At 69.1% G+C, this 53,989-nt stretch carries 58 protein-coding genes, 1 tRNA gene and 1 riboswitch (1 of these 60 running past the window's edge); of the genes, 28 read left to right on the top strand and 31 right to left on the bottom strand.

The features are described 5' to 3' along the window. The 5 genes from ABT114_RS07860 to ABT114_RS07840 form a co-directional block, all read left to right on the top strand. Positions 1 to 1,095, top strand: the 3' portion of a protein-coding gene (locus tag ABT114_RS07860) for a hydantoinase B/oxoprolinase family protein (RefSeq protein ID WP_351139765.1). It extends 657 nt beyond the left edge of the window; only the last 1,095 of its 1,752 coding nucleotides appear in the window; the start codon falls outside the window, past its left edge; its stop codon occupies positions 1,093 to 1,095. A 46-nt stretch (positions 1,096 to 1,141) separates the two neighbouring features. Next, positions 1,142 to 2,008 carry a DODA-type extradiol aromatic ring-opening family dioxygenase gene (locus tag ABT114_RS07855; protein ID WP_351139763.1) on the top strand — a complete coding sequence of 289 codons (867 nt, stop codon included), beginning with the start codon at positions 1,142 to 1,144 and terminating at the stop codon, positions 2,006 to 2,008. Positions 2,009 to 2,020: 12 nt separating this feature from the next. Next, positions 2,021 to 2,347, top strand: coding sequence for an extradiol ring-cleavage dioxygenase (locus ABT114_RS07850; protein WP_351139760.1), 327 nt, complete (start codon positions 2,021 to 2,023; stop codon positions 2,345 to 2,347). Positions 2,348 to 2,442: 95 nt separating this feature from the next. After that, positions 2,443 to 3,330, top strand: a complete 888-nt coding sequence (locus tag ABT114_RS07845; protein WP_351139758.1) for an acetamidase/formamidase family protein — start codon at positions 2,443 to 2,445, stop codon at positions 3,328 to 3,330. Positions 3,331 to 3,375: 45 nt separating this feature from the next. After that, entirely contained in the window at positions 3,376 to 4,236 is an 861-nt protein-coding gene (locus ABT114_RS07840; protein ID WP_351139756.1) for an alpha/beta fold hydrolase, read from the top strand. 141 nt (positions 4,237 to 4,377) lie between these two features. Here ABT114_RS07840 and ABT114_RS07835 read toward each other — a convergent pair whose 3' ends face one another. From ABT114_RS07835 to ABT114_RS07825, 3 genes are all read right to left on the bottom strand, one after another. Further along, positions 4,378 to 5,160 carry an HAD-IIA family hydrolase gene (locus ABT114_RS07835; RefSeq protein WP_351139754.1) on the bottom strand — a complete coding sequence of 261 codons (783 nt, stop codon included), beginning with the start codon at positions 5,158 to 5,160 and terminating at the stop codon, positions 4,378 to 4,380. 85 nt (positions 5,161 to 5,245) lie between these two features. Further along, entirely contained in the window at positions 5,246 to 6,289 is a 1,044-nt protein-coding gene (locus ABT114_RS50555; RefSeq protein ID WP_502987959.1) for an LAVTG motif-containing sortase-dependent surface protein, read from the bottom strand. Positions 6,290 to 6,549: 260 nt separating this feature from the next. Next, a complete protein-coding gene (locus tag ABT114_RS07825; protein ID WP_502987957.1) occupies positions 6,550 to 7,734 on the bottom strand; it encodes an ROK family transcriptional regulator in 1,185 nt (394 codons plus the stop codon). A 56-nt stretch (positions 7,735 to 7,790) separates the two neighbouring features. Between ABT114_RS07825 and ABT114_RS07820 the strand changes: the two genes are divergently transcribed. The 3 genes from ABT114_RS07820 (at position 7,791) to ABT114_RS07810 (ending at position 10,359) form a co-directional block, all read left to right on the top strand. Next, a complete protein-coding gene (locus ABT114_RS07820) occupies positions 7,791 to 8,882 on the top strand; it encodes a Gfo/Idh/MocA family protein (RefSeq protein WP_351139752.1) in 1,092 nt (363 codons plus the stop codon). Next, a complete protein-coding gene (locus tag ABT114_RS07815) occupies positions 8,882 to 9,382 on the top strand; it encodes a heme-degrading domain-containing protein (RefSeq protein ID WP_351139750.1) in 501 nt (166 codons plus the stop codon). The genes ABT114_RS07820 and ABT114_RS07815 overlap by 1 nt, the downstream gene beginning before the upstream one ends. A 92-nt stretch (positions 9,383 to 9,474) precedes the next feature. Next, a complete protein-coding gene (locus tag ABT114_RS07810) occupies positions 9,475 to 10,359 on the top strand; it encodes an LLM class F420-dependent oxidoreductase (protein ID WP_351139748.1) in 885 nt (294 codons plus the stop codon). 30 nt (positions 10,360 to 10,389) lie between these two features. On the opposite strand, the gene ABT114_RS07805 is transcribed toward ABT114_RS07810, so the two are convergent. Together ABT114_RS07805 and ABT114_RS07800 are read right to left on the bottom strand one after the other, a co-directional pair. Next, the gene (locus ABT114_RS07805; protein ID WP_351139746.1) at positions 10,390 to 11,247 is read right to left on the bottom strand and encodes a fumarylacetoacetate hydrolase family protein; all 858 of its coding nucleotides are present in this window, start codon (positions 11,245 to 11,247) and stop codon (positions 10,390 to 10,392) included. A 152-nt stretch (positions 11,248 to 11,399) separates the two neighbouring features. Further along, the gene (locus tag ABT114_RS07800) at positions 11,400 to 11,930 is read right to left on the bottom strand and encodes a winged helix-turn-helix transcriptional regulator (protein ID WP_351139744.1); all 531 of its coding nucleotides are present in this window, start codon (positions 11,928 to 11,930) and stop codon (positions 11,400 to 11,402) included. A gap of 143 nt (positions 11,931 to 12,073) precedes the next feature. Between ABT114_RS07800 and ABT114_RS07795 the strand changes: the two genes are divergently transcribed. Further along, positions 12,074 to 13,456, top strand: coding sequence for an MFS transporter (locus ABT114_RS07795; protein WP_351139742.1), 1,383 nt, complete (start codon positions 12,074 to 12,076; stop codon positions 13,454 to 13,456). Here the strand turns inward: ABT114_RS07795 and ABT114_RS07790 are convergent. Next, the gene (locus ABT114_RS07790; RefSeq protein ID WP_351140514.1) at positions 13,434 to 14,228 is read right to left on the bottom strand and encodes a class E sortase; all 795 of its coding nucleotides are present in this window, start codon (positions 14,226 to 14,228) and stop codon (positions 13,434 to 13,436) included. The two genes, ABT114_RS07795 and ABT114_RS07790, sit on opposite strands and share 23 nt — an antisense overlap. Positions 14,229 to 14,515: 287 nt before the next feature. Here ABT114_RS07790 and ABT114_RS07785 point away from each other — a divergent pair, with 287 nt between their 5' ends. From ABT114_RS07785 to ABT114_RS07770, 4 genes are all read left to right on the top strand, one after another. Further along, complete coding sequence (locus tag ABT114_RS07785) at positions 14,516 to 15,790, top strand: cytochrome P450 (protein ID WP_351139740.1); 1,275 nt, start codon at positions 14,516 to 14,518, stop codon at positions 15,788 to 15,790. A gap of 178 nt (positions 15,791 to 15,968) precedes the next feature. Further along, positions 15,969 to 17,444, top strand: coding sequence for a glycoside hydrolase (locus ABT114_RS07780; protein ID WP_351139738.1), 1,476 nt, complete (start codon positions 15,969 to 15,971; stop codon positions 17,442 to 17,444). Between the two features lie 91 nt (positions 17,445 to 17,535). Then, a complete protein-coding gene (locus ABT114_RS07775) occupies positions 17,536 to 18,552 on the top strand; it encodes an SEC-C domain-containing protein (protein WP_351139735.1) in 1,017 nt (338 codons plus the stop codon). A gap of 40 nt (positions 18,553 to 18,592) precedes the next feature. Further along, entirely contained in the window at positions 18,593 to 19,012 is a 420-nt protein-coding gene (locus ABT114_RS07770) for a DUF3592 domain-containing protein (protein WP_351139733.1), read from the top strand. A 69-nt stretch (positions 19,013 to 19,081) separates the two neighbouring features. Here ABT114_RS07770 and ABT114_RS07765 read toward each other — a convergent pair whose 3' ends face one another. Beyond that, positions 19,082 to 19,633 carry a YDG/SRA domain-containing protein gene (locus tag ABT114_RS07765; protein ID WP_351139731.1) on the bottom strand — a complete coding sequence of 184 codons (552 nt, stop codon included), beginning with the start codon at positions 19,631 to 19,633 and terminating at the stop codon, positions 19,082 to 19,084. A 175-nt stretch (positions 19,634 to 19,808) separates the two neighbouring features. Between ABT114_RS07765 and ABT114_RS07760 the strand changes: the two genes are divergently transcribed. After that, positions 19,809 to 22,952: a DEAD/DEAH box helicase gene (locus tag ABT114_RS07760; RefSeq protein ID WP_351140512.1), complete on the top strand. Its 3,144-nt coding sequence runs from the start codon at positions 19,809 to 19,811 to the stop codon at positions 22,950 to 22,952. 206 nt (positions 22,953 to 23,158) lie between these two features. On the opposite strand, the gene ABT114_RS07755 is transcribed toward ABT114_RS07760, so the two are convergent. From ABT114_RS07755 to ABT114_RS07745, 3 genes are all read right to left on the bottom strand, one after another. Continuing rightward, a complete protein-coding gene (locus tag ABT114_RS07755) occupies positions 23,159 to 23,875 on the bottom strand; it encodes a SecDF P1 head subdomain-containing protein (protein ID WP_351139729.1) in 717 nt (238 codons plus the stop codon). Then, positions 23,872 to 24,423, bottom strand: coding sequence for a SigE family RNA polymerase sigma factor (locus ABT114_RS07750; RefSeq protein WP_351139727.1), 552 nt, complete (start codon positions 24,421 to 24,423; stop codon positions 23,872 to 23,874). The genes ABT114_RS07755 and ABT114_RS07750 overlap by 4 nt, the downstream gene beginning before the upstream one ends. A 172-nt stretch (positions 24,424 to 24,595) precedes the next feature. Continuing rightward, entirely contained in the window at positions 24,596 to 25,249 is a 654-nt protein-coding gene (locus tag ABT114_RS07745) for an ATP-binding protein (protein WP_502988296.1), read from the bottom strand. 214 nt (positions 25,250 to 25,463) lie between these two features. Here ABT114_RS07745 and ABT114_RS07740 point away from each other — a divergent pair, with 214 nt between their 5' ends. Both ABT114_RS07740 and ABT114_RS07735 read left to right on the top strand, forming a co-directional pair. Further along, entirely contained in the window at positions 25,464 to 26,312 is an 849-nt protein-coding gene (locus tag ABT114_RS07740) for a helix-turn-helix domain-containing protein (RefSeq protein WP_351139723.1), read from the top strand. Continuing rightward, entirely contained in the window at positions 26,309 to 26,515 is a 207-nt protein-coding gene (locus ABT114_RS07735; protein ID WP_351139721.1) for a DUF397 domain-containing protein, read from the top strand. Before ABT114_RS07740 ends, ABT114_RS07735 begins: the two co-directional genes overlap by 4 nt. Positions 26,516 to 26,602: 87 nt before the next feature. Here ABT114_RS07735 and ABT114_RS07730 read toward each other — a convergent pair whose 3' ends face one another. After that, positions 26,603 to 27,427: an alpha/beta fold hydrolase gene (locus ABT114_RS07730; RefSeq protein WP_351139719.1), complete on the bottom strand. Its 825-nt coding sequence runs from the start codon at positions 27,425 to 27,427 to the stop codon at positions 26,603 to 26,605. Positions 27,428 to 27,647: 220 nt separating this feature from the next. Here ABT114_RS07730 and ABT114_RS07725 point away from each other — a divergent pair, with 220 nt between their 5' ends. Continuing rightward, positions 27,648 to 28,145, top strand: coding sequence for a hypothetical protein (locus tag ABT114_RS07725; protein WP_351139717.1), 498 nt, complete (start codon positions 27,648 to 27,650; stop codon positions 28,143 to 28,145). A 124-nt stretch (positions 28,146 to 28,269) separates the two neighbouring features. After that, complete coding sequence (locus tag ABT114_RS07720) at positions 28,270 to 28,572, top strand: hypothetical protein (protein WP_351139715.1); 303 nt, start codon at positions 28,270 to 28,272, stop codon at positions 28,570 to 28,572. Between the two features lie 53 nt (positions 28,573 to 28,625). On the opposite strand, the gene ABT114_RS07715 is transcribed toward ABT114_RS07720, so the two are convergent. After that, positions 28,626 to 29,591, bottom strand: coding sequence for a GlxA family transcriptional regulator (locus tag ABT114_RS07715; RefSeq protein WP_351139713.1), 966 nt, complete (start codon positions 29,589 to 29,591; stop codon positions 28,626 to 28,628). A gap of 175 nt (positions 29,592 to 29,766) precedes the next feature. Between ABT114_RS07715 and ABT114_RS07710 the strand changes: the two genes are divergently transcribed. Then, positions 29,767 to 30,216: a hypothetical protein gene (locus ABT114_RS07710; RefSeq protein WP_351139711.1), complete on the top strand. Its 450-nt coding sequence runs from the start codon at positions 29,767 to 29,769 to the stop codon at positions 30,214 to 30,216. A 104-nt stretch (positions 30,217 to 30,320) separates the two neighbouring features. Here ABT114_RS07710 and ABT114_RS07705 read toward each other — a convergent pair whose 3' ends face one another. After that, complete coding sequence (locus tag ABT114_RS07705) at positions 30,321 to 31,841, bottom strand: MFS transporter (protein WP_351139709.1); 1,521 nt, start codon at positions 31,839 to 31,841, stop codon at positions 30,321 to 30,323. Positions 31,842 to 31,950: 109 nt separating this feature from the next. After that, positions 31,951 to 33,252: a DUF445 domain-containing protein gene (locus tag ABT114_RS07700; protein ID WP_502987938.1), complete on the bottom strand. Its 1,302-nt coding sequence runs from the start codon at positions 33,250 to 33,252 to the stop codon at positions 31,951 to 31,953. 227 nt (positions 33,253 to 33,479) lie between these two features. Here ABT114_RS07700 and ABT114_RS07695 point away from each other — a divergent pair, with 227 nt between their 5' ends. Beyond that, a complete protein-coding gene (locus ABT114_RS07695; RefSeq protein WP_351139705.1) occupies positions 33,480 to 34,832 on the top strand; it encodes an SGNH/GDSL hydrolase family protein in 1,353 nt (450 codons plus the stop codon). Between the two features lie 18 nt (positions 34,833 to 34,850). Here ABT114_RS07695 and ABT114_RS07690 read toward each other — a convergent pair whose 3' ends face one another. The 4 genes from ABT114_RS07690 to ABT114_RS07675 form a co-directional block, all read right to left on the bottom strand. After that, positions 34,851 to 35,711 (bottom strand): DUF1707 SHOCT-like domain-containing protein, encoded by an 861-nt coding sequence (locus tag ABT114_RS07690; protein WP_351139703.1) that lies wholly within the window; start codon positions 35,709 to 35,711, stop codon positions 34,851 to 34,853. A 33-nt stretch (positions 35,712 to 35,744) separates the two neighbouring features. Continuing rightward, entirely contained in the window at positions 35,745 to 36,716 is a 972-nt protein-coding gene (locus tag ABT114_RS07685; RefSeq protein WP_351139701.1) for an ABC transporter ATP-binding protein, read from the bottom strand. A 6-nt stretch (positions 36,717 to 36,722) separates the two neighbouring features. Next, the gene (locus tag ABT114_RS07680) at positions 36,723 to 37,487 is read right to left on the bottom strand and encodes an ABC transporter permease (RefSeq protein ID WP_351140510.1); all 765 of its coding nucleotides are present in this window, start codon (positions 37,485 to 37,487) and stop codon (positions 36,723 to 36,725) included. 106 nt (positions 37,488 to 37,593) lie between these two features. After that, positions 37,594 to 38,394, bottom strand: a complete 801-nt coding sequence (locus ABT114_RS07675) for an ABC transporter permease (RefSeq protein ID WP_351139699.1) — start codon at positions 38,392 to 38,394, stop codon at positions 37,594 to 37,596. 202 nt (positions 38,395 to 38,596) lie between these two features. On the opposite strand from ABT114_RS07675, the gene ABT114_RS07670 reads away from it, so the two are divergent. Continuing rightward, positions 38,597 to 40,948 (top strand): transglycosylase domain-containing protein, encoded by a 2,352-nt coding sequence (locus tag ABT114_RS07670; RefSeq protein ID WP_351139697.1) that lies wholly within the window; start codon positions 38,597 to 38,599, stop codon positions 40,946 to 40,948. 62 nt (positions 40,949 to 41,010) lie between these two features. On the opposite strand, the gene sugE is transcribed toward ABT114_RS07670, so the two are convergent. From sugE to ABT114_RS07655, 3 genes are all read right to left on the bottom strand, one after another. Continuing rightward, entirely contained in the window at positions 41,011 to 41,331 is a 321-nt protein-coding gene (gene sugE, locus ABT114_RS07665) for a quaternary ammonium compound efflux SMR transporter SugE (RefSeq protein WP_351139695.1), read from the bottom strand. Between the two features lie 33 nt (positions 41,332 to 41,364). Next, positions 41,365 to 41,447: riboswitch (guanidine-III (ykkC-III) riboswitch) on the bottom strand. Positions 41,448 to 41,498: 51 nt separating this feature from the next. Next, positions 41,499 to 41,855: a GroES family chaperonin gene (locus ABT114_RS07660; protein WP_351139693.1), complete on the bottom strand. Its 357-nt coding sequence runs from the start codon at positions 41,853 to 41,855 to the stop codon at positions 41,499 to 41,501. Between the two features lie 56 nt (positions 41,856 to 41,911). Beyond that, positions 41,912 to 42,241, bottom strand: a complete 330-nt coding sequence (locus ABT114_RS07655; RefSeq protein ID WP_351139691.1) for a DUF3618 domain-containing protein — start codon at positions 42,239 to 42,241, stop codon at positions 41,912 to 41,914. A 95-nt stretch (positions 42,242 to 42,336) separates the two neighbouring features. Here ABT114_RS07655 and bcp point away from each other — a divergent pair, with 95 nt between their 5' ends. The 4 genes from bcp (at position 42,337) to ABT114_RS07635 (ending at position 44,527) form a co-directional block, all read left to right on the top strand. Then, a complete protein-coding gene (bcp, locus tag ABT114_RS07650) occupies positions 42,337 to 42,804 on the top strand; it encodes a thioredoxin-dependent thiol peroxidase (RefSeq protein ID WP_351139689.1) in 468 nt (155 codons plus the stop codon). A gap of 271 nt (positions 42,805 to 43,075) precedes the next feature. Next, complete coding sequence (locus tag ABT114_RS07645) at positions 43,076 to 43,573, top strand: HNH endonuclease signature motif containing protein (RefSeq protein WP_351140508.1); 498 nt, start codon at positions 43,076 to 43,078, stop codon at positions 43,571 to 43,573. Next, positions 43,570 to 44,439 carry an HNH endonuclease signature motif containing protein gene (locus ABT114_RS07640; protein WP_351139687.1) on the top strand — a complete coding sequence of 290 codons (870 nt, stop codon included), beginning with the start codon at positions 43,570 to 43,572 and terminating at the stop codon, positions 44,437 to 44,439. The genes ABT114_RS07645 and ABT114_RS07640 overlap by 4 nt, the downstream gene beginning before the upstream one ends. Before the next feature lie 12 nt (positions 44,440 to 44,451). Beyond that, positions 44,452 to 44,527 (top strand) — tRNA-Leu (locus ABT114_RS07635). A 56-nt stretch (positions 44,528 to 44,583) separates the two neighbouring features. Here the strand turns inward: ABT114_RS07635 and rdgB are convergent. The 4 genes from rdgB to ABT114_RS07615 all read right to left on the bottom strand — a co-directional run bounded on the left by rdgB (position 44,584) and on the right by ABT114_RS07615 (position 46,965). Beyond that, entirely contained in the window at positions 44,584 to 45,186 is a 603-nt protein-coding gene (rdgB, locus tag ABT114_RS07630; RefSeq protein ID WP_351139685.1) for an RdgB/HAM1 family non-canonical purine NTP pyrophosphatase, read from the bottom strand. 117 nt (positions 45,187 to 45,303) lie between these two features. Beyond that, positions 45,304 to 45,708 (bottom strand): hypothetical protein, encoded by a 405-nt coding sequence (locus tag ABT114_RS07625; protein WP_351139683.1) that lies wholly within the window; start codon positions 45,706 to 45,708, stop codon positions 45,304 to 45,306. Positions 45,709 to 45,859: 151 nt separating this feature from the next. After that, positions 45,860 to 46,597 (bottom strand): ribonuclease PH, encoded by a 738-nt coding sequence (gene rph, locus ABT114_RS07620; protein ID WP_351139681.1) that lies wholly within the window; start codon positions 46,595 to 46,597, stop codon positions 45,860 to 45,862. A gap of 134 nt (positions 46,598 to 46,731) precedes the next feature. Next, positions 46,732 to 46,965: a PTS sugar transporter subunit IIB gene (locus tag ABT114_RS07615; protein WP_043228148.1), complete on the bottom strand. Its 234-nt coding sequence runs from the start codon at positions 46,963 to 46,965 to the stop codon at positions 46,732 to 46,734. Positions 46,966 to 47,141: 176 nt separating this feature from the next. Here ABT114_RS07615 and ABT114_RS07610 point away from each other — a divergent pair, with 176 nt between their 5' ends. Together ABT114_RS07610 and ABT114_RS07605 are read left to right on the top strand one after the other, a co-directional pair. Continuing rightward, positions 47,142 to 48,428 carry a PTS transporter subunit EIIC gene (locus ABT114_RS07610; protein WP_351139679.1) on the top strand — a complete coding sequence of 429 codons (1,287 nt, stop codon included), beginning with the start codon at positions 47,142 to 47,144 and terminating at the stop codon, positions 48,426 to 48,428. A 176-nt stretch (positions 48,429 to 48,604) separates the two neighbouring features. After that, complete coding sequence (locus tag ABT114_RS07605; protein ID WP_351139677.1) at positions 48,605 to 49,855, top strand: PTS transporter subunit EIIC; 1,251 nt, start codon at positions 48,605 to 48,607, stop codon at positions 49,853 to 49,855. Positions 49,856 to 49,924: 69 nt separating this feature from the next. Here ABT114_RS07605 and ABT114_RS07600 read toward each other — a convergent pair whose 3' ends face one another. Continuing rightward, a complete protein-coding gene (locus tag ABT114_RS07600; protein WP_351139675.1) occupies positions 49,925 to 50,677 on the bottom strand; it encodes an MBL fold metallo-hydrolase in 753 nt (250 codons plus the stop codon). A gap of 215 nt (positions 50,678 to 50,892) precedes the next feature. On the opposite strand from ABT114_RS07600, the gene ABT114_RS07595 reads away from it, so the two are divergent. Beyond that, positions 50,893 to 51,348 carry a type II toxin-antitoxin system PemK/MazF family toxin gene (locus tag ABT114_RS07595; RefSeq protein ID WP_351139673.1) on the top strand — a complete coding sequence of 152 codons (456 nt, stop codon included), beginning with the start codon at positions 50,893 to 50,895 and terminating at the stop codon, positions 51,346 to 51,348. A 49-nt stretch (positions 51,349 to 51,397) separates the two neighbouring features. On the opposite strand, the gene ABT114_RS07590 is transcribed toward ABT114_RS07595, so the two are convergent. From ABT114_RS07590 to ABT114_RS07570, 5 genes are all read right to left on the bottom strand, one after another. Next, positions 51,398 to 51,826 (bottom strand): hypothetical protein, encoded by a 429-nt coding sequence (locus tag ABT114_RS07590; RefSeq protein ID WP_351139671.1) that lies wholly within the window; start codon positions 51,824 to 51,826, stop codon positions 51,398 to 51,400. Positions 51,827 to 51,932: 106 nt separating this feature from the next. Then, complete coding sequence (locus tag ABT114_RS07585; protein WP_351139669.1) at positions 51,933 to 52,883, bottom strand: PLP-dependent cysteine synthase family protein; 951 nt, start codon at positions 52,881 to 52,883, stop codon at positions 51,933 to 51,935. Between the two features lie 17 nt (positions 52,884 to 52,900). Beyond that, positions 52,901 to 53,179 carry a MoaD/ThiS family protein gene (locus tag ABT114_RS07580; protein ID WP_351139667.1) on the bottom strand — a complete coding sequence of 93 codons (279 nt, stop codon included), beginning with the start codon at positions 53,177 to 53,179 and terminating at the stop codon, positions 52,901 to 52,903. A 114-nt stretch (positions 53,180 to 53,293) separates the two neighbouring features. Beyond that, entirely contained in the window at positions 53,294 to 53,389 is a 96-nt protein-coding gene (locus tag ABT114_RS07575) for a putative leader peptide (RefSeq protein WP_351139665.1), read from the bottom strand. 79 nt (positions 53,390 to 53,468) lie between these two features. After that, on the bottom strand, positions 53,469 to 53,891 hold the full coding sequence (locus ABT114_RS07570; protein WP_351139663.1) for a M67 family metallopeptidase: 423 nt from the start codon (positions 53,889 to 53,891) through the stop codon (positions 53,469 to 53,471). Between the last annotated feature and the right edge of the window lie 98 nt (positions 53,892 to 53,989).

Raw genomic sequence — 53,989 nt, 5'->3', positions numbered from 1 at the left:
CTGCTGCAGGCGAGCGCACGTCAGGTCCGCGCCGAAATAGCCGGAATCCCCGACGGCGAGTACAGCGCCGACGCGCTGCTCGACAATGACGGCATCGACAGGGACCGGTCCTACCGGATCGCCCTGACGATCAAGGTCGACGGCGAGAATCTCACCTTCGACTTCAGTGAGAGCGACGAGCAGGCCAAGGGCTTCATCAACAGCACGATCGCCAACACTGTCGCCTCGGCCCATCTGGCCCTGTTCGGCTGCATCGACCCGGACATTCGCTACAACGCCGGTGCGATCGAACCGATCGACGTCATTGCCCCCGCCGGCTCCATCACCAATGCCGATGACCCGGCGCCCGTCGCCGCGTGTACCGTCCCGACCTGTGAGGCCATCGCCTCAGCGGTCTGGGTGGCTCTCTCCCAGGCCATTCCCAGCCGCGCCCACGCCGGCTGGGCCCGCTGGTGCACGCCTGCCACGATGGGGATGAACCCCCGCACCGGGCGTCACTTCGGCGACCTCCACTTCCTGGGCAAGGGCGGCAGCGGCGCCACCGAGGGCTTCGACGGCTGGGACCACCTCTCCCCCTCGAACACCCTGGGCGGACTGCGCGCTCCGGACCCCGAACTGCATGAGCTGGACACGCCGTACCTGCTGGAGGAGCTCGAGTACCTCCCCGACAGCGCGGGTGGCGGCCAGTGGCGTGGCGGTCTCGGTGTGCGTTACCGGTGGCGGATTTTGGCCGACGACATCGCCTGCGCTACCTACGGCAGCGGCTTCATGCCCGAGACCGCGCCCGTGGGCCTGCTCGGTGGCGAGCCTGGCATCGTCCAGAGCCTGACCCTGACGCGCGCCGGCGCCGACCCCATCGAGGTCGAGTCCAACTCGTTCTACACGCTCAACAAGGGCGATGTCTTCGAGGTCATCGCGAGCGGTGGCGGCGGGTTCGGCGATCCGCATCTGCGTCCCGCCGAGCTGGTGTTGCGGGACGTCCGGGAAGGCGTGGTCTCGATCGACGCCGCCCGCACCGTCTACGGCGTCGACATCGACCCGGACACCCTGGAAGTCCGTCAGGACGAGACCCAGAACCTGCGCGCCGCGGGCTGACCACCGGGCCCCCATCCCTCTTTCGAGCGACAAAGGAAACCTCATCATGGCCAACATCAGCCTCGCCGTGGCCGCGAGCCACGCTCCAGGCCTGGTCGGCATGTTCGATCAGGCGCCCCGAGAGTCACAACAGGTGGTCAGCTCCGCCTACGGTTCGTTGGCACGACAGATCCGTGAGGCCGATCTCGATGTGATCATCATGGTGGCCAACGACCACATGGCGAACAATCGCATCCGGGAATACCCGGATTTCATCGTCGGCATGGCACCCGAGCACCGCGGCCCGGCCGAATTCTTCAAGGACTGGCTGGCGTGCGGCGAATACGCGATTCCGGGCCGCCCGGATATCGCCGAAAAGATCCTCAACGGTCTGAACCAGCGGGGCGTGCGTGTCTCCGCGACCCGCGAGAATCTCAACTTCGACGACAACATCTCGGTTCCGGTGGTCAAGACCGAGATCGAAGCCAGCGGCGTTCCGATCGTCCCCATCCTCCAGAACGTCACGGTTCCCCCCTTCCCCGATCAGCACCGCTGCTATGAGATCGGTCAGAAGCTGGCCGATCTCATCGAGAACGACCTGCCGTCCGACCTGCGCGTCGGCCTCTTCGCCACCGGCGGCATGAGCCACGAGCCCGGAGGTGTCCGGGACTTCTGGATCGATGAGGACTTCGACAACTGGTTCCTCGGCCTGCTCGGGAACGGCGACCACGACAAGGTCCTGGCCGAGGTCACCCTGCAGCGGCTGGCGGAGGCCGGCACCGGCGGTACCGAAGAGCTGCTGAGCTGGATCCTCGTCATGGGAGCGATCGGCGAGCGGCACTGCGATGTCCTCGGGTACACCGCCTGGGACAAGTGGCGCTGTGGCATCGGTGCCGTCAGCTGGGACATGACGTCGGCGCCTGCCGGACGCTGAGAGGAGATCACCATGAGTCTGGAAAGCATCAACCGAGCCTTGGTCTCTCACGATCTGGTGCAGGACCTCAAGTGGAACGCCGACTTGCGCCAGGAGTTCGAGCAGGACGAGTCGGCCGTGCTCGACCGCTATGAGCTGACCCCGGCCGAACGCACCGCCATCGAGGAACGGAACTTCCGTACCCTCTATGACCTCGGGTTCCACCCCTACCTCGGGGCACAGTTCGCCCGGATCCTCTTCGCCAACAACAAGTCCGGCGCCACCAGCGCTGTCCAGCATCTGCTGGCCTCGATCCGCCAGGAACCGGCTCCAGGCCACGGCGAAGCGAGCGAAGCGTGACGCGGGAGACCGCCTGCCCGGCCCCGGCTGACTCGCCGGGGCCGGGGCGCCGCGCCCACGAGCTCCCTGCCGGACCGGACACCGTTCGAGTCGGGGTGATCGATCCGGCCGCGCCGCCGGTGCTCACGGTCGATCCCGGCGACGAGGTCACCCTGTCGACCTGGGGGCATTGGGGTAATCGGGTGACACCGGACACCGTCATGGAGGACTTCCCTGCCCTCAAAGCGGCCTTCCCGGACGCTCTCGGGCCCCACTCCCTCACCGGCCCCATCCATGTGCGCGGAGCGCGTCCCGGCGACACCCTGGTGGTGGACGTGCTGGCGCTCACGCCCGCAGCACACGGGTTCAACCTGGTGGTGGCCCAGCCCCGTGGCCGGGGCGTCCTCCGCGACCGGTTCCCCGCAGGAACGATCCGCCACTTCGCCCTGGACCGCAGCTCCATGACCACCACCCTCGGTGGCAAGGTGAGCGTGCCCCTCAAACCGTTCCTGGGCATCATGGGAGTGGCGCCGGCCGAGGACGGTCCGCGGAGCACGGTGGAACCCGGCTGCTTCGGCGGCAACATGGACCTCTCCGAACTCGTCGTCGGCTCCCGTCTCAGACTGCCCGTCTTCCGCGACGGCGCCGGCTTCTACTGCGGTGATGGCCACGCGGTCCAAGGGGACGGCGAAGTGAACCAGACCGCCATCGAAACCGGCATGGACCATGTCCGGTTGCGGTTCACGGTGGAACAGGGAGTGCGGCTGCGTACCCCCCGGGCCGAAACCGAGACTCATTTCGTCTCCACCGGTTTCGGGGAGAACCTCGAGGACGCCGCCCATGACGCGGTGGACGATCTGGTGAACTGGCTGGTCGAGGAAGGTCTCGACCCAGAAGAGGCCTACAGCCTCTGCTCCATCGCCGCGGATGTCCGCGTGACCCAGATGGTGAACAACGTCGTGGGCGTTCACGCCGTCATCGAGAAGCTCACCCGCCGGTCGTGACCGGCGCCTCGGCCGTTGCAGGACAGCACAGTGAAAGGAATGCCGATGCCCACCATCGAGATCCCTGAGTACCGAACCGCCGCCTTCTTCGGCCTCGAAGACAAGTGGTTGCCCACCGGTGACGGCGAGCTCACCCACTACCACGAGCTCGGCGAAGGGTCCCCGATCCTCTTCCTGCACGGCTCGGGGACCGGTGTCACCGCCGCCGCCAACTGGTGGCTGAATCTGCCTCGCCTCGCGGAGCAGGGGCGCTGCGTCGCCATCGACTCCATCGGCTACGGCCAGACCGTCGTGACGCCGGGCACCGAATACGGGATCCGAGAGTGGGGCCGGCACGCGCTGCGCGTCCTCGACGCATTGGGCATCGACAAGACCTGGATCATAGGCAACTCGATCGGCGGCTGGGTCGCCCTGCAGCTCGCCATCGACGCCCCCGAGCGTCTCCTGGGCATCATCTCGATGGGCACCGGAGGCGCGAAGAAGACCGCGGCGTTGGCGGGCCATGCCAAGCCCGAACTGTCGCCGGCCGGCATCCGCCGCACCCTGGAGCAGTTCGTCGTGGACACGGACCTGGTCACCGATGAACTGGTCAACCTGCGCTATCAGGCAGCACTGAACGACAGCGCGTCGAGCCGGTTGAAAGAGGTCGTGGCAGCCCGCGACCGCGACCGGGACGTGCTGCCGCTCGACCTCGACGCACTCTCGAAACTGGACATACCCCTGCTGTTGATCCACGGGATGCAGGACGTGGTCATCCCGGTCTCGCGGACGTGGGAACTTCTGAACACCATCCCGAACGCCGACGCACACCTCTTCAGCCAGTGCGGCCACTGGTCCCAGGTCGAACGCGCCGAGGAGTTCAACGAGGTGGTCAGTCAATACCTCCGCAGGCACGCAGGCCGCTGATCGCAGGGTGCGCTCGACATCGCGCATCCCTGCCCCGCGAGTCAGGGTGAGTTGAATGGAAACTCAGCCCGTACGGATGTCAACGTATCGACGTGCCGTGGTCCGGGAGGGCCTTCGTTTCGGTGAACCGGCGATCAACGATCACACAAGGTCGACCAGATCCGCGATCGAGTCCACGACCTTGGAGGGCCGATACGGGTAACGGTCCACTTCGTCCGGATGGCTGGTCACCCCGGTCATCACGAGGAAGGTCCTCATACCGGCCTCGAGGCCGGCCAGCACGTCCGTGTCCATGCGGTCGCCGATCATGGCCGAGGACTCCGAGTGCGCCCCGATCGCGTTGAGCCCGGCCCGCATCATCAGCGGGTTCGGCTTGCCCACGAAGTACGGCTCCTTGCCGGTGGCCGCGGTAATCAGCGCGGCGACGGCACCCGTCGCAGGAAGTGCTCCCTCGGTCGAGGGCCCCGTCTGGTCGGGGTTGGTGGCGATGAACCGCGCGCCGTTGTTGATCAGCCGGACGGCCCTCGTCATCGCCTCGAAGGAGTACGTCCGCGTCTCGCCCAAGATCACGAAATCGGGTTCGGTGTCGGTCAGGATGTAGCCGACATCGTGCAGAGCGGTCGTCAGCCCGGCCTCGCCTATGACGTAGGCAGTACCGCCGGGCCGCTGGTCGTTCAGGAACTGCGCCGTCGCCAGCGCTGAGGTCCAGATGTTCTCGACCGGCACCTCGAGGCCCATCCGACGCAGCCGGGCGTGCAGGTCGCGCTGGGTGTAGATCGAGTTGTTGGTGAGGACCAGGAACGGCTTGCCGGACTCTCGGAGCTTCTTCAGGAAGGCGTCGGCTCCGGGGATCGGGACGCCCTCGTGGATGAGCACACCGTCCATGTCGGTGAGCCACGACTCGATGGGCCTGCGGTCTGCCATGTGCGGATCTCCTGCCGTACGCGGTACGTGGGCCCCAGCCTAAACACAGGCCCGATCTTGGGGGAACGGTTGTCCACCCCCGCGTTCAGCGACGCCTGCGGACCAGCACCAGTGCACCGCCGGTGACCAGCAGGACGAGGGCGGCGGCGAGGGCACCGGCCGGGGTGCCGAGTCCGGTGCGGGCGAGTTGGTCGGCGAAGGAGAAAGGGTCGTCCGGGGCGGTGGAGGGGGTGGGCGTGGTGGGGCTGGTGAGGGTGGCGTGCGGCGTGGGGTCGGCAACGGGATCCGGATCGGGATCCGGATGAGGGGAGGGCACAGACGCGGAGCCGGGATCGGTGCCGGCGCCGGCGCCGGTGGTGGGATCGGGGTGGGTGCCGGGACTGCTGGGGTCGGGATGCGTGCTGCGGTCGGCGGTCGGATCGGTGGCGGAGCCGGTGTCCGTGTCGGACGTGGAGTCCGTGTCGCTGTCCGTGTCGGGCGTGGAGTCCGTGTCGGACGTGGAGTCGGTGTCGGTGTCGGTCTCCACGCGGAAGCGGTAGTCGTTCGACTCGCCGACCCAGTCGCCGTCGTCCTCGCGGCGCTGGACCACGGCGGCGTTGACGGTGATCTCGTTGGGTGCGGCGTCCGAGGTGAGGGCGAGGCGGACCTTCACGGTGACGGTCTTTCGGGGGCCCACCGTGAAGCCGGGAAAGTCGTCGGCTTTCTTGCCTTCCTGGCCGAAGGCCCCGACCAGCTCGTCCTCGTCGGTCTTCTCGAAGTGGACGGGGCGGGGCCGCACACCGTCGTAGAAGTCCAGGCGCGGCTGTGTCGGCTTCAGGGCGTGCTGTCCGTCGACCAGCACGACGACCGGGTGGATGCCCGAGCAGGCGCGGGCGGTGGTGTTGGTGAGGTCGAGGTACCAAATGCCGTAGCCGCCGCCGGCCTCGTAGGAGGCGGGGCCGCCGTGGATGCGGGTGGTGAGGGGGAAGGCGCGGTCGCCGGAGGCGGCGCAGGCCGGCCCGGGGCCGGCGGCGGTCGCCGAGGCGGCGGTCGCAAAGGCGGCCGCTGAGGCGGTCGCCGCGGGTACGGGGAGGAGGGCGGCGGCTGCCGCCAGGCAGAGGGAGGCGGGCGTGCACAGTCGCATGGTCATGTGACCCTGCCGGGCGGCGGCGGAGGAGGAGCGGTGCCATGCCGAGGCGGAGGACGACAGAACTCGAACGGGCGTGCAATTCCGCCCGGTCGGCGCACCCCGGTTGCGGATCCGGGAAACGTCGTTTCAGCTGTGGTCCCGGGCCACGTCGTTCCCCCTGTCGGCCCAGGCACCGTCGTTCCCCCTGTCGGCCCAGGCACCGTCGTTCCCCCTGTCGGCCCAGGCGCCGTCGTTCCCCCTGTCGGCCCGGAAAACGTCGTTCAGCTGTCGTCCCGCCCGAACAACGGACCCAGCAGCAACTGCGCCGCCCCCTCCGCGACCCCCCGCACCCCGCCCGGCGCGACCCGCACCGGCACCGCGCCCTCGGCCGCGCCCTCGCGCCGGGCCCGCGCGTCGAGCACCTCCGCCACTCCGCGCACGAACCGCTCCGGCGCCGCGGCGACCGTACGCCCGCCGAGCAGCACCAGGTCGATGTCGAGCAGCCCCACCAGGTTCGCCGCGCCCGCGCCCAGTACCCGCGCCGCCTCCGCGACGTCACCGCGGGCCACGGCGCCCAGGCACAGCGCCTCGATGCAGCCGCGGTCGCCGCAGGTGCACGGCGGCCCGTCGAGCTGGATGACCTGGTGCCCGAACTCCCCCGCGCCGGTCCGCGGACCCCGGTGCACGCTGCCCCCGATCACCAGTCCGGCGCCGAGTCCCGTACCGAGGTGCAGATAGGCGAAGGACCCGCTCTCGCCGCCGACGGCCAGCCCGAGCGCCGCCGCGTTGGTGTCCTTGTCGACGACGACCGGCACGCCCCCGAGCCGCCCGGCGAGCGCGTCCCGCAACGGGAAACCGTCCCACTCGGGGAAGCCGGTGACGCGGTGCAGCACGCCGTGGGTGTGGTCGAGCGGACCCGGCAGGGCCACCCCGACCCCGAGGAGGGAGCCCGAGGGCCGCGTCGCCGCCAGCAGCTCCGCCTCCCGGGCCACCACCGCCACCACGGCCTCGGCACCCGCCCCCAGATCCAGCGGGCCGCCCCGCTCCCCCACCACGGTCCCGGTGAGGTCGACGAGAACGACCCGCAGTTCGTCCCGGTCCAGGTGCGCGCCGACCGCGTACCCCGCCTCCGGCACCAGCCGCAGCACCGTACGCGGCTTGCCGCCTGTCGACGCCCGGCGCCCCGCCTCGGTCGCCAGCCCCTCCGCCCGCAGCCGGGCGGTGATCTTGCTGACGGCCTGCGGGGTCAGCCCGGTCCGGTCGGCGAGCTCGAGCCGGCTGATGCCGTCGCCGCCCGCCGTACCCGCCGTGCGCAGCAGGTCGAGGACGAGCGCGGTGTTGTGGCTGCGCACGGCGAGCAGGTTCGCGCCGGCCGCCGCGCCCGTACCGCTACTGCCCGTACCGCGACCGCCCGTACCGCCACGGCCGCCCGTACCGCGACCGCTACCGCTCTTCGCCCTGTTCACGCCACCATTTTCCCCCGCGCTTGCACTTTGGCAACAGCGTTGCGAAAGTGGAGAGCATGAATGGTACGACTGGCACGACTGGTACTCCCCTCCGCGTGGGCCTGATCGGCTACGGCCTCGCCGGCTCCGTCTTCCACGCCCCGCTGATCGCGGCCACCGAGGGCCTCGCCCTCGACACGGTGGTCACCTCGAACCCCGAGCGGCAGGAACAGGCCCGGGCGGAGTTCCCGGACGTCCGCGTCGCCGCCACGCCCGAGGAGCTGTTCGACCGCGCCGACGACCTCGACCTGATCGTCATCGCCTCCCCGAACAAGACCCACGTCCCGCTCGCCACCGCCGCGCTGAAGGCCGGCCTGCCGGTCGTGGTCGACAAGCCGATCGCGGGCACGGCGGCCGAGGCGCGCGAGCTGGCGGCCCTCGCCGAGGAGCGCGGCCTGCTCCTCTCCGTGTTCCAGAACCGCCGCTGGGACAACGACTTCCTGACCCTGCGCAAGCTGATCGACGAGGGCGAACTGGGCGACGTATGGCGCTTCGAGTCGCGCTTCGAGCGCTGGCGCCCGCAGCCGAAGGGCGGCTGGCGCGAGTCCGGCGACCCCGCAGAGATCGGAGGTCTGCTCTACGATCTCGGCAGCCATGTCGTCGACCAGGCGCTGGTCCTCTTCGGCCCGGCCACGCAGGTCTACGCCGAGGCGGACATCCGCCGGCCGGGCGCGGAGACGGATGACGACACCTTCATCGCCGTTACGCACGCCAGCGGCGTCCGCTCCCACCTGTACGTCTCCGCGACGACCGCCCAACTCGGCCCGCGCTTCCGGGCGCTGGGCTCGCAGGCGGGTTACGTCAAGTACGGCCTGGACCCGCAGGAGGCGGCGCTGCGGGACGGCGAGCGCCCCGGTACGACCGCCGACTGGGGCACGGAGCCCGAGTCGCTGTGGGGCCGTGTCGGCGCGGGCGAGTCCCCGCTGACCGGCGGCGGCAGCCCCGTACCGACCCTGCCCGGCGACTACCCCGCCTACTACGCGGCGGTGGCGAAGGCCCTGACCGAGGGCGGCCCGAACCCGGTGACCGCGCTGGAGGCGGCCGCCGCCCTCGACGTCCTGGAGGCGGCCCGCCGTTCCGCCCGCGACGGAGTGACGGTGAGCCTGTGATGAGCGGACGCGAGATCACCCCGAGGTCCACCCCCGAGATCACCCCGAGTCTGGAGGAACTGGAGGCCCAGGAACGCCGTCTGGTCTTCCCCCAGTTCAGCTACTACGACGCCTGGGCACTCGGTTCCCTGCTGGTGGACCTGGCACGGGAGAGCCAGGCCCCGGTGGCCATCGACATCCACCGCGCCGGCCAGCAGCTCTTCCACGCTGCGATGCCGGGCTCCACCCCCGACAACGACGCGTGGATCGCCCGCAAGCGCCGGGTCGTCGAACGCTACGGCGCGGCCTCCTACCTCGTCGGCGCCCGGTTCCGGGCGAAGGGCACGACGTTCGAGGAGTCCTCCCGCCTCGACCCCGACACCTACGCGGCACACGGCGGCTCCTTCCCGATCAACGTCGAGGGCGTCGGCGTGATCGGCGCGGTGACGGTGTCCGGGCTGCCGCAGCTGGAGGACCACCGGTTCGTGGTGGGGGCGCTGGAGCAGTTCCTGAGCGAGTAGTCCGCCGGCGGGATTACCGCGCGGCTCCCTCCGGTTGGGCCTGACGTGCGTGACGATCACGGCACGACACCCACCCGGAGGAGAGGGACCCGATGAGCGAGTCGCCCAGCAGCGCGAGCACCACCAGGGAGATCGTCGGCCGGTACGGCATCTGGAGCGTGGAACTCCGCTCGGAGGATCCGGCCCGGCGCGGCGAGATCGCCGAGGCCGCCGCGGAGCTCGAACAGCTCGGTTACGGCGCCGTCTGGCTGGGCGGCAGCAGCGCCGCCCGGCATGCCGTCCCGCTCCTCGAAGGGACGTCGCGGCTCGCCGTCGGCACGAGCATCCAGAGCATCTGGCAGTACGACGCCGAGGCGAGCGCGGCCGGTTTCGCCGAGGTGGAGGCGGCCCACCCCGGCCGCTTCGTCCTCGGCCTCGGCGTGAGTCACGCCAAGCTCGCGGACCAGTACCGCCGCCCGTACTCAGCCCTGGTCGCCTACCTCGACGCGCTGGACGCGGCCGGTGTCCCGGCCGGGCGCCGGGTCCTGGCGGCGCTCGGCCCGAAGACCCTGAAGCTGGCGGGCGACCGGGCGGCCGGCGCGATCCCCTACCTCGTCACCCCCGAGCACACCGCCGAGGCCCGCGAGATCCTGGGCGAGGGGGCGCTGCTGGCCCCGGAGTTCAAGGTCGTCCCGGAGACCGACCCGGCCCGCGCCCGCGCGCTGGCCCGCGAGCACCTCGCGATGTACCTCGCGCTCCCCAACTACACCAACAGCTTCCTGCGCCTCGGCTTCACCGAGGACGACCTGGCCGCCGGCGGCAGCGACCGCCTGATCGACGCGCTGTACGCGTGGGGTGGCGAGGACCGGATCCGCGACAGCATCACCGCCTTCCACGCGGCGGGCGCCGACCACGTGGCGATCCAGGTGGTGAACGGCGCCTCACGTGACGCCCTGCCGCGCGAGACGTGGCGCAGGCTGGCCGGTGTTTTGATCTGAGGCCGGCTCAGGTGACCTGAGGCCGGGGGCTCAGGCGTCCTTGAGCTCCTGGCACTGGCGCCCGAGCCCCTCGATCTCCAGCTCGACGACGTCACCGGCCCGCAGGAACGGCTTCGGCTCGGGTTGCCCCAGCGCGACCCCGGCCGGGGTCCCGGTGTTGATGACGTCACCGGGGTACAGCGTCATGAACTGGCTGACGTACCGCACCACTTCACCCACGGGGAAGATCTGCTCGGCGGTCGTCCCGTCCTGCTTCAGCTCGCCGTTGACCCACAGCTTCAGCGAGAGGGCCTGCGGGTCCGGCACCTCGTCGGCGGTCACCAGCCAGGGCCCCAGCGGGTTGAACGTCTCGCAGTTCTTCCCCTTGTCCCAGGTCCCGCCCCGCTCGATCTGGAACTCCCGCTCGGACACGTCGTGCGCCACCGCGTAACCCGCGACGTGCGCGAGCCCTTCCTCCACCGACTCCAGATAGCGGGCGGTCCGCCCGATGACCACGGCCAGCTCCACCTCCCAGTCGGTCTTGGTGGAGCCGCGCGGTACGAGCACCGTGTCGTGCGGCCCGACGACGGTGTCCGCCGCCTTGAAGAAGATGACGGGCTCGGCGGGCGGCTCGGCCCCCGTCTCCCGGGCGTGGTCGTGGTAGTTCAGCCCGATGCACACGACCTTGCCGATCCGCGCCAGCGGCGGCCCGACGCGCAGTCCGGTCGCGTCCAGCTCCGGCAGTTCACCGGCTTCGGCGGCGGCGCGGATGCGGCCGAGCGCGGCTTCGTCGGCGAGCAGTGCGCCGTCGATGTCCGTCACGAGACCCGACAGGTCTCGCAGGACACCTTCGGCGTCGAGCAGCGCGGGCCGCTCCGCTCCCGCCGTACCGACTCGCAGCAGCTTCATGATCACAATCTCCCTCGATCGCGGGCGCCCCGCCGATGTGTGCAGCCATCGGAGGACTGGTTGATCGTCCAAGCTCTGCGTCCAGTCCGCAAGACCGTGTTCACGGACTGGACCGCGACCGGGGTGCCCGGGGCCCGCACCGGCCAGGGGGCTTATACGGGTTCGGTGACGACGGGCTCCAGCAGCCGCTTGGGCTTCAGCAGGGCCCTGCTGACCGGATCCGCCGGGTCCCGGTCGAGAAGATCGGGCCCCGGCACCATGAGGACGTCCGGGACCGGTACGACGGTGCCGCAGGCGGGGCATTCGCCGTACGGTCCGAGTTCCGTGCCGCAGTCGGCGTGCCGGAACTCGCGCAACAGGGACCCGTCGATGTTCTCCCGCCCCCACCGGCCGAGCGACCGCAGCGTCGGCCACAGCGCCATCCCGCGCTCGGTGATGACGTACTCGTCGCGCGGCGGGGACTGCTGGTAGCGGCGCTTCTCGAGGATTCCCTCGGCGGTGAGCGACTGGAGGCGGGAGGCCAGGACGGCACGGGGGATGCCGAGGTGGACGAGGAAGTCGTTGTAGCGCCGTACGCCGTAGAGCGCGTCACGGATGACGAGCAGTGTCCATCGTTCGCCGACGACCTCCAGTGCCCGGGCGATCGAGCACTCCTGCGTCGCGTAGTCCTTACCCAGTGCCATGACGTCCACTGTAGCCACTTTTTCCGTTCATTGGTTCAGTGACCGAACCTACGGTGCTACGGTGTGGGAGCGGAGGTGAGTTCAATGATCGAACCTACCCGCCTCATCGAACTCGTACGGTCGCAGTCCACGGAAAGGCAGCCATGACCCGGCTCGACTACAACGCCACGACCACCCGGGCAGAGCGGAACCAGCACGCGGCCCCCGGCCCGCGCCCCCGGGCGACCCTGGCCCTGACCAGCGCCGCGACCGCCGTGGCCCTCATGACGTACACCGCGCCGATGGTCACGCTCCCCGAGATGGCGGCCGACCTGCACACCGCGGTGTCCGCCCAGGCCTGGCTGCTCAACGGCACCCCGCTCGGCCTGGCCGCCCTGCTCCTGGTCGCCGGCAGCCTCGCCGACGACTACGGCCGCCGCCGGATCTTCGTCGCCGGCACGCTCGCGCTCGGCATCACGACCGCGCTCGGCGGACTCACCACGTCGACCTGGCTGTTCACGCTGACCCGCGTCGCCCAGGGCGCGGCGAGCGCGGCACTCCTCGCCAGCAGTCTGGGCCTGCTCGTGCACGCCTTCCCCACCCCGCGCGGCCGGCTGCACGCGACCGGGGTGTGGGGCGCGTTCGTGAGCGGCGGCATCGCGGTGGGCCCGCTGCTCACCGGGTCGCTGCCCGACTGGCGGCTGGGCTACGTGATCCTGGGCGCCGCCGCGCTGATCGTGGCGGCGCTGTCGGCCCGCACGCTGTCCGAGTCGCGCGCCCCGCGCGGCGGCCGCCCCGACCTGCTCGGCGCGACGACCTTCGGGCTGGCACTGGTCGCCCTGGTCGCGGCGCTGACGCTGGGCCGGGACGGCTGGCTGCGGGCGCCGGTCGGCCTGCTGCTGGCCGCGTTCGTCCTGCTGATGGGCGTCTTCACCCTGGTCGAACGCCGCTCCGCCACCCCGATGATCGACCTCTCCCTGCTGCGCCGCCCCCGTTTCCTCGCCTCCTCCGCAGGCGGCCTGTTCACGGGCCTCGCCGTGATCGGCCTGTTCAGCTTCCTGCCGGCGCTGCTGCAACGCGCCCTCGGGCTCTCCGCGCTGGACACGGCGTGGCTGTTCCTGCTCTGGTCCGGCCTGTCCTTCGCGGTCGCATTGCAGGCCCGGCGGCTCGCGGGCCGTATCGTGCCGCGCCACCAACTGGCCCTCGGTTTCCTGCTGCATGCGGTCGGCGTGCTGGCGATGCTCGGCGCGATCGGCGCGGGCTCCTGGCCGCGGATGCTGCCCGGCCTGGTGGTCGCCGGCGTGGGCAGCGGCCTGCTCAACGCGGCCCTGCCGCTGCTGTCGGTCGAGTCCGTACCGCCGGAGCGGGCCGCGATGGGCTCCGGGGCGCAGCAGACGTTCCGCTACATCGGCTCCTGCGCGGGCGTGGCCCTGACGATCGCGCTCACCACGTCCGGGGGAAGCCTGGCGCAGGGCGCGGACATCGCGATCGCGGTGTCGGCGGGACTCGCGGCGGTGGGTGCGGTCAGCGTGGCCGCATGGAAGTGAGCTTGCCCCACACCACCAGGCGGTACCTGGAGGTGTACTCCGGGGTGCAGGTCGTGAGGGTGATGTAGTACCCGGGGCTGCTGTAGCCGTAGGCGGGTTCGGTCAGGCTCCGGGGTACGGCCCGGATGACGCCGGAGTCGCGGGCCGAGGTCTGCGGGAGCGTCTTGTCCACGGTGTACGTGTAGACCGCGCTGCTCGTCTCCACCCGCACCTCGTCGCCCTTCCTGAGCCGGTTGATGTACCGGAACGGCTCACCGTGGGTGTTGCGGTGCCCGGCGAGAGCGAAGTTGCCCGCCCGGCCCGGCTGTTGGGTACCGGGGTAGTGGCCGACGTACCCCTTGTTGAGGACGTTCTGCTTGCTGGTGCCCTCGGCGACGGGGACGCGCAGGTGGAGGCGGGGGATGGTGAGGACGGCGTAGGCCTGGGACCAGTGGGGCCGCTCGGACTGCTGGACGGTGGCCGAGCGGCGGGGGGTGCTGCTCGGCCGGCCGGACGAGGGGGCCGTTGCGGAGTCGGCGTCGTCATCGCCGGAGGGGGACGCGCTGCTCGAAGAACCGCCGGGTGTCCCTGCCGTCCCCCACTCCCGCTCCAGCGCCTCCACCTTCCGGTCGGCGCCCTGCTTGGCCTCCCGGTTGGTCCACCACAGCTGATGGGCGACGAGGAGCAGGAGAACGAGCCCGACGGTGACGAGGGCTTCACCCGCGCCCCACAGCGCACGCCGCCGCGAAGCACGTCGCCGCTGGGTGCTGTGCTGCACGACGCGAACCCGCATCCGCATCCGCGTACGCATCCGCATCCGCACGCCGCCTCCTTCACCGGGGCCGCCCGCAAGATAAGGCGCGGGGGGCGAAGTCACCAGCCCCGTACGCGTCCTCGGTGGGCTCCTGGGCGTGCCACGCGGTTGGGCCACGCGAATGGCGGCGCTGCCGTGCGGACCACCGACGGCTGGTACAGGCTGTGCAGAACGGCGCGGCGCCGAACGGATCAGGCCGCATCGCGACGTATCGGAACGCATCAGGTCGGATAAGGGCGCATAAGGACGTAAGGGAGTGGTGTGAAATGACCTTCTGCTCTGACTCCGCCTCGGCCTCTGCCTCCGACGCCGCCTCCGCCTCCCTCTCCGCCTCCATCACGCCTCCCCCGCCCGTGAGGTTCTGGCCCGTCGACGACCTGCCCGCCCTCGACCCCGATCCGTTCCTGGACGAGGTCCTGCGCGACGAGCCGGTCACCCGGATCGAGCTGCCGCACGGCGACGGACACGCGTGGCTGGTCACCCGCTACGAGGACGTCCGCTTCGTCGCCTCCGACTCGCGCTTCTCCCGCGCCGCGCTCGTCGGCCGTTCCGTGACCACCATGCGGCCGACTCCGGTGGCGTCACAGACGGCCGGACTGCAGTACATCGACCCGCCCCGGCACACCCTGCTGCGCAGGGTCGTAGCCCGGGCGTTCACCGGCAAGAGCATGATGCGGCTGCGCCCGATGGCGGAGCGCACCGCCGCGGAACTGCTCGGCGGGATGGAACGCGCCGGAGCCCCGGCCGACCTCATGCAGCACCTGCACGGCCCCTTCCCGATCGCCGTGATCCGCGACTTCCTCGGGGTCGACGAAAGCGACTGGCACCGCTGGGCCCAGGCCGGCGAGGCCCTCCTGTCCGCGGGACCGGACGCCGGCGAGCGCGGCGCAACGGCCCGGAACACGACGCGCGCCTGCGTCATCGACCTTCTCGAGCGCCGCCGCGACGACCCCCGTGACGATCTGGCCGGCGTGCTGGCGCAGGCCGCCGCGACGGGTGAGATCACGGACGACGAGGCGATCTCCCTCGCCATGGCCATCCAGGTCAGCGGGGGCCACGCCGTGCGCAACAACAGCGGCTCCATGATGTACACGCTGCTCACCCACCCCGAGCAGCTCGACCGGCTGCGCCGCGAACCCGAACTGCTCCCGAAGGCCGTCGACGAGCTCTTCCGCTACGTCCCCCACCGCAACGGCGTCGGCATCCCCCGCATCGCCACCGAGGACGTGGAGATCGACGGTCACGTGATCAGCGCGGGCGACGTGATCTACTGCGCCTACGTCGCCGCCAACCGCGACCCCGCCGTCTTCCCGGACCCCGACGCCCTGGACTTCGACCGCGCCGACGTCTCCCACCTCGCCTTCGGGCACGGCCCGCACCACTGCCTGGCCGCCATCATGGCCCGTATGGAGGCCGAGGTGATGATCAGCTCGGTGCTGGACCGCTTCCCCGGTATCCGGCTCGCCGTCCCCGCCGACGAGGTGGAATTCCAGCGCCAGGGGCTGATCCGCGGCCCGAGGACGCTGCCCGTCACCTGGTAGCGGCTTCCACCACCGTCCTCCCCGGCTTTCTCCAGTGGTTTGAGAAAGGGCTGTAAGAAACGCTGTCAGAACCCTCGACAACCCCACGCGGCACACCCGATGCTTCCTGATGCCATGAACGGGACGGGCAACAACGCCGGTTCGACGACGACCGGCCGTTGATGGAATCGGAGAAGCCATGATCCGACGCAGAACCCTGCTGGCCGCTGCAGGGGCCGGAGTCCTCGGCAGTACCCTGGCGACGGGCACCGCCCGCGCCGACGCGACGATCGCCGTCAACCCGGCAGTGGGCTACGGCACTTGGGAAGGCTGGGGCACCTCGCTGGCCTGGTGGGCCAACGTCTTCGGCGCCCGGGACGACTTCGCCGACGCCTTCTTCACCACCAAGTCCGTGACGTACAACGGCACGACGCTCCCCGGCCTGGGCCTCAGCATCGCCCGCTACAACCTGGGCGCGTGCAGCTGGAACACCGTCAACGGCGAAAGCATGGTGGCCTCCGCCAACATCCCCGCCTTCAAGCAGATCGAGGGCTACTGGCAGGACTGGAACAACGAGGACCCGACGTCCTCCGCCTGGGACTGGACGGCGGACGCGACCCAGCGCGCGATGCTGGTGAAGGCGACCGCCCGGGGCGCGACGACCGAGCTGTTCGCGAACTCCCCGATGTGGTGGATGTGCCTGAACCACAACCCCTCCGGCGCCTCGGGCGGCGGCAACAACCTCCAGTCCTGGAACTACCGCCAGCACGCCTCCCACCTGGCGGCCGTCGCCCTGTACGCCAAGAACAACTGGGGCGTGAACTTCGCGACGGTCGACGCCTTCAACGAGCCGAGTTCCAGCTGGTGGACGGCGACGGGCACGCAGGAGGGCTGCCACATGGACTCGACCGTCCAGGCCGCCGTACTCCCGTACCTGCGCAGCGAGTTGGACAAGCGCGGCCTGACGGGCACGAAGATCTCGGCCTCGGACGAGACGAGCTACGACCTGGCCCGCACGACCTGGAACTCCTTCAGCTCGACCACGAAGGGGTACGTGAACCGGGTCAACGTCCACGGCTACCAGGGCTCGGGCGGCCGTCGCGACCTCCTCTACACGGACGTCGTGACCACGTCCGGCAAGGCGCTGTGGAACTCGGAGACCGGCGACAGCGACGGCACCGGCATGACCATGGCCAGCAACCTGCTCTACGACTTCTGCTGGCTGCACCCGACCGCGTGGGTCTACTGGCAGGTCATGGACCCGTCCACGAACTGGGCGATGATCGCGTACGACGCCAACACGCTGGCGGCGGGTGCCGTCACGACGAAGTACTACGTGATGGCCCAGTTCAGCCGCCACATCCGCCCCGGGATGAAGATCATCGACACCGGCGTGAGCTACGCGGCGGCGGGCTACGACGCGACGGCGAAGCGCCTGGTGATCGTGGCTGCCAACACCTCCACGTCGGCCCAGACCCTGACCTTCGACCTGTCCCGCTTCACGGCGGTGACGGGCGGCTCGGGCGGCCTGGTCCCTCGCTGGAACACGCTCACGACCGGCGGCGGCGACCTCTACACGGCCCACTCGGACACGTATCTCTCCGGCAAGACGGTGAGCGTGCCGTTCGCGGCGAAGTCGGTGCAGACGATTCAGGTGGACGGGGTGACGGTGTAAAACCACAGGGACCCGGGCCCCCGACTGATCCCCGGGTCCCTGGCCTGCAGATATCTCACTCTTTGCCCGGGCCGGCAGTACGGTGTCAACCATGCGCCCCGACACGCCTGCCGAGAACGTCGACCACACCACCGAAGCGGCACGCCTGGAGCGGACCGCCGGCCTGTATCCCGAGGACGCGGAGGCCCTGCTGCTGCAGGCCGCGGCCCACCTGGAACTGGCCGGCGACCGCTCCGCCGCGTCCACCCTCTACGACCGCCTGCTGAGCTCTCCCGAGACCTTGGACACCCCCCACCTGGTGCGGGCCCTGAAGGCCTCGAACCTCTGGGAGTACGGCCACGAGGCGGAGGCGCGAGCCATCATCGACGGCATCCGCACCGCGTCCCCGCGCGACCCCGCCCCCTGGGTGATCGTGGCGGAGTCCCTGGAGTCCCACGACGAGCTGGAGGCGGCGCAGGAGACGTTCACGGAGGGGGTGACCCTCCTCCTGACGGATGTGACAGATCCGCCGTATTCGTCACACCCCCTGCTCTTCGGCCGCCACCGCGTGCGCCGCATGCTGGGCCTGCCCCACGACGACTGGGACACCCTGGCGGACACGCTCCACTCCTCCCCGGTCTCCCTGGACGAACTCCACGACCCGAAGCGGGTCTGGTCCCTGGGCTCCGACAACCCCGCTGAACTGGCGGCGGAGATCTCCCGACTCCGGGCCGAGCTGGGCACGTACCGGGAGGCGCTGTCCCGTCCGTTCCCGGTGGCGGTACTGCACTGGCCGACGGGCGAGCTGGCGGAGCTGGCGGCCGCGTATCCCTCCTTGGCGGAGGAGTACCCCTCCCATGAGCTGCACCTCGCGACGATAGAGGCGTCCCTGCGCGAACTGGCGGCTTCCGGCACCCCGAATCTGGGCATCGTGACGGGGACGGTCCCCTCGTACGAGGCCTTCGCAGCATCGGAGGGAACGTCACCGGGGGATTCCGACTTGCTGCCGCAGTACGCGACGACGCTGGCGGCACGCGGGCGGGCGGTGGCTTGGCCGCCGCAGAGGGGGAGCGGGTGCTGGTGTGGGTCGGAGCGGGCTTATGGGGAGTGCCACGGCGTGGGGGCGTAACAGCACCTGACTTCAGGAGCGCCGACGGGGGGAGGCGGACATGTCCCAGCCATGGCTGACGTTCGCCCTCCTCTTCGCCGCCGGGTGGCTGGCCTACGGCCTCCGCGTCGTCCGCCGCGGCCTCCGTGAGCGCAGGGGCGTACGGCTGCTCGGCGTGCGGGGCTCCCGCACAGAGGGCGAGGTCGTCCGCGGGCCACGCCACGAGGGCCCGACCTTCCACCCCGCCCAGATCCGCTACCAGGCGGGCCCGAGGAACCAGACCTACCGCCGCGCTCCCCTCAACGCGGAACTGCACTCCCTGTGGATGGGCTACGAGGTGGTGGCACGGTACGACCCGGAGGACCCCCGCCGAGTGGTCGTGGAGCGCACACAGCAGACGTTCAACCCCGGGACGTACGTGGTGAACGGGGTGCTGCTCTGTTTGTTCGGGGTGGGGTTGGCGGTGTGGGCGCTGGTCTGAGGAATCCAGGGCCCGAGCCCACGAGAGGCGACGGCCCGGAGCGAAGGCTTCGACCCGCCAGGACAATGCTCACGTGTCAGATGGCGTTCCGCCCTCCCCTCCCGTCTGACCCTGAAGGGCATCTGGCAGCCGCTCCAGATCCGCCTGACAGATCTCGATCGCCGAGCCGTCAGGCGCAGGTGACTTAGAGACGGCTGTACGTATAGCCGTGATCTTGTACAAGCCGTCATAGCGGTAGTCATCCGGGAGCGAGTAGAGCGGATCGCCCCCGTAGCCGCGAATCACCCTAATTGGGTGCTGGCGTTCATAGCTTCGCTTGAGAGCGGCATTGTCCTGATACGACCAAGACTGACTCCGCAGGAGCCTGGTCTTCGTCTCGTCCTTGTCCTTGTCTGGCGACGCACCCGTGTACGTCACCCACGCCCAGTGATCCTCGTCGTCCTCGTATCCGCCGTTCAGCACGATGGCATCCGCGACTTCGCTGCCGTCCTCGTCCACGAGCCAGGAGATGCCCTTCTGGTTGGTGCGATGCAACTTGGCGTGCATCACGTCCAACCGGCGATGGAAGATCGCCCCCACGGCAACACCCTCGATGTGACCGATGACACGTTCGATTCCCATGAGGTCATACTGGACCAAGATCGATCATCAACGTCAAATGAGTATTCAAGACTGACCGGTTGTCGCGCATGGCTCGGCCGGAGATGGCGCTCCCGTCTCGCTGTCGGTGACCTCTGTTACACATGGGTACAGCTGTCTGAGCATCGGGGGAATCAGCGTGACCAAGTCAGCCGAGATGTCACAGCCTGTCGCAGGTCTCTACGAACAGCTCATCACCCTGCGCGTTGAGCAGCAGTTGAACGAGTTGGCCAAGCTCGGGTGGCACCCCGTAAGTGACACGGTGGGCGCCGAGTCCGTTCCGCACATCCTGGCCCGGCACGTCGCCGGGAGTGTGCGGCGCGTGTTGCAGAACCTCAAGCCCGAGGAGCGGGTCTACGCGGCCAACCACATCCTGGAGGCCATCAGCACCCTCGAAGGTGCACAGGAGTGGGTGGACCTCGTTGCCGAGGGCCCTCGCCAACTCCTTGCGCTGACGCGTCAGGAAGCTCCCGGTGTCTTTGCCGTTCGTCCCGCGATACCGCTCTCCGACACGGCGCTCATCACCAACGCCCCCGATGACCCCAGCCTCGGTTTCGAGCTGCGCGCTGAACTCGCTACGGCTGATCGCGTCGACCTGCTCTGCGCCTTCATCAAGTGGCACGGACTGCGCATCATTGAGCAGTCTCTGAAGGCAGCCCATGAACGCAACGTGCCCATACGCGTGATCACCACGACGTACATCGGAGCGACCGAGAGACGGGCCCTGGACCGGTTGGTCAGGGATTTCAACGCCGAGATCAAGGTCAATTACGAGACTCGGACTACACGCCTCCACGCGAAGGCATGGTTGTTCCGCCGCGAGAGCGGTTACGACACGGCCTACGTTGGCAGCTCCAACCTCTCCAAGTCCGCACTGCTCGACGGCCTGGAGTGGAACGTTCGGCTGTCCTCCGTCGCGACGCCTGATGTGCTGCGGAAGTTCGAAGCGACCTTCGAGGCGTATTGGAGTGACCGCTCTTTCGAGACGTACGATCCCGACGCTGATGGAAGCCGCCTGGACGAGGCCTTGGCCATCGCAGGAGGTACCTCTTCGGCGACAGCGATCGAACGCAGAATCACGCTGTCTGGCCTTGATGTACAGCCGTATCCACATCAGCGCGACATGCTGGAGCGGCTGGAGGTCGAGCGGGAGGTACATGACTGCCATCAGAACCTCCTGGTGGCGGCGACTGGCACCGGCAAGACCGTGATGGCTGCCCTCGACTACAAAGCATTGCGTAAGAAGCACGGCCGGGACTTGCGTCTACTCTTCGTCGCCCACCGCAAGGAGATCCTGCAGCAGTCCCTGCGGACATACCAAGATGTATTGAGGGACGCCAACTTCGGTGAACCCCTCCACAGCGGCGAAATCCCGGAGCGCTGGACGCATGTTTTTGCCAGCGTTCAGTCTCTAAACGCCCGGGCGCTGGACCGGCTAGCCTCGGATCACTTCGACGTGATCGTGATCGACGAGTTCCATCACGGAACGTCGCCGACCTATCGAAAAATCCTCGACCACTTCAAGCCGTTGGAGCTGTTGGGTCTGACCGCCACGCCTGAGCGCATGGACGGTAAGAACATCCAGGATGAGTTCTTCGATGGCCGGATCGCCGCCGAGATGCGGCTCTGGGAGGCGTTGGAGAACAACCTGCTCAGTCCGTTCCACTACTTCGGCATCAGCGACAACACCGATCTGACTGCCGTGGAGTGGAAGCGAGGAGCCTACGATGCCGACGGCCTGAACGAGGCCCTGGGCGGCAACGACGACCGCGCGGCACTGATCGTGAAGGCTGTCGTAGAGAAGGTGGCCCAACCGACTGCCATGCGGGCCCTGGGCTTCTGCGTTTCGGTCAAGCACGCGACTTTCATGGCGGAGTACTTCCGCAAGGCCGGCTTCAAGGCTGTGGCTCTGTCCGCGGGAACTCCAGCCGAGGAGCGTAAGCAGGCGCTCGCTGACCTCAAGTCCGGTGCACTACAGGTCATCTTCTCGGTTGACCTCTTCAATGAGGGCCTCGACATCCCTGACGTAGACACCTTGCTTCTACTCCGTCCCACCTCCAGCGCAACGGTCTTCCTCCAGCAACTCGGACGAGGTCTTCGACGCACCGAGGACAAGGCCGTGCTGACCGTTCTGGACTTCATCGGACAGCACCGCAAGGAGTTCCGATTCGAGAATCAGTTCCGGGCCCTAACCAACCTGACCCGCAAGAGGCTCCTGCACGGCGTCGAGCACGGCTTCCCGCACCTGCCGTCCGGCTGCGAAATCATCCTGGAGGAGAAGGCCAGGAAGACCATCATCGCCAACATCAAGGCACAGCTAAACGTCAACGTCACGGTGCTGACCCGAGAAGTAGCCGACTACGCCGAGCCGCAACTCAGCCGCTACCTCTACGAGAGCGGACGCGACCTCAAAGAGCTCTACCGAGGCAATGGCAACTCGTGGACCGGCCTCCTGCGCCGATCTGGCCTCTTGACGAGCGCTGCGCCCACGGGCGAGGACGCACTACTCAAACGCGTCCCCGCCTTCCTGCATGTGGATGATCCGCTGCGGGTGGCGGCGTACACACGCATGTTGGAAGACGACGCCCCTGCCTACGCCGATCTCGACGATCAGGGACAGGCCTACGCCCGCATGCTCTTCTTCCAGCTGTGGCCGCTGGGCGGCATAACTCGCAAGGGCTTCGCCAGCTACGATGCCGGGTTCAAGACCTTGCTCAACCAGCACGCCTTCCGTAGTGAACTGCGCCAAGTGCTGGCCTACAACCTTGCCCACACCGAGCATGTGCCCATCCCGCTTGTGGGGATTGGGGGGCCAGATGGCGTCCCCCTCACCGTTCACGCCTCATACAGCCGTGAAGAAATCCTGCCTGCCCTCGGTGAGTCCTACGTCGGCGGTTTCATGCCGGGCGACTTCCGCGAGGGCGTGCGGTGGTGTGAGTCGTTCAAGACCGATGCGCTCTGCATCACGCTAGAGAAGGACGAGAAGGACTTCTCACCACAAACCCGCTACCACGACTATGCACGGAGCGAGACTCTCTTCCATTGGGAGTCTCAAAACCAGACTTCGGAAACTTCCCGCACGGGTCTGCGCTATCAGCATCATGTCGCGGAAGGCAGTCACGTCCTGCTCTTCGTACGCCGTTACAAGAACAACGACATCGGCGGCCCCCAGCCGTGGATGCTCTTGGGACCGGCGACGTTCGTCGAGCACACAGGCAGCAAGCCAATGGCCATCACGTGGCAGCTGGAACATGCACTGCCGGCCGATGTCTGGACATACGCAGCTATCACCGCAGGCTGAGCAATCGTCAAGAGTTGTGGTTGCGGGCTCCCGGGGTGGATCCGGTGATCTCTGCTGCTGCGACTCCTGTTTCCTCGCGCACGTCCGCGTCTGGGTGGTTGAGGAACGGCTCGATCAGCGGGCTGGCCTGCGGGTCGTGCGTGGCGGGGGAGTCCGGGGATGTGTGAATTGCACCGGCTATCAGTGCAGGTCACAGCGTATGCGGGTCACCTGCCGGTATCCAGCCGGAGGGCGAGGTCGTGGGCGGTGGCGCTGGTGAGGTCCCCGACGTAGGCCCCAACGATTTCGAGACGGCCGCCGGTGATCGAGGAGGTCACGGCGGGCATGCCCCAGAGCTTGCCGTCGATGACGATGGCGAATTCGTTGCGCGGGGACGGGGCCGCTGCGATGGAACCGGTGAGGGCGGCGAAACGGGTCCGGTCGGCGGGGCTGAGGGTCACCTCGACCTGCCAGGTGCCGTCAATGGTGCTCTTGCCGGCCTTCGCGGAGGCGACACGGACGTCGGTCATGCCCCTGGACCGGTCGGCGTGGACGCAGAACGCCGGGTTGGTCGCGGCCGCGGGCACGGTGTAGCCCCCGCTGCCACGGGTGCAGGCGTGCTCCGTGGACGAGGTGACCGGCAGGATGGAGATCAGTGCCGCCTTCCCGGTGTTCCCCTTGCCCCCTGCGGCGGGCTGGACCACGTGCGCGTGCTGGGTCGCGCCGTCCGCGACGGCCACCCACGCGGTGGCGACCACGGCGGCGGCCGCGATGCCGACCGCGGCGCGGACCAGCCGCTGCCGCCGCCGGGCGACCCGCAGTGCGCCGTCGGCCAGACCGACCAGATAGGGACCGGTGGCATTGCCGCCGCTCTCCCGGACATGGTCGTGCAAGGCATCGTGCAGCAACGTTTCGTGCAGCGGGTGTTCGGTCGAGTCGTTCATGCGATGACGCCCCTTCCGGAGGCGGTGGAGGAGGAGGAGGCCGACGGCCCTGCCTCGGCCAAGGCGGTGCGGAGGGAGGCGAGGGCCTTGTGGGTCTGGCTGCGGACCGTCCCCTGGGCGACGCCCAGAATCGCGGCGATCTCGGTGTCCGGCCGGTCCTCGAAGTAGCGCAGCACGATCACCGCGCGCTGGCGCTTGGGCAGCCGCCTCAGCGCGGCCATGATGTCCTGCCGCTGGACCACGGTGTCGGCCCAGTCGGCGACCTGCGCGGACGGCTGGTCCGGCAGGGTGGCGGTGACCGTCTCCCGCCCCCAGCTGAGCAGTCGGAAGCGGTCCACCTGGGCGTGGTAGATCGCCCGGCGCACATAGATCTCCGGCTGCTGCCGGTCGCGCAGCTGCGACCAACGCCGAGCGGTGGAGGCAAGCGCGGTCTGGAGCAGGTCGCGGCCCTGCTCCCAGTCCCCGGTCAGCAGGTAGGCCGTGTGCAGCAGCGATTTCGACCGCGCCGCCACGAACTCGCGGAACTGGCGTTCCTCGTCGGCGTTCATTGTGCCCTCCCTCGTTCCCTGTAAAGACGGGTACGGAAGGGGGTTCGACTGCCTTGCCGGTCAGACTTTCTCGACCATGACTCTGCCGGGCTCCTCGGGCGGAACGTCGTGGCGGTTCATGCGGCGTCCAACCCGAGACCGATCCACAAGTCATGAGCATTGCTCCCGCAGGCTAATTCCCCAGGACCCCGGCGTCTGCGACCTCCGCCTCGAAGTGGATCTGCGCCCGATCAAGTGCCGTATCCGCGTCGCACCCATGCGCTCTGAGCCAATGAAGCAGGTCGGCGATCATGTCGATCGCCGCCACCTCCGCGACGGCCAGGCCGAGGGTGCGGGATGCCGTTGCCCGCGGGAGCGACTCCGTTCCGTTCCCGTACAGGCGGAGCATCGCCTCAACTCGTGTCACCCGGGCACCCCCGCAGTGTCCGTTTGGTGAGGCCAGCCCCGTCGGCAGTTCGCACCACGTCACTTTCCGGTCAGCGTGGAGCTGGACGCCCCAGCGGACGGCGACCGCATCGACGAGTGCCATGCCTCGCCCGGCCTCGGAGTCGGCGCTCGCGTCGAGGAGGGTGGGTAGGGCGCGCGTATCGGGGTCGTGGACTTCGATGCGCAGATGCACTCCGTTCATGGAAACCGCGAGCGTGGCCGGCGTGCCGGGGCCGACGTGCGTGATGACGTTGGACGCCAACTCACTGACACAGAGCTGGGCTTCGTCGGTGACTTCGTGCAAGCCCCAAATGCCCAGATGCAGCCGCATGGCCCGACGCAGGGCGGCCACCTCCGTCGGCTCGGCCGTGAAGGGAAGGTCCCACGGTTTGCGCGTCATGCACGCTTCCAGCCCCACGAAAACCCCTCTCGTCGCAGTGAAACCCCATGAGCCACGCAGCGTCACGGGGGATCACGATGAGTTGCGTCGCTATCAGAGTGTGGCCGGCGTATCCCTTCGTGCAATGTGCACAGCGAGATTCCCACTTCCGAGTGATTGGCAAGCACACCCCTTGGCGCGAGACTGAACGCCCGCTATCCGAAACGGGGTTGATATGGCCGGCTCGCCGACTGCACGCCGTCGTCGCCTTTCGATCGAGCTGAAGAAGCTCCGGGAGCAAAGCGCGCTGACCTGCGCGCAGGTCGGCCAGGCGCTCGACTGGAGCGGCTCCAAGGTCAACCGGATGGAGACGGGCAGCGGCAGGGTCCAGCCGTCGGACATCGATGCCCTGTGTCGCTTCTACGACACCAGTGATGAACTGCGCGAGTTCCTCATGGGGCTCGCACGGCAGGCGAAAATGCGTGGCTGGTGGCAGGTCCACGGCGCCGGCGTGCCCGAGTGGTTCAACATCTACATCGGCCTGGAGCAGGATGCGTCCACGTTCCGTCAATACCAGTGTGAGCTGGTGCCCGGCCTCATGCAGACCGAGGCGTACACCTGCGAGCTCCACAAGACCGGCGGGCACCTGTCCCCCGAGGACATCGGCAGGGCAGTACGCGTACGCATGGAGCGCCAAGCCATGCTGCGGCAGGCCGACGCCCCCGACACCTGGTTCGTCGTGAACGAGGGCGCCCTGCGCAACGTCATCGGGGATCGTGCATTGATGCGCGAGCAGCTCGAACGCGTCCTGGACGACACGGACTTGCCTTCGGTGACCCTGCAGATCCTTCCATTCGACTCAGGCACCTATCCGGCGACGGGCTCCTTCACCATGCTGGGATTCCCTGCTCAGGAGGATCCTGACCTCGTGTACCGGGACGGCATCACCGACGCCGTTTATCTCGAGGGAGAGCATCATGTTCGTGAGTACACAAAGGCGTTCGACGGCCTGAGGGCCGCAGCCCTGAGTCCTCAACGTTCCATCCAGTTGATCAAGTCGGTGTTGAAGGAATACGCAAGGTGAGCATTGCGGAGTCCGGCGGACCCAGCCGTCCGGTGTGGTTCACGTCGTCGTACAGCAACGGTGCCGGCGGGGAGTGCGTCGAGTGCGCTCTGACCGGTGACGGTGCCCTTGTGCGCGACTCGAAGATGGAGGGGAAGTCGGTGATCACCGTTGGAGGCGATGCTTGGCGCTGCTTCGTGGAGACGCTGCGGCGCGGGCAGTAGGCGCCTCCCCCGCGAAGGTGACCATCACGGTCGCTGAGCGTCCGGTGACCTGGAGACACCAATGAACCAAGCCCAGCCCCGTGCGGCTCAGTTGCTGCGCCTGCGCGCCTGGAGCCGTTCCTTCAGGAACGGCTCGATCGCCTCGTAGACGGCGTCCGGCCGGTCCAGGTGGACGTCATGGCCCGCGTTCGGGATGACTGCGACGTCTGTCCGCATGGCCGCCGCCTCGGACTGGGGCATCGTTCCGTTCTCGCCCCGGATGACCAGGGTGGGACACGTGATCCGCGCCCACTCCCCCCAGTAGTCCTCCGTCGCCAGCTCCGCCACCGCCGCGATCATCGTGTCGCGGTCCACCCGCCGGTGCCCGCCGTCCTCCCGCCAGTCCAGGCCCCTTGCCCATGCCTCGTGGCCCAGGAATGCCGTGGCGTCGGCGAAGGACTTGAAGGGAGTTGGCCAGCTGTCCAGCCATCCCGCTATCTGGGCGGGGAGGCCCGGGTTGGGGCCGGCCGGGCCCGCCTCCACCAGGATCAGGGAGTCGACCAGGGGCGGGTGGGCCGCCGCCGTGAGCAGGGCGGTCAGGCCGCCCAGGGACTGGCCCACCAGGATCGCCGGAGACAGGGACAGGTGGTCGATCAGGGTTACGGCGTCCTGTACCGCCGCCGCTCTCGTCATGTCCCGCGGGCGGCGCGTGCTCTCGCCGTGGCCTCGGGCGTCGTATCTCACCACTGGGTGACCGTCCGCGAGGAGACGGGGGGTCAGGTCGTCCCATTCGGCCATGTGGCCTGCCAGGCCGTGGAGGAGGAGGACCGGGCGGGGGCGGATTGTCCGGCTCTCTTCTGGGTGCGGTGGGGTGTGGGCGAGGTAGGCGATGCGGGTGCCGTCGGGGGTGGTGAGGTGGGCGGGGTGCGTCAACTCGTCGATCCCTTGAGGCGTTTGTGGGCGGGGCCGGGATGTGTGTGCCGCCAGCTTCTCCCCCTTCTCCCGGTCGCCGCCAGGCCATTTCGGCGCGCGGCAGCGGGCTGGGCGCGGACTGTGACGCTGCTGTTGCCGGAATTGTGGGCTCCGCCACAGGCGGGCCGGGATCATCGTGTTCAACTCGGCGGATTCGTCGATCGATCTGCCGGGGGCCGCTATGTGGTTGCTGAACCTGCTGTTCATCGTGATCGCGGCCGTCATCGTTTTCGGTCTGGTCGGGTACGGCTGCGGCGTCCTGGCCCGGCACGGCGTGCGGCGCGCCGGGCCGACCGTGGCACTCCGCGCGCTCGGCGCCCTCTCGGGCGCTGTCGCCGTCGGCGTGTACGCGTTGGGGCTGCTCGGCGTCGTCGGTGCGCTCCTGGCGGCGGAGGACGGGGGTGCCGACTCGGCACCGGTGCAGTCCTGCCGTACGTCGGGGTGGTTGGGGCGGCACGAGAGAGGGATCGACATCGTCGACTACTCCGTGAGTTACGTCCCCCTGCGGTTCGTGTGCGAGACGAGTGACGGCGGAAGCTACGACAACGGTGACGTCCCCGGCTACGTCAATCCCGTTGCCCTGGGCTTCGCCCTGGCCGGCGCCGGATGTGCCCTCTCCGCGGGCTACGTGAGCGAACGCCGCGCCAGGAACGAGGCCCAGACTCGGCAAGAAGCCTGAGGCCTGAGGCCTGAGCGCGATCAGCAGAACCGGGGCAAAGGGGCAAACTTGACAGGAACCGGCTCAAGTTTGGGGGACGGCTCCGCCCGAGAGTTAGCCTCGGGTGATCAATGAGGAGGTAGTCATGGCGAAGGTTCCCAGCGCAGTGGTCGCCGCGAGTGGGCTCGTCGGCGGGTACGGCGTGGCCCGGTGGACCAAGAAGCGGCAGCTCGGCGGGGCCGTACTGGCCGCGGCCGGGGTCGCGGCCGCCCGGCAGTGGCGGGATCAGGCCGGCGGGAAGGCCGCGGGGGCGCTGACCGCCGCGTACGTCGCCGCCTTCGCCGGGTCCCACCCGCTGGCCAAGAAGGTGGGCGCCTGGCCCGCCGTCTTCGGGGTGGCAGGGGCCGTTGCCCTGGCCTCCTGGGCCGTCGCCGACCGCCAGCAGTAGGAACAACTCCAGGAACAGCGGCAGCCCGGCACGTCGCAGACAGCTCGCGCGGTCTACGACGTCCGGGACGGCTCCTGCGCCGATCTGAACGCCCTCCGGTACCCCAGCGGGCTGGTCCCCACCACCCGCCGGAACCGTTCCCGGAAGGCCGTCGGCGAGCCGAAGCCCGCCTGGGCGGCGATCCGCTCGACCGGGTAGGCGGTCGTCTCCAGCAGGTGCTGTGCGCGCCGCACCCGCGCCCGGTGCAGCCACTGCAGCGGCGTCGTGCCGGTCTGTTCGCGGAAGCGGCGGTTGAGGGTGCGGGTGCTCATGCCGGCGTGGGTCGCGATGTCGTCCAGGGTGAGGTCGCGGTCGCAGTGGTCCGCCAGCCACCGCAGCACCGGCTCCAGGGTCGCGCCCGCCGGGGCGGGAGGCTGGTCCTGGACGATGAACTGGGCCTGGCCGCCCTCCCGTTCCAGCGGCATGACGCACATGCGGGAGGCCTGCGCGGCGACGGCCGAGCCGTAGTCCCTGCGGATCATGTGCAGGCACATGTCCATGGCCGCGGCCGCGCCCGCCGAGGTGAGGAACTGGCCGTTGTCGACGTAGAGGACGTTGGGGTCGACCGTCACCTTCGGGTACCGCTCGGCCAGGTCGCGCGCCGCGATCCAGTGGGTCGTCGCGCGCAGGCCGTCCAGCAGGCCCGTGGCGGCGAAGAGGAAGGCGCCGACGCAGATCGAGGCGATGCGCGTGCCGTTCGCCGCGGCCGCGCACAGGGCCTCCGCGACGCCCGGCGGCAGCTGGTCCGGCGGCTCCTCCACGCCGGGCAGGACGATCGTGTCCGCCTCGGCCAGCGCCTCGAGGCCGTACGGCGCCCGCACCGTGAACGCCCCCGCGCTCACCTCTTCGGACACCGAGCAGACCCGCACCCGGTACGCCTCCCGGCCGTCCGGCAGCCGGGCCCAGCCGAAGGCGTCGATCGGGGCGGAGAGGTCGAACGGGATGACCCCGTCCAGTGCCAGTACGGCCACGGTGTGCATGGCAAGAGCGTACGGGTACGACGGATTACAGCCAACCGGGCCCACCCGTGGCCACGCACAGCCCGTCGCGCAAGCCAGTCGCGTCGGCGCCCTACAGCAGCTCCTGGCGAGAATCCGTCGCCCTCTGGCACTCCTGCCACTTCTGCAAGATCCGCGCGCCGCCTACCGTCGGCCCGTGACCAAGTTCCTCCTCGCCGTCCACGTCCTCGCCGCGATCGTCGCGATCGGGCCCGTCACCGTCGCTACCAGCATGTTCCCGCCCGCCGCCAGGCGCGCCCTGGCCGAGCCCGACGACGCCCGGGCGACCGGGACCGTACAGCTGCTGCACCGCATCTGCCGGGTGTACGCCGTCATCGGCGTCGTCGTCCCCGTCTTCGGGTTCGCGACGGCGAGCAACATGGGCGTGCTGGGTGACGCCTGGCTGATCGTGTCCATCGCGCTGACCGCGCTGGCGGCGCTCGTCCTCGCCGCGCTGGTGCTGCCCCGGCAGGAAGCGCTCGCCGAGGGGCGGGGGACGCGTGAGGCGACCGTACGGCTGGCCATGTTCACCGGGATATTCAACCTGCTGTGGGCCACGGTGACGGTCCTGATGATCGTCCGGCCGGGGTCTACGACCGGGGCGTAGTCGTAGTCGTAGCGGTCGCAGTCGTAGCGGTCGTAGTCGTAGCGGCTGTGTGGAGCGGTGGGGTCACAGTGGCCGTCCGCGGGGCCCGGTGCAGGCGCCGGGCCCTACGCCGGCGCCGCCCCCGACCCCCTCGTCCTCTTCCCCGCCGTGGTCGGCGCCGCAGAAGCCGGGGACTCCGCTGCCGACAGTGGCTTCGCGATGTCCTCCAGCGAGCGGCGTTCCGCGTTCACCGCGAGGAACGCGGCGACGAGGCCGGCCGCGCACATCAGGCCGGCGCCGATCTGGAAGGCGAGGGCCGTGTCGCCGACCACGCCGGTTTCGGTGAGGTCGGCGAAGATCAGCGGGCCGCTGATGCCGCCGGCCGCGGTGCCGAGGGCGTAGAAGAAGGCGATGGACATCGCGCGGGTCTCCATCGGGAAGATCTCGGAGACCGTGAGGTAGGCGCTGGACGCGCCCGCCGAGGCGAAGAACAGCACCACGCACCAGCACGCCGTGAGCGTTCCGGCGGAGAGGGAGCCGCGGGAGAACAGCCAGGCCGTGCCGAAGAGGAGCAGTCCGGACAGCAGATAGGTCGACGAGATCATCACCCGGCGGCCGACGGTGTCGAAGAGCTTGCCGAGCAGCAGCGGGCCGAAGAAGTTGCCGATCGCGATGACGGCGAAGTAGTAGCCGGTGTGGCCGGTCGGGACGTCGTAGAACTTGGTCAGGATCGCGCCGAAGCCGAAGGTGATCGCGTTGTAGAGGAAGGCCTGGCCGACGAAGAGGGAGAAGCCGAGTACGGCACGGCGGCGGTAGTCGGAGAACACCGTGCGGGCGATCTCACGGAAGCTCGTGCTCGCGCGCTGGTGGATGACCAGCGCGCTCTCGGGTTCGGCGAGCGGCTTGCCCTTCTCCGCCTCGACCTTTTGTTCGATGGAGGTGACGATCTCCTCCGCCTCACGGTCGCGGCCGTGGATCAGCAGCCAGCGTGGACTCTCGGGGACGTTGCGCCGTACGAGGAGGATGACCAGGCCGAGGACGACGCCGAGTGCGAAGGTCAGCCGCCAGCCGACGTCCTTGGGCAGGACGGCCGTGTTCAGCGCGACGATCGACAGCAGCGAGCCGCCGACCGCGCCGATCCAGAAGCTGCCGTTGATGACGAGGTCGACGCGGCCCCGGTAGTAGGCCGGGATCAGCTCGTCGATCGCGGAGTTGATGGCCGCGTACTCACCGCCGATGCCGAAGCCGGTGAGGAAACGGAAGAGGAAGAACCACCAGGTGCTGAAGGAGAGGGCGGTCAGGGCGGTGGCGGCCAGATAGACCGCGAGGGTGATCATGAACAGTTTCTTGCGGCCGTACCGGTCGGTGAGGCGGCCCCAGAACAGGGCTCCGGAGCAGGCTCCGGCGACGTACAGCGCGGCCGCGATGCCGGTGACCTGTCCGGAGGTGATCGGCAGTCCGCTGCCGGGCTCCGACAGACGGCCGGCGATGTTGCCGACGACCGTGACCTCGAGGCCGTCCAGGATCCACACGGTGCCCAGACCGATGACGATGGTCCAGTGCCAGCGCGACCACGGGAGACGGTCCAGGCGGGCGGGAATGCTGGTGGTGATGGTGCGGCCGGTTCCGGCTTGCGCGGTGGCCATGGGCTCCCTCCTCGTCGGGCGGAACCCGGATCGGGTGCCCTCGACCAGGGATCTCAAGCCATGGCGACCGAGGTGGTGACCGAGGTCCCTCAGGCGGACCCCTCAAGCCTCAAGCCCCCAGCGCCCGCGACACCACATAGATCAGCAAGCCCGCCAGCGAACCCACCACCGTGCCGTTGATCCGGATGAACTGCAGGTCACGGCCGATGTGCGCCTCGATCTTCTTCGTCGTGTGCCCGGCGTCCCAGCTGGCCACGGTGTCCGTGATCAGGGAGGTGATCTCCTTGCGGTACGTCGTCACGACGTGCACCGCCGCGCCCTCCACCCAGCTGTCGACCTTCTCCTGGACCTTCGGCTCGGTGGCCATCCGGGCCCCCAGCGACAGCAGCGAGGCCCGTACGCGCAGCCGCAGCTCGCTGCGCTCGTCCTCCGCCGCCGACACGATCATGGACCGTACGGCCGTCCAGACGGACGCGATGAGGTCCTGGACCTCGCCGCGGCCCAGCACCTCGCCCTTGAGCCGCTCGATCCGCGCGCGCGTGTCGGTGTCGGACTGCAGGTCGGAGGCGAAGTCGGTGAGGAAGCGGTCGAGGGCACCGCGGGCCGGGTGGGACGGCATGTCACGCATCTCCGCGCAGAACCGCACCAGCTCCTTGTAGACGCGTTCGCCGACCTTCTTGTCGACGAAGCGCGGGGTCCAGCCGGGCGCGCCGCCCTGCACGGCGTCCATCACGGAGTCGCCGTGCAGGACGAGCCAGTCGTGCGCCTTGGCCACGACCAGGTCGACGACCCGGTTGTGGCCGCCGTCGGCGACGATCCTCTCCAGCGTCTTGCCTATGCCGGGGGCGATCTCCTGGGCGTCGGCGCGGCGGGTGATCGCCTCGCCGACCACCGCCTGGACGTCGGAGTCGCGCAGGACGGTCAGCGCACCGCGCAGGGCGGTGGCCAGCTCCGCCGTGACCCGGTCGGCGTGCTCGGGCTCCGCCAGCCAGGCGCCGAGGCGGCTGCCGATGCCGACGGCGCGCAGCCGCTGCCGTACGACGTCCTCGGAGAGGAAGTTCTCGCCGACGAACTCGCCCAGGGAGACGCCCAGCTGGTCCTTCTTGTTGGGGATGATCGCGGTGTGCGGGATGGGCAGGCCGAGGGGGTGACGGAAGAGGGCGGTGACCGCGAACCAGTCGGCGAGGGCGCCGACCATGCCGGCCTCGGCGGCCGCGGCGACGTACGCCGTCCAGGTGCCGGCGCCGGAGTGCCCGGCCCAGGTGGCGAGGACGTACACGACGGCCACGAAGAGCAGCAGACCGGCCGCGGTGAGTTTCATCCTCCGCACCCCGCGCTGCTTCTCCTCGTCGGCGGCGCTGAAGGTGGTCATCGTGCGCCGGCCTGCGGCACGCGACGCCTCGGCGGTCATTTCGTCAAGTTCATCCGTATTCGTAACGCTCATCCACTCCACCCGTTCATGACCCCTCGCACACATTGTCCCTTCCTCGCCCCTTAGTGACCGACTCCTGGAACGGAACAAGAGTTCCCGGCGTCTGCTCCTGAGGGGGGCCCAGGCACGGGCTCGACCTCATGACGCATCATGAGATGATCACAACGGAGCCTCGGGCTCCCCATGCCCGAGGAGACCCGCACCGCATGACCAGGCGTCACGGTTGCGCTCTGCTGTCCGCGATCACCGCCCTGATCGTGGTCCTTTCCGCCGCCATCTACGTGGGTGTGGCGGCCGACGACGGCGACGCCGACGCGAAGAACGGCCTCGCCTCCGTTCGTGCGGGTGCCCCGCACCATTCCGCCGCCCCCGCCTCGACCGGCGTCTGGGTCGGCGCCTGGTCCACCTCCCCGTCGGGAGCCGAGCCGGACACCGAGACGAACGGCATGGCGGGCCGCTCCGTGCGCAACGTCGTGCACACGGCCGTCGGAGGTACGAGTGCCCGGATCACACTGTCCAACCTCTACGGCACCCAGCCGCTGACCGTCACGCACGCCTCGATCGCCGTCGCGGCCACCGCCGACACCGCCACCGGCGCCGACGCGGCCACCGGCACCATGCGGCGGCTCACCTTCGCCGGCGCCACCTCCGTCGTCATACCGGCGGGCGAGCAGGCGGTCAGCGACGCCGTGCCCCTGCTCGTCCCGCACGACAGCGACATCCTGGTCACCACGTACTCCCCCACCGCGTCCGGCCCGGTCACCTACCACCGTGACGCCCGCCAGATCAGCTACGTCGCCGACGGCGACCGTACGGAGGACGTGACGGGGACGGCGTACGACGAGCAGAGCGACCACTGGCGCTACCTGACCGCCCTGGACGTGCTGAGCAACGAGTCCGACGGCACCGTCGTCGCCCTCGGCGACTCGCTGACCGACGGCGTCACCTCCACCAAGGACGCCAACCACCGCTGGACGGACGTTCTTTCGGACCGCCTGCGTACGGCCGTCGAGTCCGGCGCGGACGTGCCGCGCTACAGCGTCGTCAACCAGGGCATCAGCGGCAACCGCGTCCTCACCGGCGGGCCGGGCCGCCCCGCCGACAACGCCAGCGGCCTGAACCGCTTCGGCCGGGACGTGCTGGACCGCACGAACGTCAAGGTCGTCGTCATCGACCTCGGCGTCAACGACATACTGCGCAGCGAGCGGCCCGCCGACCCCGAGAAGATCCTCGACGGCCTGCGCACGCTGGTGCGGCAGGCCCACGCGCGGGGAATCAAGGTCGTCGGCGCGACGCTGATGCCGTTCCAGGGGCATCGCCGCTACACCGACGCCCGCGAGGAGGTCCGGCAGGAGATCAACGCGGAGATACGGGCGGGGAAGGTGTACGACGCGGTCGTCGACTTCGACAAGGCGCTGCGGGACCCGTACAACCCGCGCAGGCTGCGCTCCTACTACGACTCCGGGGACCATCTGCACCCCAGCGACAAGGGCTACCGGACGATGGCGGACGCCTTCGACCTGGACGACCTGACGGGGGCGGCTCCGGCACAACTGTGAGCGGCCGGTGCCAGGCTGCTAATCCTCGTGACGCCGGTCCCGCTCCTCGCGCCGCGCGTCCCGCCGCTCCCGCAGTTCCTCCCGCCGTTCCCGCTGAAGCTCCCGCCGCTCCTCGTGCCGCTCCCGCAGCAGGTCCCGGTGGCCGTCGAGCATCTTGCGGTGCGCCCCCTCCACCTCGTCGCGGAACGACGAGTGCAGGTCCTTCAGCGCGGCCTTGCGGTCCAGCTTCTCCTGCCGCCGCTCCTCCTTCAGGCGCAGCCGCTCGGCCCGGGTCACCTTGCGTTCGATGCCGACCCCGCCCCAGAAGGCGAAGCCGCTCACGATCACCCGCGGCGCCCCCGGGTCCCCCTGCACGCCCGCCTCGCGGTGGTCGAAGCCGCCCATGATGCCGATGCCGCGTACGACGACCTCGACGCCCGGCGGCACGACGATGTTCATCCCGCCCATGATCGCGACGCAGTTGATCTCCACCTCGCGGTCGGCGAAGTTCGCCTCGCGCAGGTCGAGCTCCCCGCCGCCCCAGAAGGCGAAGCAGTTGAACCGCTTCGGCACCGTCCAGCGCCCCTTGCGCTGGAACCCGGACATCACGGCGACGGCCCACGTCGACGAACCCTCGCCACCGACGATCCGGCGCGCCCAACTCCCGTCGCCCGCAGGCTCCTTGGTCAGGGACACGGGGGGCGGCGTGACACCCGCGACCGGCAGGTCCCGGGTGATCGGGGCGAGTTCGCCGTACGTCCGCGCCTTGTACGTCGACTCCAGCCGCTCCTCGAACTCCTCCATGTCGAGCCGGCCCTCCGCGACGGCGTCCCGCAGGACCTCGGCGACTCGCTCACGATCGGCGTCGGAGGCACGCAGCTCCGGGGCATCGTCGGTCATACACAGCAGCCTACGAGTTCCCGGCCCCCGGCACTATGCGGTGGCCTTCTCCGCGTACATTTTCGCGATCACCGCCTCGATGTCCGGCTCCCGCACCGACAGGTCGACCAGCGGGTACTCCGCCGCGATCCGCGCCACCAGCGGTGCCGCCGACTCCGACGCCGGGAAGGCCAGCCACTGCCGCGGCCCCTCCACCCTCACCACCCGCGCCCCGACCGCCTCGATCGGCGGCAGCTCCCGCTCCAGGTCCACCACCAGCGTCCGCTCGCTCTCCCCCACCTCGTGCAGCCCCGCCAGCGGACCGTCGTACATCAGACGCCCGTGGTCGATGACCATCACCCGCGAGCACAACTGCTCGATGTCCTGGAGATCGTGCGTGGTCAGCAGCACCGTCGTACCGCGCTCGGCGTTCAACTCCCGCAGGAACTCCCGCACCCTGGCCTTGGAGATGACGTCCAGACCGATCGTCGGCTCGTCGAGATAGAGCACCTCGGGGTCGTGCAGCAGCGCCGCCGCGATGTCGCCGCGCATCCGCTGCCCCAGCGACAGCTGCCGCACCGGAACGTCCAACAGCTCGCCCAGTTCGAGGAGTTCGACGCAACGGTCGAGGTTCTCGCGGTAGCGGGCGTCCGGGATCCGGTACATGCGGTGCATCAGCTTGTACGAGTCGATCAGCGGCAGGTCCCACCACAACGTCGTACGCTGCCCGAACACCACCCCGATACGGTGCGCGAGCCGCGTGCGCTCCCGCGACGGGTCGATGCCGGCGACCCGCAGCCGGCCGCCGGACGGGGTGAGAATGCCCGTCAGCATCTTGATGGTCGTCGACTTGCCGGCGCCGTTCGGCCCGATGTACCCGACCATCTCGCCGCGCGCCACGCGGAAGGAGAGGGAGTCGACGGCCCGCACCTCCCGCCGCTCCCGCCGGAGGAACCCGGTCTTCCTGCGCACGTCGAAGACCTTCTCGACGCGGTCGAGTTCGATGAAGTCACTGTCGCTGTCCACTGCCCGCTAACTCCCTGTACTCCGATACGACCCGAGCCCCGCCCGCCACGCCAGCCCCGCCAGCGCACAGCACCCCGCCGCCACCAACGGCGGCGCGAAGGCCGCCCACGGAGGCAGATCCAGCGGGTACGGCCGCCCCAACACATAGGAGGCCGGCACCCAGTTGACGAAGGCCAGCGGCAGCATGAACGTCGCCCCGCGCACCAGGTCCTTCCCGAACACCGTCGGCGGATACTGCAGCATGAGGTTGCCGCCGTACGTGAACGCGTTCTGCACCTCGGCGGCGTCCTGCGCCAGGAACTGGAAGGCCGCCCCGGCCACGAACAGCGCGCAGAAGATCGCCGCGCCGCTGACCAGCATCACCGGCACCAGCAGCACCTTCGGCGCGGTCCAGTCGACGTCGACGGCCACCAGCCCCCAGCCCAGCACCAGCACGCCCTGCGTGATCCGGCCCAGGCGGCGCAGCGCGAAGTGGTCCGCGCCGATCTGGGCGAGCACCGGGACGGGCCGTACGAGCATCGTGTCGAAGGAGCCGTCGCGGATCCGGGTGCCCAACACATCCATGGAGCCCAGCACCAGGTCGGCGACACCGAACGACGTGGCGGACAGGCCGTAGAGGAAGACGACCTCGGGCAGCGTCCAGCCGCCGAGCGAGTCGACCTGCGCGAACATCAGCAGGATCGCGACGAAGTCCAGCCCCGTCACCACCAGGTTGCCGAACGCCGTGAGGGCGAAGGAGGCGCGATAGGTCATGGTCGACCGGACCCACATCCCGGCGATCAGCCGATAGGCCCGCAGCCCCTCTCCCACTCCGGACACCCTGGACGCCCTGGACGCTCCGGACGCTCCGGACGCCTTGGAGGTCCCCTCGAAGATCTCAGCCACCCTGCACCACCACCCGCCGCGTCGCCGCCGACTGCACCAGCCGCCCCGCCGCCAGCAGCACCACCGCCCACACCGCCTGGAAGGCGTACGCCCCCAGCGGGTCGGTCTCCCCCATCAGCACATCCGCCGGCATCTGAAGCTGCGCCGCCCACGGCAGCACCCGCACGACATCGCCGAGCGCGCCCGGGAAAGCGTTCAGCGGCAGGGCCATGCCCGAGCAGAAGATCCCCAGGACCATCACGGTCTGGGAGACGCCCATGCCGTCCATGAGCCAGAACGTGGTCAGGGCCGCCAGATAGCGGATGCCGAAGCTGACGACCATCGCCAGCAGGAGCGCGACCAGGAACGCCACCCAGGCGGTGACATCCGTCGGCAGCGCCATCGGGAAGAACAGCGCACCGAACACGAACGGGATCACGCCCCGCCCCAGCATCTGGAACAACGCCCGCCCCAAATCGCTCGCCAGCCACCACATTTGGAGGTCGGCCGGCCGGTACAGGTCGACAGCGATCTCACCCGTACGGATGCGGGCCATCAGGTCCTTCTCGAAACCGCCACCCTGAATGGCGAGCGTCGCGTACAGGCACTGCCCGAGCCACACGTACGTCACCGCCTGCCCCTGGTCATACCCCCCGAGATGCGGCCTCTCGTCCCACAGCGCCAGATACGTGTAGACGAGGATCAGGCCGAAAACCGTGTTGGTGAACACCCCCGCGGCGGTGGCCGCCCGATACGTCGCGTACCGTCTGAAACCCCCCGCCCCGACGGCCGCGTACAACCGCGCCGAACCCACGGAAACTTCCTCCTCGCCCGTCAGACACCGAAGCGCAGGAGCCTAGTCCGCGGCCGACCCGGCACACCACGCATTTTCCGGGCGCAACGCGTGCCGATTGCTGGGAACGGAACGCTTGGTGCGAAAGTCTTCAACAGAGGGCACAGAAGGCGTACGAGGGCGTACGGGAACGTACGACGCGAAACAGGAGTCCGTGCAACACATGAGCGACGAGCCGCAGCCGCAGCCGCCGAATGAGGGCTGGGCACCGAGAGAGCCCGAGGCTGCATCCGGCGAGAACGCCGGAAAGACCCAGCGGCCCAGACGCACCGGCTGGCGCCGGTTCCTGCCGACCTGGCGGATGGTGCTCGGCACCGTCATCGTCGGTGTCCTGCTGATCATCGGGCTGTTCTTCCTCGGCTACTCACTGGTGAAGATCCCGGCGGCCAACGCCGTCGCCATGAAGCAGTCCAACGTCTACCTCTACTCCGACGGCAGCCAGCTCGCCCGCGACGGAGACGTCAACCGGGAGAGCGTCACCCTCGCCCAGATCTCGAAGGACGCCCAGCACGCCGTGCTCGCCGCCGAGGACCGCGACTTCTACACCGAGTCCGCGATCGACATCAAGGCGATGATCCGCGGCGGCTGGAACACCGTCACCGGCAAGGGCAAGCAGTCCGGCTCCACGATCACCCAGCAGTACGTGAAGAACTACTACCTCGGACAGGAACAGACCGTCACCCGAAAGGTGAAGGAGTTCTTCATCGCGATCAAACTGGACCGCACCAAGTCCAAGGACGAGATCCTCGAGGGCTACCTCAACACCAGCTACTTCGGCCGCAACGCCTACGGCATCCAGTCCGCCGCCCAGGCCTACTACGGCAGGGACGCCACCGACCTCGACCCGGCCCGCGCCGCCTACCTCGCCGCGCTCGTCAACGCGCCCAGCGAGTACGACGTCGTCGCCCACCCCGAGAACAAGACCAAGGCCGTCGCCCGCTGGAACTACGTCCTCGACGGCATGGTCAAGGAAGGCTGGCTCCCCCAGAGCGAGCGGGCCACCATGACGTTCCCCATGCCCAAGGAGCAGACCCTCTCCACCGGGCTGTCCGGACAGCGCGGCTATGTCGTCGAGGCCGTCAAGAACTACCTCATCAACAACGACATCGTGGACGCCGACGAACTGGAGGGCGGCGGCTACCGCATCACCACCACCCTGGACAAGGACAAGGAGGACGCCTTCGTCGAGGCCGTCGACGACAAGGTGATGTCCAACCTCGACGACGGCCGCGACGTCGACGGCTACGTCCGCGCGGGCGGCGCCTCCATCGACCCCAGGACCGGCAAGGTCGTCGCCATGTACGGCGGCATCGACTACGTGAAGCAGTACACCAACGGCGCCACCCGCGGTGACTTCCAGGTCGGCTCCGCCTTCAAGCCCTTCGTGTTCGCCGCGGCCGTGCAGAACGGCTCCACCACCCAGGACGGCCGCACAATCGACCCGAACACCTACTACGACGGCACCAACGAACGTGCGGTCCAGGGCTGGAGCGGCGCCCGGTACGCCCCGGAGAACGAGGACACCAAGTCCTACGGCCAGATCACGGTACGCAAGGCGACCGACCTGTCGGTGAACGCCGTGTACGCCCAGATGGCCGTCGACGTCGGCCCCGACAAGGTGAAGCAGACCGCCGTCGACCTTGGCATCCCTGCGGACACCAACGACCTCCAGCCCTACCCGTCCATCGCCCTGGGCACCGCCACCGCCAGCGTCCTCGACATGGCCGAGGCGTACGCGACGATCGCCAACCACGGCGAGCACATCCCGTACACCCTGGTCGAGAAGGTCACCAAGGACAGCACCGAGGACGTCGAGCTGCCCGGCCGCAAGACCGAGCAGGCCATCAGCCGCGAGGCCGCCGACACCACGACATCGGTGCTGCGCAGCGTCGTCGAGAGCGGCACCGCCACCGCCGCCCAGGGCACCGGCCGGTCCGTCGCGGGCAAGACCGGCACCGCCGAGGAGGACACCGCCGCCTGGTTCGCCGGCTACACCCCCGACCTCGCCACCGTCGTCTCGGTCATGGGCCAGGACCCGGTCACCGCCAAGCACAAGTCCCTCTACGGCGCGATGGGCCTGGCCCGTATCAACGGTGGCGGCGCCCCCGCCGAGATCTGGTCGCAGTACACCAGGAAGGCCCTCAAGAACGAACCCGTCACCTACTTCAGCCTCCAGCTCCAGCCCGGCGCCGACGTGACCGCGCCGCCCTCCCGCGGGCCGTCCCATTCCGACGACGATGACGACGACCACGGCGACCACGACGGCAGCAGCGACGACGGGGACCAGGGCACCGGCGACGGGAGGGACGACGACGACGGCACCGGCGAACCCAGCACCGGCAGCACCGAAGACGACGCGAACGGCGACGCCGGTGACGGCAGCGGCGCGGGTGCCACCGCGGCCCCCTCGGACGGCGGCACGTCGACGGGTGACGACTGGGGCGGTACGTCCATGGGCGACAACGGCGGCGGCACCGCCACCGACGGGACGTCATCGGGCCTGGGCGGCGGCTGACCGAACAGAGGCTGAGCGGGACGGGCGAACCGACCGGGACAGGCCGACCCGACCGGGGCCGGTCAGTGACCGGAGGTCGCCTTCAGCCCCACCACGGCGACCAGCAGCAGCCCCACGAAGAAGACCCGGGCGGCAGTCGCCGGCTCCCCCAGCACCACCATCCCGACCACCGCCGCACCGGCCGCCCCGATCCCCACCCACACGCCGTAGGCAGTACCGATGGGCAGCGACTTCGCGGCGTACGACAGCAGCACCATGCTGGCGACGATGCCGGAACCGGTGAGAAGACTGGGGACCAGACGGGTGAAACCGTCGGTGTACTTCATACCGACCGACCACGCGACTTCGAGCAGACCGGCGACGACAAGCAGAACCCAGGCCATGACGAGCACCTCCGAGACGTACGGACTCTTTCGGGTGCGTCGTCTTTTCCTGATACCGCTGTCCTGCATCCCGGTACGGCGCGTCTCGTCGGGCTTCCTTCCAAACGTAGCAAGGAAAGAGAAATAGGGCTGGTGACGATGGTCACCAGCCCTATGGAGCCGCAGATTCAGAGGTACAACCCGGTCGAGTCTTCCGACCCCTCGAACCGGTCCGCCGCCACGGCGTGCAGGTCCCGCTCACGCATGAGCACATAGGGAACACCCCGCACCTCGACCTCGGCACGGTCCTCCGGGTCGTACAGAACGCGGTCGCCCGGCTCCACGGTCCGTACGTTCTGACCCACCGCGACAACCTCGGCCCAGGCCAGCCGACGGCCCACGGCAGCCGTGGCGGGAATCAGGATGCCGCCACCGGAACGCCGCTCACCCTCGGCGGTGTCCTGCCGCACGAGTACGCGATCGTGCAGCATCCGGATGGGCAGCTTGTCGTGATGGGGGCTGTGCTCGTGTCTGTTGGCGCTCACACCTCTGAACCTACCTGCCTGAAGCGAATCCGTACGCGGGTGGGTCGCCCGTTCAATCAGCCCTTGCGGCGCTTCGTCCCGAGGGCGAGCAGGCCCACCAGCCCGACGACGACGAGCGCGACCGGCACGATCCGCTCGACCCGCGGCGCCCCCTCCTCGTCTACGAACTGCGCCTGCACGTTACTCACGACCCGATTGACACCGACGTACGCGCGCCCGAGCGTGTGATCGATGTTGGATGCGACCTTGGCCTTGGCATCACCGACGATGGTCTTCGGGTGCACCCGCACACCGATCTCGTCGAGAGTCTCGGCCAGCGTCTCGCGGCGGCGCTTGATGTCCGCCTCGATCTGCGCCGGGGTTCTGGTGTCCGACGTGTCCGCCACCGTACGGCCTCCGAAGTCTGCTGATGCGTTGTTCCGGACAGTCTGTCAGCTTCACAGCGCGCCGCACTGTCAGGACCCCCGGTTACGCTAGACCGATGAGCGAGCGACTCCAGCCCGGGGACACCGCCCCCGCCTTCACCCTGCCCGACGCCGACGGCAACGAGGTGTCACTGGCCGACCACAAGGGCCGCAAGGTGATCGTCTACTTCTACCCGGCCGCCCTGACCCCCGGCTGCACCAAGCAGGCCTGCGACTTCACCGACAACCTGGACCTGCTGGCCGGTGCCGGCTACGACGTCATCGGCATCTCGCCCGACGCGCCCGAGAAACTGGCGAAGTTCCGCGAGAAGGAGTCCCTGAAGGTCAAGCTCCTGGCCGACCCCGACAAGAAGGTCCTCGACGCGTACGGCGCCTTCGGCGAGAAGAAGAACTACGGCAAGACGTACATGGGCGTCATCCGCTCCACGGTGATCGTGGACGAGGACGGCAAGGTCGAGCGAGCGCTGTACAACGTCCGGGCCACGGGCCACGTGGCAAAGATCATCAAGGATCTGGGTATCTGAGGGCAGCTCCAGCTTCCTGCCGAGCGAGCGGCTCGCACCGGGGTGACCCGGTGCGGGCCGTTTTGCGTTTCGGGCGTGACTGTCCGATAAGCGGTTCGTTACTCCGTGCGGGCCACGAACGGGTGGCCGGGGACGGAGGGGAACAGTGGGGGCCAGGTACACCCGCGAGCTACTCGAAGAGGCGGCACGCGCGACAGCCAACTGGGACGACGCCGTGCGGTGGTGCGGCGGAACGCCCACACCGGGCAGCAGACGCTATCTACGTCAAAAGATGGCGGAGGCGGGAGTAGACGTCTCCCACTTCCCTGCCAGGTGGACGCGCCACAGCGATGCGACGCTCAGGGAGATCGTGGCCGTCTCGACCAGCATCAAGGAAGTGGTCCGCCGCCTGGGCATCAGTCCGGTGGGCGGCAACCACACGCACATCAGCCGCCGTGTCGCGACACTGGGCATCGACACGTCCCACTTCGTGGTGCGACGAGGCGGGCCGAAGGGTTCACGAGGCAATCCTCTGACCCTCGGGTCACCGCAGGACGGCAGAATCCCCGGGAGCCGGCTGCTTCGGCATCTGGTCCGCAGCGGAGTCCGAGAAGCCTGCGTGATGTGCGGCACGGGGCCCGAGTGGAACGAAAAACCCCTGCGGTTGGAGGTCGATCACATCAATGGCGACTGGTGGGACAACCGGCCGGAGAACCTACAGCCGCTCTGCCCCAACTGCCATGCCGTGACGGACACATACCGAGGCCGCAGGCGGAGGGCGTCCGTATGAGCAATCCGAAGTTCACGCGTGACCTGCTGGCTCGGGCAACTGCCAAGGCCACCAGTTTGGTCGACCTGATGCGCACGCTGGGCGTGCCGATGGGAAGCGGCCCTCGCGGCTATCTCAGCAAGCGGCTCCAGCACTACGGCATCGACACTTCCCACTTCCGTGAGGAGCCTCTGCCGGAACGCGAGCGGCGCAGCTATCCGGAAGAACTCCTGAGAGAGGCCGCCGCCCATTCACACAGCATCAGGGAGATGCTGGAGTACATGGGCTTCCCTCCGCGCGACAGCCCGTACAGCCATATCAGAAAGAAACTGGACAAGTTCGGGATCGACACCTCGCACTTCACCAGCGGACACGGTTATGGCCCGACCACTCTTCCCCTCGAGGAGGTGGCGCCCGCAGTCGAAGCTGCCGCGAGCATTGCCGGGGTCCTCGCTGCCCTTGGCCGTAGCAACAGCGGTACAGGCCGGGCGCTCGTAAAGCGCAGCATCGAAGCCCATGGCCTGTCCACCGCCCACTTCACGGGGCAGGGGCACTATCGCGGTACCCGCTCCCCGAACCGCAAACCAGCAGCCGAGATCTTGGTGCGACTCGCTCCCGGATGCCCTCGCATCAAGACAGTCATGCTCAGGCGGGCTCTTGACGACCTCGGCGTAACGCATGTCTGCGATGCATGCGGCATCGGAGACACATGGCAGGGCAGGCGGCTCGTTCTGGAGATCGATCACGTCAATGGCGACCGGCTGGACAACCGCCTGGAGAACCTGAGGTACCTATGCCCGTCATGCCACAGTCAGACAAGCACCTTCTCAAAGCGCAGCCGCATCGACATCGACATCGCTGTACGACGACCGAACCGGGCACAGTAAAGTAGGCGACCTGGGTCCGTACCCCAGCTGGCCAAGAGGGCGCCGGTTTAGGTCCGGTGTGTCGTGGGTTCGAGTCCCACCGGGCCCACAGGGAAAAGAGGCCCCGCACCTTCGATTCAAAGGTGCGGGGCCTTTCTCGTGAAGTCAGCCCAACAACTCCCGCACCACCGGCACCAACCCCCGAAACGCCTTCCCCCGATGGCTGATCGCGTTCTTCTCCGCCGCGCTCAGCTCCGCGCACGTCCGGGTCTCGCCCTCCGGCTGGAGGATCGGGTCGTAGCCGAAGCCGTTCGTGCCGGCCGGGGTGTGGCGTAGTACCCCGCGCAGCTGGCCCTCGACCACCCGCTCCGTGCCGTCCGGGAGGGCGAGTGCCGCTGCGCAGGCGAAGTGGGCGCCGCGGTGGTCGTCGGCGATGTCGGAGAGCTGGGCGAGGAGCAGGTCCAGGTTGGCCTGGTCGTCGCCGTGGCGGCCTGCCCAGCGGGCGGAGAAGATGCCCGGGGCGCCGTTCAGCACGTCTACGCACAACCCCGAGTCGTCGGCGACCGCCGGGAGGCCCGTGGCCTGGGCGAGGGCGTGGGCCTTGAGGAGGGCGTTCTCGGCGAAGGTGACGCCGGTTTCCTTGACGTCGGGGATGTCGGGGTAGGCGTCCGCGCCGACGAGGTCGTGGGGCAGGCCTGCGTCGGCGAGGATCGACCTCAGTTCGGTGATCTTTCCAGCGTTGCGGGTGGCGAGGATCAGGCGGGTCATGCGCACCAGTATCCCGGGCCCCGTCCGGTCACCCTTACGCGCCGTCCAGTCCCTCGTGTGCCTCGTCCGGTCGCCCCTACGCCTGTCCGGTCGCCCCTACGCCCCGTCCGGTCGCTCTTACGGTGTGCAGACCTTCGTCAGTTCGCCGGCCGCGTCGGTGACGGGGCTGAGGTCGGGGGTGTTGTCGCCGTTGTCGACGGCGGTGCGGACGTTGTCCACGGCCTTGCGGAGGTCGTCGACCGCTTTGTTGACGTCGGCGTTGTCGGTCTTGTCGCCGATCTTGTCGAGGTTGCTGTCGATGGTGGCGAGGGACTCGTCGGTCTGTGTGGGGTCGTTCGCGGCGTTTTCCACGGCCTGCTGGAGGTCGGTGACGCTGTCGGCGATGGTGTCGGCGGTCTGCACGCAGTCGAGGGCCTTGTTGACGGCGTCGCAGCCGGTGGTGAGGCCGGTGGTGAGTGCCACGGCCGCCATGGCGGCGGCGATGGCGGTATGGCGACCTCTGCGTCGTCGGCTCGCGCCCATGGGTGGTTCCCTCCCCTTGTCAGGCCCTGAGGGCCCCCGTTGCGATGTCGGGCGCACGATGGTGTGCCGTGCGCCCGGACGTCCGTATTCGTAGGGACGCGGAGGTCGGGGGTGCGGTTGCCCGCGCGGGCCGGCCCGCTTGGTGTCCCTTTTACTTTTCGAGGACGGTATCAAGTGCCGCGCGCTGCACGACAGCCAGTTCTCCGCAGCCGGAAACGGCCAGGTCGAGGAGGGAGTTGAGTTCGTCGCGGGCGAAGGGTTCGGCCTCGGCGGTGCCTTGGACCTCGACGAAGCGGCCGTCGCCGGTGCAGACGACGTTCATGTCGGTTTCGGCGCGGACGTCTTCTTCGTAGCAGAGGTCGAGGAGGGGTACGCCGCCGACGATGCCGACGGAGACGGCGGAGACGGTGCCGGTGAGGGGCTGGCGGCCGGCCTTGACGAGTTTCCTGCCCTTGGCCCAGGTGATGGCGTCGGCGAGGGCGACGTACGCGCCGGTGATGGCGGCGGTGCGGGTGCCGCCGTCGGCCTGGAGGACGTCGCAGTCGAGGACGATCGTGTTCTCGCCGAGTGCCTTGAAGTCGATGACCGCGCGCAGGGAGCGGCCGATGAGGCGGCTGATCTCGTGGGTGCGGCCGCCGATCTTGCCGCGGACGGATTCGCGGTCGCCGCGGGTGTTGGTGGCGCGGGGCAGCATGGAGTACTCCGCGGTGACCCAGCCTTCGCCGCTGCCCTTGCGCCAGCGGGGGACGCCTTCGGTGACGGAGGCGGTGCAGAAGACCTTCGTGTCGCCGAAGGAGACGAGGACGGAGCCCTCGGCGTGCTTGCTCCAGCCGCGTTCGATGGTGACGGGGCGGAGCTGTTCGGGGGTGCGGCCGTCGATTCGAGACATGGCGTTGAGCCTAGCGTCACATGCGGAGGGGCCCCTCCCGCGGTGGGTAGGGGCCCCTCCTGGTGACTTCTGGGTGACTTCCGGGTGACTTCCGGGTGACTTCCGGGTGAGGCGGCGTGCCTCGCGTCAGGTGGTCACATCATGTCTTCGATCTCGGCGGCGATGGGGTCGGCGTCGGTGCCGATGACGACCTGGATGGCGGTGCCCATCTTGACGACGCCGTGGGCGCCGGCGGCCTTGAGGGCGGCGTCGTCGACGAGGCTGGCGTCGGCGACTTCGGTGCGGAGCCGGGTGATGCAGCCTTCGACCTCTTCGATGTTGTCGATGCCGCCGAGCCCGGCAACGATCTTCTCAGCCTTGGTGGCCATGTTCCTTCTCCCTGATCCGAACCGCTTTGTCGCAGTAACCCACAGTTGGCCCATCTTTGCGAGCGGTCGTGTCGTGGGTGCCGAATGATGGCGTTCACGACAGCGGAACCGTCCGCCAACTGGTCTACACCACCTGCGGGACGGTCGCCAAACCCGGCCCCTGCGGGAGGAGTCCGATGAGCGCCGACGCCGCGGTCAGTCCCGCACGCCAACGCTGGAACGCCTTGTTCCAGGGCTTGCAGAAGATGGGCCGCAGTCTTCAGCTCCCCATCGCGGTCCTGCCGGCGGCGGGCATCCTGAACCGGCTCGGGCAGCCGGACGTGTTCGGGGACGACGGGCTGGGTTGGACCGACGTCTCCAAGGTGATGGTGGGAGCGGGCGGCGCGCTGCTCGACGGCTCTCTCGGGCTTCCCCTTCTGTTCTGTGTGGGCGTGGCCATCGGTATGGCGAAGAAGTCCGACGGGTCGACCGCGCTCGCGGCGGTCGCGGGTTTCCTCGTCTACTACAACGTGCTGCGTCAGTTCCCGCAGGACTGTGCGCAGGGGTCGAAGCCGGTTGCCACGGGCTGTCAGGTGACGGGCGGGTCGGTGATCGCGTTCACGTACCAGAATCCGGGGGTGTTCGGGGGCATCGTGGTGGGGCTGATGGCGGCGTTCTTCTGGGCGCGCTATCACCGTACGAGGCTGGTGGACTGGCTGGGTTTCTTCAACGGCCGTCGGCTGGTGCCGATCATCATGGCGTTCGCGGCGATCGTGTTCGCGGCGGTGTGCCTGTGGATCTGGCCGCCGATCGGTGACGCGCTGGAGAGTTTCAGCGACTGGCTGAGTGATCTGGGTGCTTGGGGGGCGGGCATCTTCGGTGTGGCGAACCGTGCGTTGCTGGTGATCGGCCTGCACCAGTTCCTGAACGTGCCCATCTGGTTCCAGTTCGGCAGTTTCACCAAGCCCGACGGCACCGTGGTGCACGGTGACATCAACATGTTCCTGGCGGGCGATCCGAACGCGGGCCAGTTCACCTCGGGCTTCTTCCCGATCATGATGTTCGCGCTGCCGGCGGCGGCGCTGGCGATGACGCACTGCGCGAAGCCGAGCCGGCGCAAGGAGGTCGGGGGGCTGATGCTGTCGGTGGCGCTGACGTCGTTCGTCACGGGTATCACCGAGCCGCTCGAGTACTCGTTCCTCTTCGTCGCGCCGTTGCTGTACGTGTTCCACGCGGTGCTGACGGGTGTGTCGATGGCGGTGACGTGGGGGCTGGGGGTGCACGACGGGTTCAGCTTCTCGGCGGGCCTGATCGACTACGTCATCAACTGGAACCTGGCGACGAAACCGTGGGCGATCATCCCGATCGGGCTGTGCTTCGCCGTCGTCTATTACGTGATCTTCCGTTTCGCGATCACGAAGTTCGACCTGAAGACGCCGGGGCGGGAGCCGGAGGAAGAGGTGGAGGACGTCACGAAGGTGTGATGCGCCTTGTCCGCTTTCGCCACGGGGCCCTTGGACCGCTGGTCCGGGGGTCTTTGCCGTTGCCTTGGGTAGCGCTCCGGTAGCGGAATCGCGGGTTCCTTATGCGACCTTCATCGTGCTACAACAGGTCTACACCACCGAGTGGTGTAGACCACGCCCCCCGATGGAGGAAGTCTATGAGCACCGCCACCGCAACGGCGGCCCCCGCGAAGAAGCGGGGATCCGGCCTGTTCCAGGGCCTGCAGAAGGTCGGCCGCAGCCTGCAGCTGCCCATCGCCGTGCTGCCGGCGGCGGGCATCATGGTCCGGCTGGGCCAGGACGACATCTTCGGCAAGGACGGCCTTGGCTGGGACAAGGTCGCCACCGTGTTCAACAACGCGGGTGGTGCCCTGACCGGCTCGCTGCCGCTGCTGTTCTGCATCGGCGTGGCGATCGGCTTCGCCAAGAAGGCGGACGGCTCGACCGCGCTGGCCGCGGTGGTCGGCTTCCTCGTCTACAGCAAGGTCCTGGAGGCCTTCCCGGTCACCGACGCGGTGGTCAAGAAGGGCGAGGACGTCGCGGCGACGTACAACAACCCGGGTGTGCTCGGTGGCATCATCATGGGTCTGCTCGCCGCCGTGCTGTGGCAGCGGTTCCACCGCACCAGGCTCGTCGACTGGCTCGGCTTCTTCAACGGCCGCCGCCTCGTACCGATCGTCATGGCCTTCGTCGGCATCGTCGTCGGCGTCTTCTTCGGCCTGGTCTGGGAGCCCATCGGCAACGGCATCTCCGACTTCGGTGAGTGGATGACCGGCCTGGGCGCCGGCGGCTCGGCCCTCTTCGGCGGTGTGAACCGCGCGCTGATCCCGGTCGGCATGCACCAGTTCGTGAACACCGTCGCCTGGTTCCAGCTCGGTGACTTCACTGATGCCGCGGGTCAGGTCTGGCAGGGCGACATCCCGCGTTTCATGCACGGCGACCCGACCGCGGGCATGTACCAGTCCGGCTTCTTCCCGATCATGATGTTCGGTCTGCCGGCTGCCGCCCTGGCCATGGCGCACACCGCCCGTCCCGAGCGCCGCAAGGCCGTCCTCGGCATGATGATCTCCCTCGCCCTGACCTCGTTCGTCACCGGCGTGACCGAGCCGATCGAGTTCTCGTTCATGTTCATCGCGCCGGTCCTGTACGTCATCCACGCGCTGCTCACCGCGGCCTCGATGGCGGTCACCTGGGGCTTGGGCGTGCACGACGGCTTCAACTTCTCGGCGGGCGCGATCGACTACGCGCTGAACTGGAACCTCGCCACCAAGCCCTGGCTGATCATCCCCATCGGTCTGGTCTTCGGAGCGATCTACTACATCGTCTTCCGCTTCGCGATCACCAAGTTCAACCTCGCGACCCCGGGCCGCGAGCCCGAGGAGGAGATCGAGGACCTCACGAAGGCGTGAGTCACGTCTGAACGGCAGAAGGCCCCCGGAGCTCTTGCGGCTCCGGGGGCCTTCGTCACGTCGTAGAACCTAGATCTCGTACGACGCCCTCGGCGCCGCCACCTCCACCGGCCCGCCGTACACCGCACGCGCGTCCGCCAGGTTGATCCGGGGGTCCGTCCACGGCGGGATGTGGGTCAGGACGAGGCGGCGGGCGCCCGCGCGGGCCGCCGCCTCGCCCGCCTCGCGGCCGTTGAGGTGCAGGTCGGGGATGCTCTCCTTGCCGTGCGTGAAGGCGGCCTCGCACAGGAACAGGTCGGTGTCCCGGGCGAGTTCCGCCAGCACCGGGGTGACGCCCGTGTCGCCGGAGTACGTCAGCGAGCGGCCGCCGTGCTCGATGCGGATGGCGTACGCCTCGACGGGGTGGGGCATGCGTTCGGTGTGCACGGTGAAGGGGCCGATCTCGAAGGTGGACGGCTTGACCGTGTGGAAGTCGAAGACCTCGCTCATGGACGAGGCGGTGGGGGTGTCGGCGTAGGCCGTGGTCAGGCGGTGTTCGGTGCCCTCGGGTCCGTAGACCGGGAGCGGGGCGCAGCGGCCGCCGTCGTGGCGGTAGTAGCGCGCGACGAAGTAGGCGCACATGTCGATGCAGTGGTCGGCGTGCAGATGGCTGAGGAAGATCGCGTCGAGGTCGTAGAGACCGCAGTGGCGCTGCAGCTCGCCAAGGGCACCGTTGCCCATGTCGAGAAGCAGCCGGAAGCCGTCGGCCTCGACGAGGTAGCTCGAGCAGGCCGAATCCACGGACGGGAACGACCCCGAGCAGCCGACGACGGTGAGCTTCATGAAGCAGAAACCTCCGCTGGCGGGAACAGCTGGGAAATAGGGAATGGGGGTCGTGCGGTCCGTCGAGCGTAAGGCGCGAAACCTCGGGTCGCTCCTCCGCCAGGGGCCGTTGTGGGCGAACTCACCTGTGCTGTCACCGGTTCGGCTGGAAGCGGGGCGCATAGGGCGTGAGGAAAGGCGCGCGGTTGAGAATATGCGCCGGTAACGTCGTCCGTATGGACACGTCATGGTGGCTGGCGCTCGCGGCGGTGGTGCTGCTCGCGCTGGTCGCCGTGCTCGTCGACGGCTGGGGCAGGAGCGGTCGGCCGGCCGGTCGCAGGACCCGTCCGCCCGGGCGGCCCGAGGGGCGTGGTGGTGCGGGGCGACCGCAACCGGCGGAGATCTGGTGGGCGAGCGTGCCGTACGAGGACGGGCCGGGTGGCAAGGACCGGCCGTGCCTGGTGCTGTCGGTGCGCGGGCGGCGGGCGACGGTCGCGAAGATCACCAGCCGGTACCACGACGAGCGGGCCGGGGTGATCCCGCTGCCGCCGGGGGCGGTCGGGGACGCCCATGGGCGGGCGAGTTTCCTGGAGACGGACGAGCTGCGGCAGGTGCCGCTGGTCGACTTCCGGCGGCGGGTGGGTGTGGTGGACCCGGTCCTGTGGGACCAGGTACGGCACCTGGCCGGCTGACACCCGGCGGGCAGACACCTGGGAGGCAGACACCTGGGAGGCAGACACCTCAACGCACCCGCACGGTGACCGTCCACTCCTGGATGCCCTGGCAGGAGACGTGGCCGGGGCTGCTGCTCTGGGGGCAGAGCGGGCGGGCCGAGGTGAGCTTCGCGGTTCCGGTGGCGAGCGCGTCGTAGGCGGCGGTGGCGTCGCCCGGCAGGACGACGATGCCCGCGTTGGTGGCCCGCAGCGCGCCGCCCGTCGCGGTGACCGGCTTCCAGGGGCGTTCCCTGGTGCCGTCGAGGGTGAGCCGGACCTGGCCGCCCTTCGTGACGCAGACGGTGTGGCCGTCGTCGTCGGCGCTGAGCTGGACGTTGCTCGCGCAGGCAGCCGTGGTGGGCGGTGACACCGCCCCGCCGTCGTCCCCGCTCTGGGTGCCGCAGCTCACGAGGAGGAGTGCCGTCGCGGCGACGGCGGTGACCGTCGTACGGCGCATGGGGTGACCGCCTTTCCGCCGGGACCGGATCCGGACGCGGATGTGACGTTCCGTCTCCGCGTTCGGATCCAGTCGGCGTCCGGATCCAGGCCGGCCCCCGGCCGAGCTAGGCCCAGAGCTGACCCTGCAGCGTCTTGATGGCCTCCTCCGTGGTGGCCGCCGTGTAGACGCCCGTGGAGAGGTACTTCCAGCCGCCGTCGGCGACGACGAAGACGATGTCGGCGTTCTCGCCCGCCTTGACCGCCTTGGTGCCGACGCCGATCGCGGCGTGCAGGGCGGCGCCGGTGGAGACGCCCGCGAAGATGCCCTCCTGCTGGAGCAGCTCGCGGGTGCGGGTGACCGCGTCCGCCGAGCCGACCGAGAAGCGGGAGGTCAGGACGGAGGCGTCGTAGAGCTCGGGGACGAAGCCCTCGTCGAGGTTGCGCAGGCCGTAGACCAGGTCGTCGTAGCGCGGCTCGGCGGCGACGATCTTGACGTCCGGCTTGTGCTCGCGCAGGAAGCGGCCGACTCCCATCAGCGTGCCCGTCGTGCCGAGGCCGGCCACGAAGTGGGTGATGGAGGGAAGGTCGGCGAGGATCTCCGGGCCGGTGGTGGCGTAGTGGGCGCCGGCGTTGTCGGGGTTGCCGTACTGGTAGAGCATCACCCAGTCCGGGTGCTCGGCGGCCAGTTCCTTGGCGACCCGTACGGCGGTGTTGGAGCCGCCCGCGGCCGGGGACGAGATGATCCGGGCGCCCCACATGCCGAGCAGGTCCCGGCGTTCCTGTGAGGTGTTCTCGGGCATCACGCACACCATGTGGTAGCCCTTGAGCTTGGCGGCCATGGCGAGGGAGATGCCGGTGTTGCCGGAGGTGGGTTCGAGGATCGTGCAGCCGGGGGTGAGGCGGCCGTCCTTCTCCGCCTGCTCGATCATGTGCAGGGCGGGGCGGTCCTTGACCGAGCCGGTCGGGTTGCGGTCCTCCAGCTTGGCCCAGATGCGGACCTCGGGGGACGGCGACAGCCGCGGCAGGCGCACCAGAGGGGTGTTGCCCACCGCGGCCAGCGGGGAGTCGTAACGCATGGGTGACCAGGGGCCGATCAGGCCATGCCGCCGGCCACGGCCGGCAGGATGGTCACGTTGTCGCCGTCGGACAGCTTGGTGTTGATGCCGTCCAGGAAGCGGACGTCCTCGTCGTTCAGGTAGACGTTGACGAAGCGGCGCAGCTGGCCGCCGTCGACGATGCGGGCCTGGATGCCCGTGTGCCGGGTCTCGAGGTCGGCGAACAGCTCGGCGAGGGTGTCCCCGGTGGCCTCTACGGCCTTCGCGCCTTCGGTGTAGGTGCGGAGGATGGTGGGGATGCGGACCTCGATGGCCATGGCTCAGGGCTCCTGTCGGGAGTGGTGGTCGGTGGGCGCGCGGCGGCGCGGAGCGTAGTCAGTACGCGGGTGAGGCGCCGCGGGCTCACGGCCGTACGGCGGCAGGGGTCGGCGTCAACACATGGCGCTGGCGAGCCTGCACAGGTCGACGTGCAGACGCGCGACGAGCAGCGTGCCCGGCGTCTTCTCACTCACGTCGTTCAAAACCATGAGCTCATCGTATCGATTCCCGGTCGGGGTCCTGGCATGTGATCCCACATGCCGGACGAATATCGACCAAGGGGTGGGATCAGTACGTCTCCACCACCTTGACCTCCTCCTCCGTCACCTCGCCCTCGACGATCCGGAAGGAGCGGAACTGGAAGTCGCCGGCGTCGTCGGTGTCCGCGGTGGAGACGAGGACGTAGTGGGCGCCGGGTTCGTTGGCGTAGGAGATGTCGGTGCGGGAGGGGTAGGCCTCGGTCGCGGTGTGGGAGTGGTAGATGATCACCGGCTCCTCGTCGCGGTCGTCCATCTCGCGGTAGAGCTTGAGCAGGTCCTGTGAGTCGAATTCGTAGAACGTGGGCGAGCGGGCCGCGTTCAGCATGGGGATGAAGCGCTCGGGGCGGCCCTCGCCCACCGGGCCCGCGACCACGCCGCACGCCTCGTCGGGGTGGTCGCGGCGCGCGTGGTCGACGATCTGGTCGTACAGGGCCTGGGTGATGGTCAGCATGCTGGCCAGGATAAGCAGAGGGCTCTCCCGTACCGAGGGGTGGTACGGGAGAGCCCATATGCCGGACGTCCTGAGCGGCTGCCGGAGGGGGCGCCACG

The sequence above is a fragment of the Streptomyces sp. NPDC002088 genome, from assembly GCF_040296605.1.
GTDB lineage: Bacteria > Actinomycetota > Actinomycetes > Streptomycetales > Streptomycetaceae > Streptomyces.
Note: the sequence above shows the minus strand (reverse complement) of the source record. Positions and strands in the feature narration are given on the sequence as shown.

Excerpts from the sequence above, each read along its gene's own strand:
- ABT114_RS07855 (WP_351139763.1), top strand. The coding sequence starts at position 1,142 with ATGGCCAACATCAGCCTCGCCGTGGCCGCGAGCCACGCTCCAGGCCTG.
- ABT114_RS07850 (WP_351139760.1), top strand. The coding sequence starts at position 2,021 with ATGAGTCTGGAAAGCATCAACCGAGCCTTGGTCTCTCACGATCTGGTG.
- ABT114_RS07840 (WP_351139756.1), top strand. The coding sequence starts at position 3,376 with ATGCCCACCATCGAGATCCCTGAGTACCGAACCGCCGCCTTCTTCGGC.
- ABT114_RS07835 (WP_351139754.1), bottom strand. The coding sequence starts at position 5,160 with ATGGCAGACCGCAGGCCCATCGAGTCGTGGCTCACCGACATGGACGGT.
- ABT114_RS50555 (WP_502987959.1), bottom strand. The coding sequence starts at position 6,289 with ATGACCATGCGACTGTGCACGCCCGCCTCCCTCTGCCTGGCGGCAGCC.
- ABT114_RS07820 (WP_351139752.1), top strand. The coding sequence starts at position 7,791 with ATGAATGGTACGACTGGCACGACTGGTACTCCCCTCCGCGTGGGCCTG.
- ABT114_RS07815 (WP_351139750.1), top strand. The coding sequence starts at position 8,882 with ATGAGCGGACGCGAGATCACCCCGAGGTCCACCCCCGAGATCACCCCG.
- ABT114_RS07810 (WP_351139748.1), top strand. The coding sequence starts at position 9,475 with ATGAGCGAGTCGCCCAGCAGCGCGAGCACCACCAGGGAGATCGTCGGC.
- ABT114_RS07805 (WP_351139746.1), bottom strand. The coding sequence starts at position 11,247 with ATGAAGCTGCTGCGAGTCGGTACGGCGGGAGCGGAGCGGCCCGCGCTG.
- ABT114_RS07800 (WP_351139744.1), bottom strand. The coding sequence starts at position 11,930 with ATGGCACTGGGTAAGGACTACGCGACGCAGGAGTGCTCGATCGCCCGG.
- ABT114_RS07795 (WP_351139742.1), top strand. The coding sequence starts at position 12,074 with ATGACCCGGCTCGACTACAACGCCACGACCACCCGGGCAGAGCGGAAC.
- ABT114_RS07790 (WP_351140514.1), bottom strand. The coding sequence starts at position 14,228 with ATGCGGGTTCGCGTCGTGCAGCACAGCACCCAGCGGCGACGTGCTTCG.
- ABT114_RS07785 (WP_351139740.1), top strand. The coding sequence starts at position 14,516 with ATGACCTTCTGCTCTGACTCCGCCTCGGCCTCTGCCTCCGACGCCGCC.
- ABT114_RS07780 (WP_351139738.1), top strand. The coding sequence starts at position 15,969 with ATGATCCGACGCAGAACCCTGCTGGCCGCTGCAGGGGCCGGAGTCCTC.
- ABT114_RS07775 (WP_351139735.1), top strand. The coding sequence starts at position 17,536 with ATGCGCCCCGACACGCCTGCCGAGAACGTCGACCACACCACCGAAGCG.
- ABT114_RS07770 (WP_351139733.1), top strand. The coding sequence starts at position 18,593 with ATGTCCCAGCCATGGCTGACGTTCGCCCTCCTCTTCGCCGCCGGGTGG.
- ABT114_RS07765 (WP_351139731.1), bottom strand. The coding sequence starts at position 19,633 with ATGGGAATCGAACGTGTCATCGGTCACATCGAGGGTGTTGCCGTGGGG.
- ABT114_RS07760 (WP_351140512.1), top strand. The coding sequence starts at position 19,809 with ATGTCACAGCCTGTCGCAGGTCTCTACGAACAGCTCATCACCCTGCGC.
- ABT114_RS07755 (WP_351139729.1), bottom strand. The coding sequence starts at position 23,875 with ATGAACGACTCGACCGAACACCCGCTGCACGAAACGTTGCTGCACGAT.
- ABT114_RS07750 (WP_351139727.1), bottom strand. The coding sequence starts at position 24,423 with ATGAACGCCGACGAGGAACGCCAGTTCCGCGAGTTCGTGGCGGCGCGG.
- ABT114_RS07745 (WP_502988296.1), bottom strand. The coding sequence starts at position 25,249 with ATGACGCGCAAACCGTGGGACCTTCCCTTCACGGCCGAGCCGACGGAG.
- ABT114_RS07740 (WP_351139723.1), top strand. The coding sequence starts at position 25,464 with ATGGCCGGCTCGCCGACTGCACGCCGTCGTCGCCTTTCGATCGAGCTG.
- ABT114_RS07725 (WP_351139717.1), top strand. The coding sequence starts at position 27,648 with ATGTGGTTGCTGAACCTGCTGTTCATCGTGATCGCGGCCGTCATCGTT.
- ABT114_RS07720 (WP_351139715.1), top strand. The coding sequence starts at position 28,270 with ATGGCGAAGGTTCCCAGCGCAGTGGTCGCCGCGAGTGGGCTCGTCGGC.
- ABT114_RS07715 (WP_351139713.1), bottom strand. The coding sequence starts at position 29,591 with ATGCACACCGTGGCCGTACTGGCACTGGACGGGGTCATCCCGTTCGAC.
- ABT114_RS07705 (WP_351139709.1), bottom strand. The coding sequence starts at position 31,841 with ATGGCCACCGCGCAAGCCGGAACCGGCCGCACCATCACCACCAGCATT.
- ABT114_RS07700 (WP_502987938.1), bottom strand. The coding sequence starts at position 33,252 with ATGACCGCCGAGGCGTCGCGTGCCGCAGGCCGGCGCACGATGACCACC.
- ABT114_RS07695 (WP_351139705.1), top strand. The coding sequence starts at position 33,480 with ATGACCAGGCGTCACGGTTGCGCTCTGCTGTCCGCGATCACCGCCCTG.
- ABT114_RS07690 (WP_351139703.1), bottom strand. The coding sequence starts at position 35,711 with ATGACCGACGATGCCCCGGAGCTGCGTGCCTCCGACGCCGATCGTGAG.
- ABT114_RS07680 (WP_351140510.1), bottom strand. The coding sequence starts at position 37,487 with ATGTGGGTCCGGTCGACCATGACCTATCGCGCCTCCTTCGCCCTCACG.
- ABT114_RS07670 (WP_351139697.1), top strand. The coding sequence starts at position 38,597 with ATGAGCGACGAGCCGCAGCCGCAGCCGCCGAATGAGGGCTGGGCACCG.
- sugE (WP_351139695.1), bottom strand. The coding sequence starts at position 41,331 with ATGGCCTGGGTTCTGCTTGTCGTCGCCGGTCTGCTCGAAGTCGCGTGG.
- bcp (WP_351139689.1), top strand. The coding sequence starts at position 42,337 with ATGAGCGAGCGACTCCAGCCCGGGGACACCGCCCCCGCCTTCACCCTG.
- ABT114_RS07645 (WP_351140508.1), top strand. The coding sequence starts at position 43,076 with ATGGCGGAGGCGGGAGTAGACGTCTCCCACTTCCCTGCCAGGTGGACG.
- ABT114_RS07640 (WP_351139687.1), top strand. The coding sequence starts at position 43,570 with ATGAGCAATCCGAAGTTCACGCGTGACCTGCTGGCTCGGGCAACTGCC.
- rdgB (WP_351139685.1), bottom strand. The coding sequence starts at position 45,186 with ATGACCCGCCTGATCCTCGCCACCCGCAACGCTGGAAAGATCACCGAA.
- ABT114_RS07625 (WP_351139683.1), bottom strand. The coding sequence starts at position 45,708 with ATGGGCGCGAGCCGACGACGCAGAGGTCGCCATACCGCCATCGCCGCC.
- rph (WP_351139681.1), bottom strand. The coding sequence starts at position 46,597 with ATGTCTCGAATCGACGGCCGCACCCCCGAACAGCTCCGCCCCGTCACC.
- ABT114_RS07615 (WP_043228148.1), bottom strand. The coding sequence starts at position 46,965 with ATGGCCACCAAGGCTGAGAAGATCGTTGCCGGGCTCGGCGGCATCGAC.
- ABT114_RS07610 (WP_351139679.1), top strand. The coding sequence starts at position 47,142 with ATGAGCGCCGACGCCGCGGTCAGTCCCGCACGCCAACGCTGGAACGCC.
- ABT114_RS07605 (WP_351139677.1), top strand. The coding sequence starts at position 48,605 with ATGAGCACCGCCACCGCAACGGCGGCCCCCGCGAAGAAGCGGGGATCC.
- ABT114_RS07600 (WP_351139675.1), bottom strand. The coding sequence starts at position 50,677 with ATGAAGCTCACCGTCGTCGGCTGCTCGGGGTCGTTCCCGTCCGTGGAT.
- ABT114_RS07595 (WP_351139673.1), top strand. The coding sequence starts at position 50,893 with ATGGACACGTCATGGTGGCTGGCGCTCGCGGCGGTGGTGCTGCTCGCG.
- ABT114_RS07590 (WP_351139671.1), bottom strand. The coding sequence starts at position 51,826 with ATGCGCCGTACGACGGTCACCGCCGTCGCCGCGACGGCACTCCTCCTC.
- ABT114_RS07585 (WP_351139669.1), bottom strand. The coding sequence starts at position 52,883 with ATGCGTTACGACTCCCCGCTGGCCGCGGTGGGCAACACCCCTCTGGTG.
- ABT114_RS07580 (WP_351139667.1), bottom strand. The coding sequence starts at position 53,179 with ATGGCCATCGAGGTCCGCATCCCCACCATCCTCCGCACCTACACCGAA.
- ABT114_RS07575 (WP_351139665.1), bottom strand. The coding sequence starts at position 53,389 with ATGGTTTTGAACGACGTGAGTGAGAAGACGCCGGGCACGCTGCTCGTC.
- ABT114_RS07570 (WP_351139663.1), bottom strand. The coding sequence starts at position 53,891 with ATGCTGACCATCACCCAGGCCCTGTACGACCAGATCGTCGACCACGCG.